42 protein-coding genes, 1 tRNA gene and 2 pseudogenes are annotated in these 43521 nt (G+C 58.6%); 25 read left to right on the forward strand and 20 right to left on the reverse strand.

Going from position 1 to position 43521, the window contains the following annotated elements; translation table 11 throughout:
* Positions 1–259 precede the first annotated feature (259 nt).
* Both Q1J43_RS11600 and Q1J43_RS11605 read left to right on the forward strand, forming a co-directional pair.
* The gene (locus Q1J43_RS11600; protein ID WP_301102658.1) at positions 260–1399 is read left to right on the forward strand and encodes an ABC transporter substrate-binding protein; all 1140 of its coding nucleotides are present in this window, start codon (positions 260–262) and stop codon (positions 1397–1399) included.
* Positions 1400–1463: 64 nt separating this feature from the next.
* On the forward strand, positions 1464–3689 hold the full coding sequence (locus Q1J43_RS11605) for a bifunctional (p)ppGpp synthetase/guanosine-3',5'-bis(diphosphate) 3'-pyrophosphohydrolase (protein ID WP_301102659.1): 2226 nt from the start codon (positions 1464–1466) through the stop codon (positions 3687–3689).
* A 265-nt stretch (positions 3690–3954) separates the two neighbouring features.
* Here Q1J43_RS11605 and Q1J43_RS11610 read toward each other — a convergent pair whose 3' ends face one another.
* From Q1J43_RS11610 to Q1J43_RS11630, 5 genes are all read right to left on the reverse strand, one after another.
* Positions 3955–4959 carry a hypothetical protein gene (locus tag Q1J43_RS11610; protein ID WP_301102660.1) on the reverse strand — a complete coding sequence of 335 codons (1005 nt, stop codon included), beginning with the start codon at positions 4957–4959 and terminating at the stop codon, positions 3955–3957.
* 52 nt (positions 4960–5011) lie between these two features.
* Entirely contained in the window at positions 5012–6268 is a 1257-nt protein-coding gene (locus tag Q1J43_RS11615) for a TIGR03862 family flavoprotein (RefSeq protein WP_301102661.1), read from the reverse strand.
* The gene (gene murI, locus Q1J43_RS11620) at positions 6247–7062 is read right to left on the reverse strand and encodes a glutamate racemase (RefSeq protein ID WP_301102662.1); all 816 of its coding nucleotides are present in this window, start codon (positions 7060–7062) and stop codon (positions 6247–6249) included. The genes Q1J43_RS11615 and murI overlap by 22 nt, the downstream gene beginning before the upstream one ends.
* Entirely contained in the window at positions 7059–8192 is a 1134-nt protein-coding gene (locus tag Q1J43_RS11625) for an ATP-binding protein (protein WP_301102663.1), read from the reverse strand. Before Q1J43_RS11625 ends, murI begins: the two co-directional genes overlap by 4 nt.
* 103 nt (positions 8193–8295) lie before the next feature.
* Complete coding sequence (locus Q1J43_RS11630; RefSeq protein WP_301102664.1) at positions 8296–9828, reverse strand: fumarate hydratase; 1533 nt, start codon at positions 9826–9828, stop codon at positions 8296–8298.
* Positions 9829–10022: 194 nt separating this feature from the next.
* On the opposite strand from Q1J43_RS11630, the gene Q1J43_RS11635 reads away from it, so the two are divergent.
* From Q1J43_RS11635 to Q1J43_RS11665, 7 genes are all read left to right on the forward strand, one after another.
* A complete protein-coding gene (locus tag Q1J43_RS11635; RefSeq protein ID WP_301102665.1) occupies positions 10023–11489 on the forward strand; it encodes a C13 family peptidase in 1467 nt (488 codons plus the stop codon).
* Between the two features lie 30 nt (positions 11490–11519).
* Positions 11520–11945: a hotdog fold thioesterase gene (locus tag Q1J43_RS11640; RefSeq protein WP_301102666.1), complete on the forward strand. Its 426-nt coding sequence runs from the start codon at positions 11520–11522 to the stop codon at positions 11943–11945.
* Between the two features lie 103 nt (positions 11946–12048).
* Complete coding sequence (acs, locus tag Q1J43_RS11645) at positions 12049–14016, forward strand: acetate--CoA ligase (RefSeq protein ID WP_301102667.1); 1968 nt, start codon at positions 12049–12051, stop codon at positions 14014–14016.
* A 79-nt stretch (positions 14017–14095) separates the two neighbouring features.
* Positions 14096–16006: a putative nucleotidyltransferase substrate binding domain-containing protein gene (locus Q1J43_RS11650; RefSeq protein ID WP_301102668.1), complete on the forward strand. Its 1911-nt coding sequence runs from the start codon at positions 14096–14098 to the stop codon at positions 16004–16006.
* Between the two features lie 2 nt (positions 16007–16008).
* A complete protein-coding gene (locus tag Q1J43_RS11655) occupies positions 16009–16752 on the forward strand; it encodes a 3'-5' exonuclease (RefSeq protein ID WP_301102669.1) in 744 nt (247 codons plus the stop codon).
* A 105-nt stretch (positions 16753–16857) separates the two neighbouring features.
* Entirely contained in the window at positions 16858–17841 is a 984-nt protein-coding gene (locus Q1J43_RS11660; RefSeq protein WP_301102670.1) for an aldolase/citrate lyase family protein, read from the forward strand.
* Positions 17842–17845: 4 nt separating this feature from the next.
* The gene (locus Q1J43_RS11665) at positions 17846–18187 is read left to right on the forward strand and encodes a nucleotide pyrophosphohydrolase (RefSeq protein WP_301102671.1); all 342 of its coding nucleotides are present in this window, start codon (positions 17846–17848) and stop codon (positions 18185–18187) included.
* A gap of 16 nt (positions 18188–18203) precedes the next feature.
* Here the strand turns inward: Q1J43_RS11665 and rlmJ are convergent, their stop codons facing one another.
* The 4 genes from rlmJ to Q1J43_RS11685 form a co-directional block, all read right to left on the reverse strand.
* Positions 18204–19049 carry a 23S rRNA (adenine(2030)-N(6))-methyltransferase RlmJ gene (rlmJ, locus tag Q1J43_RS11670; protein ID WP_301102672.1) on the reverse strand — a complete coding sequence of 282 codons (846 nt, stop codon included), beginning with the start codon at positions 19047–19049 and terminating at the stop codon, positions 18204–18206.
* A 14-nt stretch (positions 19050–19063) separates the two neighbouring features.
* The gene (locus Q1J43_RS11675) at positions 19064–19243 is read right to left on the reverse strand and encodes a hypothetical protein (protein WP_301102673.1); all 180 of its coding nucleotides are present in this window, start codon (positions 19241–19243) and stop codon (positions 19064–19066) included.
* Positions 19244–19345: 102 nt separating this feature from the next.
* Positions 19346–19720, reverse strand: a complete 375-nt coding sequence (locus Q1J43_RS11680) for an RNA-binding protein (protein ID WP_301102674.1) — start codon at positions 19718–19720, stop codon at positions 19346–19348.
* An 84-nt stretch (positions 19721–19804) separates the two neighbouring features.
* On the reverse strand, positions 19805–21076 hold the full coding sequence (locus Q1J43_RS11685) for a nitronate monooxygenase (protein ID WP_301102675.1): 1272 nt from the start codon (positions 21074–21076) through the stop codon (positions 19805–19807).
* Between the two features lie 210 nt (positions 21077–21286).
* Between Q1J43_RS11685 and folE the strand changes: the two genes are divergently transcribed.
* The gene (gene folE, locus Q1J43_RS11690; protein ID WP_301102676.1) at positions 21287–21931 is read left to right on the forward strand and encodes a GTP cyclohydrolase I FolE; all 645 of its coding nucleotides are present in this window, start codon (positions 21287–21289) and stop codon (positions 21929–21931) included.
* 15 nt (positions 21932–21946) lie between these two features.
* Here the strand turns inward: folE and Q1J43_RS11695 are convergent, their stop codons facing one another.
* Positions 21947–22885 carry an AEC family transporter gene (locus tag Q1J43_RS11695; protein ID WP_301102677.1) on the reverse strand — a complete coding sequence of 313 codons (939 nt, stop codon included), beginning with the start codon at positions 22883–22885 and terminating at the stop codon, positions 21947–21949.
* A gap of 108 nt (positions 22886–22993) precedes the next feature.
* Between Q1J43_RS11695 and Q1J43_RS11700 the strand changes: the two genes are divergently transcribed.
* The 3 genes from Q1J43_RS11700 (at position 22994) to Q1J43_RS11710 (ending at position 27422) form a co-directional block, all read left to right on the forward strand.
* On the forward strand, positions 22994–23656 hold the full coding sequence (locus Q1J43_RS11700) for a pseudouridine synthase (RefSeq protein ID WP_301102678.1): 663 nt from the start codon (positions 22994–22996) through the stop codon (positions 23654–23656).
* A 126-nt stretch (positions 23657–23782) separates the two neighbouring features.
* Positions 23783–24721, forward strand: a complete 939-nt coding sequence (locus Q1J43_RS11705; protein WP_301102679.1) for a nucleoside recognition family protein — start codon at positions 23783–23785, stop codon at positions 24719–24721.
* Between the two features lie 28 nt (positions 24722–24749).
* A complete protein-coding gene (locus tag Q1J43_RS11710; protein ID WP_301102680.1) occupies positions 24750–27422 on the forward strand; it encodes a bifunctional acetate--CoA ligase family protein/GNAT family N-acetyltransferase in 2673 nt (890 codons plus the stop codon).
* Here the strand turns inward: Q1J43_RS11710 and Q1J43_RS11715 are convergent.
* From Q1J43_RS11715 to Q1J43_RS11725, 3 genes are all read right to left on the reverse strand, one after another.
* Positions 27419–28183 carry a class I SAM-dependent methyltransferase gene (locus tag Q1J43_RS11715; protein ID WP_301102681.1) on the reverse strand — a complete coding sequence of 255 codons (765 nt, stop codon included), beginning with the start codon at positions 28181–28183 and terminating at the stop codon, positions 27419–27421. The two genes, Q1J43_RS11710 and Q1J43_RS11715, sit on opposite strands and share 4 nt — an antisense overlap.
* A gap of 66 nt (positions 28184–28249) precedes the next feature.
* A complete protein-coding gene (locus Q1J43_RS11720; protein WP_301102682.1) occupies positions 28250–28624 on the reverse strand; it encodes a hypothetical protein in 375 nt (124 codons plus the stop codon).
* A gap of 384 nt (positions 28625–29008) precedes the next feature.
* Positions 29009–30469, reverse strand: a complete 1461-nt coding sequence (locus Q1J43_RS11725; RefSeq protein ID WP_301102683.1) for an MFS transporter — start codon at positions 30467–30469, stop codon at positions 29009–29011.
* A gap of 144 nt (positions 30470–30613) precedes the next feature.
* On the opposite strand from Q1J43_RS11725, the gene Q1J43_RS11730 reads away from it, so the two are divergent.
* Positions 30614–31549, forward strand: a complete 936-nt coding sequence (locus Q1J43_RS11730) for a LysR family transcriptional regulator (protein WP_301102684.1) — start codon at positions 30614–30616, stop codon at positions 31547–31549.
* 235 nt (positions 31550–31784) lie between these two features.
* Here the strand turns inward: Q1J43_RS11730 and Q1J43_RS11735 are convergent, their stop codons facing one another.
* Together Q1J43_RS11735 and Q1J43_RS11740 are read right to left on the reverse strand one after the other, a co-directional pair.
* Positions 31785–32084 carry a DNA-binding transcriptional regulator gene (locus Q1J43_RS11735; protein ID WP_301102685.1) on the reverse strand — a complete coding sequence of 100 codons (300 nt, stop codon included), beginning with the start codon at positions 32082–32084 and terminating at the stop codon, positions 31785–31787.
* On the reverse strand, positions 32068–32448 hold the full coding sequence (locus Q1J43_RS11740) for a type II toxin-antitoxin system RelE/ParE family toxin (RefSeq protein WP_301102686.1): 381 nt from the start codon (positions 32446–32448) through the stop codon (positions 32068–32070). Before Q1J43_RS11740 ends, Q1J43_RS11735 begins: the two co-directional genes overlap by 17 nt.
* 229 nt (positions 32449–32677) lie before the next feature.
* On the opposite strand from Q1J43_RS11740, the gene yjjJ reads away from it, so the two are divergent.
* Positions 32678–34051 carry a type II toxin-antitoxin system HipA family toxin YjjJ gene (gene yjjJ, locus Q1J43_RS11745; RefSeq protein ID WP_301102687.1) on the forward strand — a complete coding sequence of 458 codons (1374 nt, stop codon included), beginning with the start codon at positions 32678–32680 and terminating at the stop codon, positions 34049–34051.
* 10 nt (positions 34052–34061) lie between these two features.
* On the opposite strand, the gene Q1J43_RS11750 is transcribed toward yjjJ, so the two are convergent.
* The gene (locus Q1J43_RS11750; protein WP_301102688.1) at positions 34062–34952 is read right to left on the reverse strand and encodes a LysR family transcriptional regulator; all 891 of its coding nucleotides are present in this window, start codon (positions 34950–34952) and stop codon (positions 34062–34064) included.
* Between the two features lie 129 nt (positions 34953–35081).
* On the opposite strand from Q1J43_RS11750, the gene gstA reads away from it, so the two are divergent.
* The 3 genes from gstA (at position 35082) to Q1J43_RS11765 (ending at position 37187) form a co-directional block, all read left to right on the forward strand.
* The gene (gene gstA / locus Q1J43_RS11755) at positions 35082–35693 is read left to right on the forward strand and encodes a glutathione transferase GstA (protein ID WP_301102689.1); all 612 of its coding nucleotides are present in this window, start codon (positions 35082–35084) and stop codon (positions 35691–35693) included.
* A gap of 53 nt (positions 35694–35746) precedes the next feature.
* The gene (locus Q1J43_RS11760; protein WP_301102690.1) at positions 35747–36526 is read left to right on the forward strand and encodes a class III extradiol ring-cleavage dioxygenase; all 780 of its coding nucleotides are present in this window, start codon (positions 35747–35749) and stop codon (positions 36524–36526) included.
* Between the two features lie 570 nt (positions 36527–37096).
* Positions 37097–37187, forward strand: a tRNA-Ser gene (locus tag Q1J43_RS11765).
* A gap of 389 nt (positions 37188–37576) precedes the next feature.
* On the opposite strand, the gene Q1J43_RS11770 is transcribed toward Q1J43_RS11765, so the two are convergent.
* Both Q1J43_RS11770 and Q1J43_RS11775 read right to left on the reverse strand, forming a co-directional pair.
* Positions 37577–38035: a LacI family transcriptional regulator gene (locus tag Q1J43_RS11770; RefSeq protein ID WP_301102691.1), complete on the reverse strand. Its 459-nt coding sequence runs from the start codon at positions 38033–38035 to the stop codon at positions 37577–37579.
* Positions 38032–38592: a zinc ribbon domain-containing protein gene (locus tag Q1J43_RS11775; protein WP_301102692.1), complete on the reverse strand. Its 561-nt coding sequence runs from the start codon at positions 38590–38592 to the stop codon at positions 38032–38034. The genes Q1J43_RS11770 and Q1J43_RS11775 overlap by 4 nt, the downstream gene beginning before the upstream one ends.
* Positions 38593–38684: 92 nt before the next feature.
* Here Q1J43_RS11775 and Q1J43_RS11780 point away from each other — a divergent pair, with 92 nt between their 5' ends.
* The 7 genes and pseudogenes from Q1J43_RS11780 (at position 38685) to Q1J43_RS11810 (ending at position 43036) form a co-directional block, all read left to right on the forward strand.
* Positions 38685–38942, forward strand: a complete 258-nt coding sequence (locus Q1J43_RS11780) for a hypothetical protein (protein ID WP_301102693.1) — start codon at positions 38685–38687, stop codon at positions 38940–38942.
* Positions 38939–40150 carry a hypothetical protein gene (locus Q1J43_RS11785; protein WP_301102694.1) on the forward strand — a complete coding sequence of 404 codons (1212 nt, stop codon included), beginning with the start codon at positions 38939–38941 and terminating at the stop codon, positions 40148–40150. The genes Q1J43_RS11780 and Q1J43_RS11785 overlap by 4 nt, the downstream gene beginning before the upstream one ends.
* A gap of 33 nt (positions 40151–40183) precedes the next feature.
* The gene (locus Q1J43_RS11790; protein ID WP_301102695.1) at positions 40184–40480 is read left to right on the forward strand and encodes a hypothetical protein; all 297 of its coding nucleotides are present in this window, start codon (positions 40184–40186) and stop codon (positions 40478–40480) included.
* A 15-nt stretch (positions 40481–40495) separates the two neighbouring features.
* Positions 40496–41047, forward strand: a complete 552-nt coding sequence (locus Q1J43_RS11795; RefSeq protein ID WP_301102696.1) for a hypothetical protein — start codon at positions 40496–40498, stop codon at positions 41045–41047.
* Positions 41048–41050: 3 nt separating this feature from the next.
* Complete coding sequence (locus tag Q1J43_RS11800) at positions 41051–41455, forward strand: hypothetical protein (protein ID WP_301102697.1); 405 nt, start codon at positions 41051–41053, stop codon at positions 41453–41455.
* A 5-nt stretch (positions 41456–41460) separates the two neighbouring features.
* Positions 41461–41835 (forward strand): annotated as a pseudogene (locus Q1J43_RS11805) (Sir2 family NAD-dependent protein deacetylase); the annotation flags it as partial.
* 151 nt (positions 41836–41986) lie between these two features.
* The gene (locus Q1J43_RS11810) at positions 41987–43036 is read left to right on the forward strand and encodes a Fic family protein (RefSeq protein WP_301102698.1); all 1050 of its coding nucleotides are present in this window, start codon (positions 41987–41989) and stop codon (positions 43034–43036) included.
* Positions 43037–43042: 6 nt separating this feature from the next.
* Here Q1J43_RS11810 and Q1J43_RS11815 read toward each other — a convergent pair whose 3' ends face one another.
* Together Q1J43_RS11815 and Q1J43_RS11820 are read right to left on the reverse strand one after the other, a co-directional pair.
* The gene (locus tag Q1J43_RS11815; protein ID WP_301102699.1) at positions 43043–43243 is read right to left on the reverse strand and encodes a DNA-binding protein; all 201 of its coding nucleotides are present in this window, start codon (positions 43241–43243) and stop codon (positions 43043–43045) included.
* Between the two features lie 151 nt (positions 43244–43394).
* Positions 43395–43521 (reverse strand): annotated as a pseudogene (locus Q1J43_RS11820) (IS1595 family transposase); the annotation flags it as partial.

Genomic DNA, 43521 nt, shown 5'->3' on the forward strand with positions numbered 1-43521 from the left:
AAAGAAATTGCTCGCGGCGTCGAAAATATCGCCCAAACGACAGAACGGAACACGGAGTTGTTGCAAGAATCGGTCGGAGTAGCGCAAGAGCTGCAAACTCTGGCATCATCGCTACAGTCATCGGTCAGTCTGTTCAGAATCTGAAATCGGGTTGGACGCGAAGTGTTGGCGTGTTGGCGGTATGGCGATAGTTGATCGACGATAGGAGCAACAGCGGATTTATTGCTTTGCCAACCCAAATGTAGACGGAGAGTTGATAATGTTGAAACTTCTCAAGCTGGCGGCGCTATTCCTGACCTTGCTGCCATTTGCCGGACAGTCTTTGGCCAGTGGTGAACTTATCGTCATCGGGCAGGTCGCCCCCTTTTCCGGGCCGCTGGCGCCGACCGGCACCCATTTACGCAGTGGTGCACAGCTGTATTTTGACTCAATCAACGCCAGCGGTGGCGTGAACGGCCGCAAGATCCGCCTGGTCACCGTCGACGATGGCTACCAGGCCAGCGAGACCGTGCGCCAGGCCAAGCTTTTGATTTCGGAAGAAAAGCCTGTGGCCCTCTTTGGCACCGTTGGCACTGGCAATGTCGAGCTACTGCTGTCAGAGAAAGTTCTGGTCAACGCCGGGGTTCCGCTAGTCACCGTTCGTACCGGCGGATCTGCGCTGGCCAAGGGCAACAATCCATGGCTCTTCATAACCCGTGCCAGTTATGCCGATGAGATAGCAGCCTTTCTTGAGCTGTATAGCAAGCATGGCTACCAGAATTACGCAGTTCTGTTCCAGAACGATGCCTTTGGTCTCGACGTGATGTCCAGCGTCGAAGAACTGATCGGCAAACACAACGGCAAGATTGTCGTTAAGGCGAGTTACGAGAAGAACACGACCGAAGTTGCCGCCGCCGTCAAGACGATTATCAGAGCATTGCCACAGGCTGTGATCTTGATCGCCAACACCGCAGCGGCTTCCGAATTCATCAAGCAGTCACGGGAGGCTGGCAGCCTAGCCATGTTCTATGTCATGTCTACCGTAGACGCAGCGCAACTGGTGCAGCGTATCGGCAACAAGTTGGCGTATGGCACCGTCATCACCCAGGTCGTTCCCGGCCCGGAAAACGGCCTGGTTCCGATTGCTCGCGAGGTCATGGATCTTTTTGCCAAGTTTAAACCGGTCGACGTCCGCCCCAACCACACCTTCCTTGAGGGCTATCTTGGCGCCAAGATACTGGTTGAAGGACTGCGCCGCGCCGGCCCTAATCCGACAGGAAAGAAACTGCGCGATACCCTTGAGCAAATCAAGGATTACGATGCAGGTGGCGTATCCGTGAATTTCTCACCCAGCCGGCATCTGGGCGTAGACTTTGTCGACATCAACATCATCGGGCGCGATGGTCGCTTGATACGCTGACCAGTGCTTCACGGCGAGCTTAAGTGCTCGCCGGCCCGCCCGGTGGAAGGTTTATAATCGGGCCATGGTTTCTGTCGTCCATTCCGTTGCCGCTCAGAGCGACTTCGAACATTCCCTGTACACTTTGAGTGAAGGCCTTTCCGCTGAAGAGGCAGGGAAGATTCGTCTGGCCGCCGAGTTCGCCCAGTCGGTCTACGGGGAGCGCAAGCTGGGGAGCGGGGAGGGGGTGTGGCAGCATGGTCTGGGTATGGCGCTCATCCTGGGCGGGCTGAAACTGGATGCCGACTGTCGTCTGGCGGCACTGTTATTCGCCGTTCCTGCTTACGAAGAGCAGAGCATCACGCATATCGAGGCGCGCTTCGGTGCGGCGGCGGCAAATCTGGTTGGCGGTGTTTCCCGGCTCAATCGCATGCGCCCGATTACGCGCGGTTTCGTCGCCCATTCGGCGGGCAGTGGTGAACACAATCCGGTTGAGATGAAGGCGCAGATCGAAATCCTGCGCAAGATGTTTCTAGCCGTTGTCGAGGATATCCGCGTCGTGTTGCTCAGGCTCGCTTCGCGTACCCAGACCATGCGTTACTATGCGGTCGAGGACGACGAGCTGCGCGTTCAGGTCGCGCGCGAGACTCTGGATCTCTACTCGCCGCTGGCCAATCGGCTGGGCGTGTGGGAGTTGAAGTGGGAGCTTGAGGATCTCTCGTTCCGTTTTCTGCATCCTGATACCTATAAAGAGATTGCAAAGCAGCTTGACGAAAAACGTGCCGAACGCGAACAGTTCATTGCTGACGCGGTTGAACGCCTGAAACGTGAGCTGACGACTGTCGGTGTCACGGGAGCCGAGGTTTACGGTCGGCCAAAGCATATCTACAGTATCTGGAACAAAATGCGCAAGAAGGACGTCGACTTCTCCGAAGTCTATGACGTTCGTGCCTTGCGTGTGGTCGTCGATGAGGTGAGGGAGTGCTACACGGTACTGGGCATCGTGCATAACATCTGGTCACCGATATCCAAGGAGTTCGACGACTATATTTCGCATCCCAAGGGCAATAATTACCGCTCGCTGCATACGGCGGTGCATTGCCCAGACGGGCGTTCGCTCGAAGTGCAGATCCGCACCCGCGATATGCACAAGCATGCAGAACTCGGCGTTGCGGCGCATTGGCGCTACAAGGAGGGCAGCAAGCACTCGACCGATGGCAACTACGATGAAAAAATCGCCTGGCTACGCCAGTTGTTGACCTGGAAAGACGAGGTTTCTGATTCTTCGGACTGGGTCAAGCACTACAAGAAGGCGGCACTCGACGAGACGATCTACGTCATGACTCCGCAGGGTCGCGTGGTTGATCTGCCGCGCGGCTCAACGCCGGTTGATTTTGCCTATCGTGTGCACACCGATCTGGGCCATCGTTGCCGGGGCGCCAAGGTCAATGGTGCGCTGGTCACGCTCAACACTCAACTCGAGACCGGGCAGCGGGTCGAGATCGTCGTCGCCAAACAAGGCGGGCCCTCGCGTGACTGGCTTAACCCGACGCTCGGCTACCTATTTACCCATCGGGCGCGAGCCAAAGTGCGGCAGTGGTTCTCGACGCGTGCGCTGGAAGAAACGCTGGCCGAAGGGCGCGCCATCGTCAATCGCGAATTGCAGCGCATGGGCGAGACCGGTGCCAGGCTCGATGAGCTTGCCGTCAAGCTGGGCTTTGCCAAGAGCGATGATCTGTTTATCGCGTTGGCGCGCGCCGAATTGAACTTGCGCCAGTTACAGGCCGTAATACGTGGCGCCGAGGCGTTGCCCGATGAGCGCGCTGCCAGCGAAGTGCCGGTACGTAAGCACAAGGCCAGTGATGAAGCCGAGAAAGGCATTCTGATTGTCGGTGTTGATAAGTTGCTAACCCAGCTCGCTGGCTGTTGCAAGCCGGCGCCGCCTGATCCGATTGTCGGATTTGTCACGCGCGGCAAGGGTGTGTCGATTCACCGCGCCGACTGTCCCAACTTTGTCAACATGCAGACGATGCAACCGGAACGGGTGATCGAAACAGGGTGGGGCGGCCAGACCGACGGTATTTTTGCCGTCGATATCGTCGTTGATGCCAATGATCGGCAGGGTCTGCTACGCGACATTTCTGAAGTGCTGACGCGCGAGAAGATCAATGTGATTGCGGTCAATACGCAATCGAAGCAGGGTGCGGCGCACATGCGATTCACCGCTGAAATCAGCAACGTGGCTCAACTCAGACGCACGCTGGCGCTGCTACATGAGGTTGATGGGGTGGTCGGCGCACGGCGTGCCTGAGGGGCCAATCCTTTATCGTGCCGATGGTGTCTGAGTACGGTCAGTTACGCAACGCATGAAACGATCCGGACAACGCTGGACCCACGATGGTGGCCAAGCCATTTTGACGTTTCGCGCGCTTGCTCAGAGCGATCGCTTTGATGCCGGCTGGCAGACGGTCTCCGCAGCGTATCGGCGCGTCGTCTTGTCCCCGGAAAACGTCGTCCAAATTAATGCATATCGCATCACGTCAGTGTGAGAGTTACACCCAAAGCATTGGGAGAGATCAGATCAGCCCGCGCTGGTTCAGTTCGTCTTTCAGCCAGGCGTAACAGATCGGCGCCGCCACCAGTCCGGGCAGACCAAAGGCGCTTTCCATGACCAGCATGGCCGTGAGTAGTTCCCAGGCTCGGGCGCTGATCTGGGTGCCGACGATTCGCGCATTGAGAAAATATTCGAGCTTGTGGATGACGACGAGGAATGCCAGAGACGAAACGGCAATGGCTGGCGAGTGGGCGAGGCTGACGATGAAGATTACCGTGTTGGAGATCAGGTTGCCGACGATCGGCAACAGGCCGGCGATGAAGGTGACGACAATCATCGTCTTGGTTAACGGTAACGAGACACCAAACAGTGGAAGCATGACAACCAGATAGATTGCCGTCAGCAGGGTGTTGATCGCCGAGATGCGGACCTGGGCGAAAACAATGCGGCGGAAGGCTTCACCCAGGCGGAAAAGGCGTTCGGCCAGCGCCCTGGAGAGTGGGCCGCCGGCATCACTGGTGAAGGCTTCGCGCAGTGAAACCATGGCGCCGATGACCATGCCGATCAGGACGTGCGCCAGTTTGTGGCCGGTTTCCTTGCCGATCCGTTGCAGTTCGGTGGCATGGTCACGCAACCATTGGCTCAGAGCATCGCTGATCCTCGCGCTATCGTTCGGCAGGTAATCAGCCAGCCAGTGCGGGAGCGACGCGCGCGAAGTCTCCAGGATATCGGCCATCTTGGCGAGCAGGGCAGAAAGACTACCGCCCTCGCTGCGCATGTAAGCAACGACGCCAAAGCCGGCGGCTGTTACCGAGCCGACCACCAGCAGTACGACCAGGCCAACCGCCAGAGCCTTGGCGCGCCGGGTCGACAGATGCCAGGCAAAGAGCGGGATGAACGCACGCACCAGCTCATAAACCAGGAGGCCGGAAATCAGCGCTGGCAGCAGGTGGACGTGGAGAACAAAGAAAGTGCCGGATACGGCAAGAATCCAGGCGGCATAGTCGTAGGAAGTTGGTTTGTTCATATGGATTGGTTCAGGGTTGGTATCGTTTCGGGTGTTGAGGTTAGCACGTGATTCAGGCCGGCTGCATCCATTTCAAAGCGCCGAGGCCCGCTGCATGGCCGCTGGACAGGCAGCCAGTGAGCAGATAACCGCCGGTGGGGGCTTCCCAGTCGAGCATTTCGCCGGCGCAGAATACGCCGGGCAGGCTGCGGATCATCAGGTGTTCGTCGAGCGTTTCAAACAGTACGCCGCCAGCGCTGCTGATGGCCTCGTTGAGTGGGCGTGGTGCGTTCAGGCGCAGTGGCAAGGCCTTGATACCCATGGCTAGTGCGCGTGGGTCGGCAACATCCTCGCGCGCCAGGCATTCGTGCAGCAGGGCGGTTTTGACGCCTTTGAGCCCGAGCCGGCTTTGCAAATGACTGGAGAGCGAACGCGAGCCGCGCGGCCGTGCCACCTCGTCGATCACGCGCGGTAAATCGTGGCCGGGCAAGAGGTCGAGTGTGAGCGTGGCGCTGCCGGTCTGTTCGATGGTGTCGCGCAGCGGCACCGAGAGGGCGTAAATCAGGCCACCTTCAACGCCATTTTCGGTGATTACGAATTCGCCTTGCTGCTGGTGCCTTATGCCCATGGCATCGATAATGGAGGCGACGACGGGCTTGACCGGCTGGCCGGCAAAGCCTGTGCGCAGGTGCGTGCTCCAGCCGGCGTCGAAACCGCAGTTGGCGGGGCGCAGCGGGGCGACCGAAACGCCAGCCTGCTCAAGCAGTGGCACCCAGCGCCCGTCCGACCCGAGCTTCGCCCAACTGCCGCCACCAAGGGCCAGCACGACGGCATTAGCTTCGCTGCGCTTCTCTCCTTCGAGGGTGGCAAAGCGAAGCGCATAGTGGCCGTCGACTTGCCGTTCGATGCCACACCAGCGATGACGCACGTGGAAGCGCACGCCAGAGTCGCGCAAGCGGTGCACCCAGGCGCGCAGCAGCGGTGCGGCTTTCATGCCGGCGGGAAATATGCGACCAGAACTGCCGACAAAGGTGTTGATTCCCAGCCCGTGGATCCACTCGCGTAGGTTGTCCGGACCAAAGGCATCGAGCAGTGGTGCGAGGCGCTCCTGGCGGGCGCCGTAGCGGGCGAGGAAAGCGGCGGCGGTTTCCGAATGGGTGATGTTCATGCCGCCCTTGCCGGCCATCAGGAACTTGCGGCCAAGCGAAGGCATGCTCTCGAAAAGCTCAACGTGAATGGTGGTCGCCCCGTTGGCACGGCTGAGTACGTTGGCAGCCATCAGGCCGGCCGGCCCGCCACCGACGATGGCTACTGTTTTTCTGTTTGGCATGGTCTTGTGCAGTCCGTCGATAGGCGCGCCGGACCCGTCAGTCGCGCGGCCAGCCGGTTCAAGCCAAGGGCGGGCAGCGCTGCCTGCAGGCGCTCGGGATGGGCGCTGGCGAGCAGGGTCAGCCGGCCGTGGCCGCGTGCGGCTGTGCCGGCAAGGCGCAGACATTGACGGGAGACTGCGTCGGCGACGTCGACCAGCACGGCGCGTCCGGCAACGATGGGTTCGAGCAGCGGTGCGAGGAAGGCGTAATGGGTGCAGCCCAGAACGATCTGGTCGGCGCCGGCGTCAAGCACGGGCGTCAGTAGTTGGCGGGCGGATTCGGTGAGGCCGGGGTCGTCAAGTTGCAGGGTTTCCACCTTGGTGGCCCAGCTTGGGCAGGGCAGAACGTCGATTTTTACTGCTCCGGAATGCTGCCGGATGAGGCGTGCGAGCCGTTCGCTGCGTGCGGTTGAACTGGTCGTCAGAACGGCAATGCGGCCGCTTTTCGAGGCAGCGACGGCTGGTTTGACGCCCGGCTCGATGCCGATCACCGGGATCTGCGGTAGGCTTGCACGCAGGGCGGAAATAGCGGCAGCGGTCGCTGTATTGCAGGCGACGACGATCAGCGTGCAGCCCTGATCAACGAGCTGGTGGCCAATTTTCAGCACGCGGCTGCGGATCAAGGCGTCGTCCTTGTCGCCATAGGGAAGATGCGCGGTGTCGGCGAGGTAAATGAGATCGGCGTCCGGCAACGATTGCGCGATGGCCGCCAGCACCGACAGGCCGCCAAGCCCGCTGTCGAAGACGCCGATCATGCCGACAATTCCTTCAGCCAGTTGGCCGCGTCCAGAATATGCAGTGGCGCGCGGTACTCTTCCTGGCGCAGGTCGAAGACGAGCTGCACGGCTGCGGCTGCCGGAAAATGGGCGGCGAAGCGGCCAAGGGCGCGGTGGGGCGTGTTGTCCGACAGTTTGCATTCGATCAGATGGCTTAGCCGATTCTCTTCGCTGAGTGCGAAATCGACTTCGGCGCCGTCCTTGGTGCGGATGTAGTGCAGCCCGACAGCCTTGCCTTGCGTGTCCTGCCGGAAATGTACATGTTTGAGCAGCATGGCGGCGACTGCATTTTCAAAGCGGATTCCGGCGTCACCGCGAACCAGTCCGGTATCGAAGAAGTACACCTTCGGTGTCTGCAGAATGGCGCGGGCAATGTTGTGATGCCACGGCTGCACGGCAAAAACGATGTATAGCGCTTGCAGGATGTCGAGATAGCGTTTGAGTGTGGTTGGCGACAGCGCAAGATCGCGGGCGATGGAGGCCAGTGACAGCGGCGAGCCGACGCGCTCGCGCAGAAGCTCGACGAACAGCCGCATAGCGGTAATTTCATGCAGTCGTGAGAATTCGACCACGTCCTCCCGGATCAGGTCGGTGAAGTATTGTCGCCGCCAGCGTTCGGCATCCTCCCTGCTTTCAGCCAGGCACGGTTCGGGGAAGCCACCACGTTCCATCAATCGCGATAGTGCTTCGGCGGGCGTGCCGCCCTGCTGTTCGCACCATTCGCGCACCGAAATCGGATGCAGGCGGTAGGGCAGGTAACGCCCGGCCAGCGAATCGCCGCTCTGCCGCCAGGTTTCCATGCGTGCGCTGCCGGTTACCAACAAAGCTTGCCCCGGCGAGCGGCCATCGACAAGGCCCTTGAGCCAGTTCTTCCAGCCGCGCATCTTGTGGATTTCATCCAGCGCCAGCAGGCGGGTTCGCGCACCCCAGGTTTGCCGTTGCAGAATCGTCCGGTCGGCGGCGACATCCCAGTTAAGGTACTGGGCGGGTGGAAAGCGCTCCATCAACTGACGACAAAGCGTTGTTTTACCCACCTGGCGTGGACCGGTGAGCAACACCATCTTGCGTTGAAGATCGGTGGCAACGAGGTCGTCGAGATAACGCTTCATGTCGACTATTTTATAGATAAATACAAAAAAGTCGCGACTATTTTGCAGTTTGTGGATTAAAAGTCGGCACACGGCCGGCTGCGAAGGAATTTTCAGTCGAAGATCAGTGGGCGGCAGGCTCGGCGTAGGGAATCTTGCCGATCTTGATCTGCCATTCCTTCGGGCCGGTGGTGTGCACTGCCGTGCCGTTTGAATCAACAGCCACGGTGACCGGCATGTCCTGGACGTCAAACTCGTAGATGGCTTCCATGCCCAGGTCGGCAAAGCCGACGACCTTCGCCGTCTTGATCGCTTTGGCGACCAGGTAGGCAGCGCCACCAACGGCCATCATGTAGGCTGACTTGTTGTCCTTGATCGCCTCAATGGCAACCGGGCCGCGCTCGGATTTGCCGATCATCGAAATAAGACCGGTCTTTTCCAGCATCATCCGGGTGAACTTGTCCATGCGTGTGGCTGTTGTCGGGCCGGCCGGTCCGACCACTTCGTCACGTACCGGATCAACCGGGCCGACGTAGTAGATGACGCGGTTGGTGAAGTCGACTGGCAGCTTTTCGCCCTTAGCCAGCATGTCGGCGATGCGCTTGTGCGCGGCGTCTCGACCGGTCAGCATCTTGCCGTTGAGGAGCAGTTTCTGGCCGGGCGTCCACGCGGCAACTTCGGCTTTGCTCAGGGTGTTGAGGTCGACGCGCGTTGCCGTTTTTAGATCCGGCGCCCAGGTCACCGCTGGCCAGTCTTCGAGCTTCGGTGGTTCGAGTTTGGCCGGGCCAGAGCCGTTAAGATGGAAGTGAATGTGGCGCGTCGCAGCGCAGTTGGGCACCAGCGCCACCGGCAGATTGGCGGCGTGGCAGGGGAAGTCGAGCACCTTGACATCGAGCACGGTAGTGAGGCCACCGAGGCCCTGGGCGCCGATGCCCAGCGCGTTGATCTTTTCGTAGAGTTCAAGACGCAGTTCTTCAGCCCTGGTTTTTGCGCCGCGTGCCTTGAGTTCCTGTATGTTCACCGGCGCCATGATCGATTCCTTGGCCATCAGCATGGCTTTTTCCGGCGTGCCGCCGATGCCGACACCGATGATGCCGGGTGGGCACCAGCCGGCGCCCATGGTCGGCACCGTCTTGAGAATCCAGTCGACGAGGTCGTCGGAGGGATTGAGCATGGCGAATTTGGCCTTGGCTTCGGAACCACCGCCTTTGGCGGCGCAAATGACTTCGACGTGATGGCCAGGAACAATTTCAAAATGCACGACGGCCGGCGTATTGTCCTTGGTATTCTTGCGTGTGCCGTAGGGATCGGCAAGCACCGAAGCGCGCAGCGGGTTGTCCGGGTCGGCGTAGGCGCGGCGGACGCCTTCGTTGACCATTTCCTGCAGGCTCATTGTGGCATCCGGCCAGTGCACGTCCATGCCGACCTTGAGAAAGACCATGCCGATGCCGGTATCCTGGCAAATCGGGCGGTGGCCCTCGGCGGACATGCGCGAGTTGGTCAGGATCTGGGCAATCGCATCCTTGGCCGCCGGTGACTCCTCGCGCTGGTAGGCTTCGCCCAGCGCCTTGATAAAATCGAGCGGGTGGTAGTAGCTGATGTACTGGAAGGCATCGGCAATGCTCTGGATGAGATCTTCCTGGCGTATATTGGTCATTTCAGGCTTTCTGTCAGAAGGTACGGGGCAGGGTAAGGCAGGTGGAATTCGTGCCGGCAAGAACTGGTCGCGGCGCTTGCCATGGATGAACCGGGCTGGCGATGATTTTATCATCATTCAATCGCCCCATATGCGGTGTAAAGTGGGGGCCACGTGCGTTGATAAGCGAACTTATTTGTCATGGAGCAGAGTAATTGACTGAATCGAGCAAGGCCGATCCGGCGTTGTGTTCAGTACCTCCAGCCACTGTGCGGGAAGCTGATCTTTCAGGCAGCGTCAGAAGCCTCTTCTCGGATGCCGCGCGTTCCGCCGTTTTCCTGCGGCCACGTTGGCGCAATCTGCCTGCGTCGCCATTGCTCGTTGCGCGATTGACGGTTCTGAATCTGCTTGTCATCGTGCTCGCCGAGCGTCTGATGATTGTGGGTGACGCCACTTTTTATTGGCGAGCGATCGCCAGTGGCTGGTTCGCGTTTGCCGCCATCGCCTGGATCTGCTATCTGATGCGGCCTATCCCTGCGGCGCCAAACGCGGGAGAAGGTGCCTCGTCCAGTGTTCAGCTTGTTTGCCTCGCACTGACACAAAGCGTCCTGATTAATCTGGCCTTCACCGGCGGCTACGCTGCTCTTGTTCGCAGTGAGTTTTATAACTCGGGTTCGCTCGGTAGTGCAGGACAGTGGGCAGTTTTTCTGGCGCCGCAAATCTGGCTATTTATCGCGCAGTTGCTGATGATCTGGCGTGGCGGCAACCGCCACAAGGTTTCTATGCTCGCTGCCGGCATTGTTGCGGCGTACAGCCTGATGCTGGCTTCGACCGCCGACGTGATGCAGTTCTGGTATCCGGACCTGCCCGCCGAGCCAAGGTCTGAGCGCAAAAGGCTGACGCTTACCCAGGAGCGCATGGAAGCCCAACCCGTTTTGTTTGCGCAACGGCTTGCTGAAGTTCAGCCGCAACGCCCCGAGATCGTCGATTTGTATGCCATTACGTTCGCTCCGTATTCCGACGAGGATGTTTTTCACCACGAATCGGCGATGGTCGCCGAGGTGATGGCCAAGCGTTTCGACGCCAAAGGTCGGGGGGTGCAGCTCGTCAATCATGTGGATACCATCGACGCGCTTGCGTGGGCAACAAACCTTAATCTGAAACGCGCCATCCAGGGCATGGCAAGCGTGATGGACAAGGATAACGACATCCTATTCATGCATTTGACATCGCATGGCGGCAGTGGTGGAAAACTATCGGCCAGTTTTTGGCCAATGGACGTTGCACCGTTGACGGCGGTTGATTTGCGAGCATGGCTTGATGAAGCGGGTATCAGGAACCGCGTGATCTCAATTTCAGCGTGCTACTCAGGCAGTTGGATAGAATCACTGGCGAACGACGATACACTGGTGATGACCGCTTCTGACGCTGACCATACATCGTATGGTTGCGGTAGAAAATCAGCGCTGACTTTCTATGGTCGCGCGCTGTTCGACGAACAACTGCGAACACAAACCTTGTCATTTGAAGCAGCGCATGCGGCGATAAGACCGATCATCAAGCAACGCGAAGAAGCCGCAGGCAAAGACGATGGCTACTCCAATCCGCAAATCAAAGTGGGCGCAAACATTCGTGAACGCCTGGCGCAATTACAGCGGCGACTGGAAGCAGTGACGAACTGAGCAACGCTTTCGTACTCCGATAGGACGCTTATGGACATCTGGCATTCACCGATCAGTCTGATCGCACTTAACGAATTGTCCGCCGGCACGGCGGTGGCCCATCTCGGTATCGAGTTCGTCGACTTCGGGCCGGACTGGCTGTCCGGCCGCATGCCGGTCGACCTGCGGACGATTCAGCCCTTTGGCCTGCTGCATGGCGGCGCCTCGGTCCTGTTGGCAGAAACCCTGGGCAGTTGCGCGGGCAATCTGTGTGTTGATGCCACGAAGCACTATTGCATCGGCCAGGAAATCAATGCCAATCACCTGCGTGCCGTGCGCCAGGGCTACGTAACCGGTCGTGCCAGCCCGATTCATCTTGGCCGGACAAGTCAGGTCTGGGAAACTCGTATCAGCGACGAGGACGATTGGCTGGTCTGCATCTCAAGACTGACCATGGCAGTGCTCGATCACCGCTAAGTTTGTGTAAATGATGTGTAAGATTAGGCGCATCTAATCCGTTCCGGTGCGCGCCGGCCGTTATCCAGAAAACCGTTTTTGACCACAGCACAGGAGATTGAAAATGTCACAGAATGAGTCGGTCACGCTTTTTCAGCCGTCTGCCGAGTTCGTCAAGCAGGCAACGATTTCCGGCATGGAGGCTTACCAGGCGCTGTGTGCTGAAGCAGGCAAGGATTACACGGGCTACTGGGCGCGTCTGGCGCGTGAGCATATCAGCTGGAAAACGCCCTTCACGCAGGTGCTCGATGAGTCCAACGCGCCTTTTTTCAAGTGGTTTGCCGATGGCACCTTGAACGCCTCCTACAACTGTCTGGACCGCAACATCGAAGCCGGCCTCGGTGACAAGGTAGCGATCATCTCCGAAACCGATGACGGTGAAGTCAAACGCTTGACCTACAGGGAATTGTTGGCCAAGGTCAATCAGTTGGCCAATGGTCTGCGCGCCAAGGGCATCAAGAAGGGTGACCGCGTCATCATCTACATGGCAATGGGTATTGAGGGGGTTGTCGCCATGCAGGCTTGCGCCCGCATTGGCGCCATTCACTCGGTGGTGTTCGGCGGTTTTTCAGCGCAATCCGTGCGCGACCGCATCAACGATGCCGGCGCTGTCGCCGTGATCACCATGGACGAACAGTGCCGTGGCGGCAAGAAGCTGCCGCTCAAGCCGGCCGTTGATGAGGGAATTGCTCTGGGCGGTTGCGATTCGATTAAGACCGTGATTGTCTTCAAGCGCACGGGTGGCGCTTGCACCATGGTTGCCGGCCGTGATGTCTGGTGGAGTGACGTGATCGCTGGCCAGTCCGACGTCTGCGATCCCGAGTGGGTCAGTGCCGAGCATCCGCTGTTCCTGCTTTACACCTCGGGTTCCACCGGCAAGCCGAAAGGTGTACAGCACTCGACCGGCGGTTATCTGCTGCACGCCGTACTGACCATGAAGTGGACCTTTGATCTGAAGCCGAATGACATATTCTGGTGCACCGCCGACATTGGCTGGGTGACCGGACATACCTACATCACCTACGGCCCGCTGGCCTGTGGCGGCACCCAGATGGTCTTTGAAGGTGTCCCGGTTTATCCTGACGCCGGCCGCTTCTGGAAGATGATTCAGGATCACAAGGTCACCATCTTCTACACTGCGCCGACCGCGATCCGCTCGCTGATCAAGGCTTCCGATACCAATCCGGCGGTCGCTCCAACCAATTACGACCTGTCGTCGCTACGTCTGCTCGGTACGGTGGGCGAGCCGATCAATCCGGCGGCATGGATGTGGTACTACAACGATGTGGGTGGTGGTCGTTGCCCGATCGTCGATACCTTCTGGCAGACGGAAACCGGCGGCCACATGATTACCCCACTGCCCGGCGTGACACCGATGGTGCCGGGTTCGTGTACGCTGCCCTTCCCTGGCATCCACGCGACCATCGTCGATGAAACGGGTACGGAACTTGACTGGGGCAAGGGAGGCCTGTTGGTCGTTACCAAACCGTGGCCGTCGATGATCCGCAACATCTGGAATGATCCTGAGCGTTTCAAGTCCTCCTATTACCCAGCCGATTTCAACGGCAAACTTTATCTTGCTGGCGACGGGTCGGTGCGCGACGTGAATACGGGTTACTTCACCATCACCGGCCGCATCGACGATGTGCTCAATGTCTCCGGTCACCGGATGGGGACCATGGAAATCGAATCAGCGCTGGTTTCGCATCCGAAGGTGGCTGAAGCCGCTGTGGTTGGGCGTCCCGACGATCTGACCGGCGAGGCGATCTGCGCCTTCGTCGTGCTCAAGGGCGCCCGCCCGGTAGGCGAGGCGGCCAGCAAGATGGTCAAGGAATTGCAGGATCACGTTGCCAAGGAAATCGGACCGATTGCCAAGCCGAAAGATATTCGCTTTGGCGAGAACCTGCCAAAGACACGTTCGGGCAAGATTATGCGCCGCCTGCTGCGTTCGCTGGCCAAGGGCGAAGTGGTTGCGCAGGACGTCTCGACGCTGGAAAACCCGGCGATTCTCGAGCAGTTAAGGGCTAACTGATAAAGACCGCTCATCGGGCCGGTACATCTTGTCTGCCGGCCCGAACATTTGCGCAGCAGTTGCCGATCAAGGAGTCGGGATGAGCAATGGTGCGACCCAGATGCTGGTGTCGGCAACGATCGAGTTCCTGCGCTTCTACCCGCCGTTTGACCGCATGGAGCACGAGGCCATGCAGTTTCTCGGTGAGCACGTCAAGCTGGCCTATTACCCCAAGGGTTCGCTGATCCTGTCGCCGGAAACAGGCGTCGTACAGGTGTTCCGCATCGTGCAGCGCGGCAAGGTTCTCGTTCGTCATACCACTGAAGTCAGCGTGATGGACCCATCGTCGCTGACGCTGGGGCCGGGTGAGGGCTTTTCAATCGGCTCGGTAATGGCGCAGCGCCCGACGACCAGCAGCTATACGGCGCTGGAAGACGTTTTTTGCTACGAACTGATGGCCGAGGATTTTTTCGAGTTGATGCAGAAAAGCTCGGTGCTCAATCTCTTCTGTACTCAGTACCTGGCCAGTCTGCTCAGTCAGTCGCGTCAGCAGTTGCAACTGCAATTTTCCCAGCACGTTGCCGAGCAGCAAACGATGAATTCACCGTTGACGGCGATTATCAAGAAGGTACCTCTGTCGGTGACGCCGGATACGCCGATCCGCAAGGTTATCGAGCTAATGGCCGCCGGCAGTATCGGCTCGATGGTCATTGTCGATGACACGCAGCAGCCGGTGGGTATCTTTACCCAATCCGATGTCCTCAAGCGCATTGTGCTGACCGGGGTTAACCTCGATGATCCGATCCGGCGGGTCATGTCGGAAAGCCCGTACACTCTGCCGGTCGCCGCCAATGCCTATGACGCGGTGCTGGCCATGACCATGCACGGTGTCCGCCAGGTGCTGGCGGTTGACGAAGGTGGCCGTTTGCAGGGCGTTATTTCCGAGCGCGATCTCTTTACCCTGCAACGCGTCGGACTGCGCCAGATTCGCCAGGCCATCGATGCTGCGACCAGCATCGACATGCTGCTGCACGCCAGCCAGGATGTGCGTCAGCTTTCACTGAATCTGCTGGCGCAGGGCGTCGGCGCCGAGCAGATCACCCAGTTCATTTCGGCGCTCAACGATACGCTGACCCAGCGCATCATTACGCTCAACCTCGACAAGCATGATCTGTTCGGCATTGAGTGGGCGTGGCTGTCTTTCGGTTCCGAAGGGCGCGACGAACAGACCTTCAGTACCGATCAGGATAACGGGATTGTCTATGTCTGCACCGACATCATGGATCGCGAGCAGACCCAGTTGCGGCTGCTTGATTTCGCCCGTGACGTCAATGCCGATCTTGACGCGTGCGGTTTCCCCCTGTGCACCGGGAAAATCATGGCCAGTAACCCCGATCTGTGCCTCACGCTGGAAGAGTGGGAAGAAAGGTTCGGCCACTGGATCCGTACGCCGGAACCGCAGGCGCTGCTCAATGCGACGATCTTCTTCGATTTCAGGCCGCTGTTTGGAAAATTCAATCTGGCCGATCGCATGCGCCTGACACTGCTGCGGCGGACGCGGAATAATCCGATTTTTCTACGCATGCTGGCGGACAACGCCATCCGCATTGTGCCGCCGCTGGGAACGTTTCGCGATTTCGTGACCGATGCCGATCCGGACCACCCTGGAACCATCGACCTCAAACAATATGGCGCACGGCTGTTCATTGACGCGGCGCGGATATTTGCCATGGCGCATGATGTTACAGCGACCAATACGGTGCAGCGCATCAAGCAGGCGGCGCCGCTGATGAATATTTCAGCCGACAAGGCGGCGGCTATGATTGACGGCTTCAATTTCATCCAACTGATGCGTTTGCGGCACCAGCACGCTGAACAGATGCAAGGACGGGAGGGGGGTAACCTGATCAGGCCGGACGAACTGAATGAGGTCGAGCGGCGCATCCTGAAAGAAGCATTCCGCCAGGCGCGCAAGCTTCAGCAACGTCTCAAGCTTGATTACCAGCTTTGATCATGTCCTGGTTTGCCAATCTTTTCGGTATGGCCCGGGCGCGGCGGGCGCTTGCTCTCGCGCCCGAGCAGCGCGAGGCTCTTGCCAACTGGCAGCAACTGCCGGCGGCGGACCTGAGCTTCATGCACAATCGCGGCCGCTATGTGGTGGTCGATGTCGAGACCAGCGGGCTGAACATGAAGAAAGATCGCCTGATCTCGATCGGCGCTGTGGCGCTGGTCGACGGGCGGATCGATTTTAACGATGTCTTTCAGGTCGTACTGCGGCAGGATCGGGTGAGCACCAACGAGAACATCCTGATGCACGGCATTGGCGGTTCGGCGCAGAGCGAAGGAGTGGAGCCGGCGGCAGCGCTGCTTTCATTTCTCGGCTATCTTGGCAAGGTGCCGCTGGTCGCCTATCACGCCTTTTTTGACCAATCGATGATTGAAAAAACAATGCTGGAGTATCTCGGAGTTGAGCTCGGGCAGACCTGGATCGATCTGGCGTGGGTGCTGCCCAGCCTCTTCCCGAATCCGATCGAATCTCGAGCCACCCTTGATGACTGGCTCAAGCTCTTTGCTATCGAAAACATAGTGCGCCATAACGCCGTTTCGGATGCCTACGCCACCGCCAAGCTGTTGCAGGTGGCTATTGCCGCGAGCAATCAAAAAGGCGTGCTTTCGCCAGCCGGTTTTATCAGAATGGAAAAGGACCGGCAGTTGCCTCACAAAATCGGATCATCAGACGGGCTGGTGTGCGGCTGAAAGGCGCTCGGATCGCCGTGTCGGTCCAGAAAACGATGGGGTTTTTCTTTGACACTGATGCAGTCACGGTAAAATGCTCGTTTTGCTATCTGAGGTATTCTTTCCATGCGACATCCGGGCGACATTCTATTCCCTGGGGAAAAGCCCTTTCCCAGCCTGCCCGCCGTCGACCACTACGCTGGCTCTGAAAAACTAATGAAGAAGGCCTTGCAACTGCAAAACGAGTTGGGGCCCGTCTTCGATATCACCTGCGACTGCGAGGATGGCGCACACGTCGGCGCTGAATGCGAACACGCCGAAATGGCGGCTGCCATCATCATGAGCGACGACAACCGCTATGGCCGCGTTGCAGCGCGCATCCACGACATCACTCACGCCAACTGGCAGCAGGATCTTGATATTCTCGTATCCCTTGCTGGCACTCGTCTGCCCTTCATTACCCTGCCCAAACCACGCGGCGTCGATGATGTGCGCACCCAGATCGCCGCACTGCGCGACGCCGAAGCGGCTGCCGGTCTGCAAGCAGTGATTCCTGTCCATGTTCTCATCGAGACGCTTGGCGCCCTGCACGATGTATGGGAAATCGCCGCGCTCCCTGATGTCGAATCGCTCGATTTTGGCCTGATGGATTTTGTCTCCGGCCACCATGGTGCGATTCCCGGTTCGGCGATGAAGAGTCCGGGACAGTTCGAGCACCCGCTGGTTGCCCGCGCCAAATGCGAAATCACCACGGCGGCGCTGGCCAATGGCGTTGTCCCAACACACAACGTCACCACTGAGTTGAAAGATCTCGACGTGATACGCAACGATGCCCGGCGGGCACGCAACGAATTTGGCTACTTGCGGATGTGGAGCATCCATCCCAACCAGATCATGCCGATCGTCGAAGCCATGCGCCCGGATTTTTCCGAGGTCGAAACCGCCGCCGCCATCCTGATCGCCGCGCAGGATAGGGATTGGGCACCCATTGCCCATGAAGGGCGTTTGCACGACCGCGCCTCATACCGTTATTACTGGGAACTGCTGGCACGTGCACAGGCTATGGCCATGTGCCTGCCAGCCGAGGCCAGGCAGCGTTTCTTTGGCTGACCGGATGAATCTTTCGGCATTGACGCGGGATTTGCTGAAGTTTCGCGATGAGCGAAACTGGGCGCAGTTTCACACGCTGCGTAATCTGATCGTTTCACTCAATCTGGAAGCAGCGGAATTGCTCGAACTGACGCAATGGAAAAGCGATGCGCAAATGTCCGAGTTGTCCAGTGAGGCGCTACGTGACGAATGCGCCGATGTATTGCTCTATCTGCTACTGATCGCCGACAAGGCGGGAATCGATCTGGAAGACGCGGCGCGCAGCAAACTCGAAAAGAACGCAGCGAAATATCCGGTCGAGAAAAGCTACGGGTCGAGCCGCAAATACACACAGCTTGAGGATTGAAGGACTGGCTGACCAATCAGTCTTCCTGTTGCTCCAACGTAAAACCCGCACTGGCATCAAGGCCGAGTACCTCGACCAGATAAGGCATCACTTCGGCCAGCGTGGCGTGTAAGGTCCACGGTGGATTGAGGATGAACATGCCACTGCCGTGCATGCCAAAACTGTCCTTGGCCGGCTCCCTGACGCGCAGCGCCACATGCAGCCAGCTTTTTGCCGGAAGACGTTTCAGGCGCTGGGGCAATTCGTGGGCGTCAAGTCGAGTGAGTTGCGGATACCACAGCGCGTAAGTGCCCGCCGGAAAGCGTACCAAGGATTCTTTCAAAGCGTGAAAAACCCGCTCATAGTCGTGCTTGTCTTCGTAGGCCGGATCGATCAGGACCACGGCGCGACGCGGCGGTGGCGGCAGCAGCGCTTTCAGACCGGCAAAGCCGTCTGTCGGCTCGATAATCACCTGTTTTCCTGCGTCCTGAAAACTTTCCTGCAACAACCGGGCATCCTTGGTGTGCAGTTCAAAGAGGCGCAGGCGGTCCTGCTCGCGCAAAGTCCACAGGGCGAAATACGGCGAACCGGGGTAGGCGAGCAAGCGACGATCCGGATTTACCCTGCGCACCAGGTCGACATAGCCGGCCAGTGCTGCCGGAAGATCATTGCGTCCCCACAAGCGACCGATACCTTCCTTGTATTCGCCAAGCTTGAGCGCATACCCTGTATCCAGTGCATAGATACCGGCCCCGGCATGCGTGTCGATATACCAGAACGGCTTGTCCTTCTGCGCGAGATAACGCGTTAGCTGGACCAGCACAAGGTGTTTGAGGACGTCGGCATGATTGCCGGCGTGGAAGGCATGACGATAACTGAGCATGCTGCACAGATCGATCAGTGGCCAGTGTCACCCGGAACGACATCTGCCTGAGCCGTACCTTCAGGCGAAGACGGATTGCTATCGTCGTCTGAAGGTTTTTTCTCCGCCAGTTTGCGCAGGCGTTTTTCTTCCTGTTTTCTCTTTTTTTCCAGATCTCTCTGGCGCTTTTCGAACGAGTAATTTGGTTTTGCCAAAACAGTATCCCTGATCAGCACAAGTGCCGAATGAAGCACAACAAGAAAACACCGGGAGCTATGTCGGCAATATCAACCGTCAATGCAAACCCTGCGAATAAATCAGTAGCGATTACCGCCGCCACCGCCCGTACCGCCACGGCCAGAGCCATAGGGGCCACGCGCACCGCCACCGCCGCCACCGGGACCGCGACGCGCCCCCGCACCGCCAGCACCACCGCTGCGTGGTTCTTGCGGACGTGCTTCATTGACGGTCAAGGCCCGGCCATCAACGCTCTTGCCGTTGAGCGCAGAAATCGCCGCCTGTGCCTCCTGATCGGAACTCATCTCGACAAAGCCGAAACCTTTCGAGCGCTGCGTTTCGCGATCGGTGATCACTTGTGCCGAAGTTACCGTGCCGTGTACGGCAAACATCTGCTCCAGATCATTTTTGCTAATGTCATAGCTCAGGTTGCCTACGTATAGCTTTGTACCCAATTGAGACGCTCCCAGGTAAGGACGTTGTAAGAGTTACTGCGGAACAATAGCAAGGCCGGACGCTGGAGTCTAACTAAATAATTTTCAAGCAATACGAAGTCTGCCAGGGATCCACTCCGGTAAGGCAATCTGGTTGTCAGTGCTGAACTGATAATCATGGAAAATATGCTCTGTAGTCAGCAACTGGTAGCTACCGTCTTCAAGTTTTCGCGACGTATCCTTCAGGCGATAGGTGTTGTGACCACAGGTCCATAGGTCAAAGTTGCGCATCTGCGTACACAAACAGGTCTTGTCCTTGACCGAGATGCGTTTGATCCCCGGATTCGCCGCCACTTCCTGGTTGTAGGCCGTGATGTAGGAACAACAGCCGTTGGCATCAAGCAGATAACCATAGGCTTCGCAATTGGGGCGAATTCCGTCACCAATGGCCGGACTGTTGCTGAGCATGCGCATCGGGTAACCGGTCGGCGAGATCTGGTTGACCACGATCTGCTCTTCGCTGGCTTTGAAATATATCTGCTGCACGTCCTCCGGTAGCCCACACTCCTTGGCCACGGTAAAGCGCGTCGCCACCTGCACGGCTGCCGCGCCGTTCTCAAGGAAGGCCACCGCATCACTACCAGTGAACACGCCGCCCGCCGGAATCAATGGAATGTCGAGTTTTTCGGTCAGCAGAAACTGGCGGATGTCAGCGACGATGGTCGCCAGATCAAACGCTGCCCAGTCCATGCCAAAACCCAGATGGCCACCGGCCAAGGGACCTTCGACGACGATGTAGTCGGGCAGTCGATTGGTGCGCGCCGTCTTGCGCAGGAAGAGCTGCAAGGCGCGCAATGAGGAAACGATGATGCCCAGCTTGGCATCACGAAAGCGCGGGTGATCCTCGATCAACGCAAAGGATCCGAGGTGCAGGCCGGCCGCCAGCGTGATTCCATCAATGCCGGCGTCAAGCGCCGCCCGCATGCGAATGCGCAAGGTTTCCCTGGGCGCGTTCATGGTCAGCTTTTCCATGCAATTGACGAAAATCAGGCCATCGCCACGTTTGGCCTCCATCGTCTTGCCAACGTGCATTCTGGTCGCTTCCGTCAACTGACCGAGGTCAAACCGCACCACCGACTTGTCCGTGTTGGCCACGTTGAACTTGTATTGCTTGAGTTTTTCTTTGACAAACTTGGCGTTGTATCGCCGGTCAGCCACGGTGTTGACCATGGCGTCGGAAATATGCCCGATACCGCCTAGACGAGCTGCCTCAAGTGCCAATTCGGCCGTCGAAATATCGACCCCCATACCACCGATGACGATTGGCACCAGCTCCTTTTTGCCAAACATCAGACGGAAATCATCAACACGCTTCATCTATGTCCTTCCAGAACCCGAGCAGGCCTGATGCAACGTGACGACAGGCCTTCAAAATAACGCAAGGTCGCCATTATCGCTCATCCAGGGTCGCTGTGGCTGATCAGGTAAATCAAAAAGGCGCGTATGGGCCCTGGCAGCTGACTGAATGCGCGTTTGTTCGGGACGTGTATGATCGTTGGCATCGGCAATTCGTATCGGGAGCAGGCCATGTCTGATTGCAGCGAACACGAGCACCCCCCACACGCTTCATCCGGCATTGGCATTGCGCGCCGCAACGCCTTCGATGTTGTTGCCTTTGAGCAAGCTGTCAGCGACCTGCTCGGCGCCTGCGGCATTGCACCTGACGTCGACCACATGGGCCGCACCCCACAGCGCGTGCGCGAACTCTGGCAAAAGCGCTTGCTCGGCGGTTATGACCTCGACCCGGCCAGCGCGCTGGGCGAAGGCTTTGCCGACCACCGTGGTGACATGGTGATCGTTCGCGGCATCGCCGTGCATGGTGTTTGCCCGCATCACCTGGTGCCCTTCCGCGGACTAGCCCATGTCGCCTATCTGCCGGGTGGGCGTTTGCACGGCTTTGGGCGCATCGCGCGATTGGTCGACGCCATTGGTCACCGTTTCACCTATCAGGAGTGGATGACCCGGGATATTGCCGAAGCCCTGATGGTGCACGGCAAGGCGCGTGGCGCGGCGTGCGTGGTTGAGGCCGAACAATTGTGTCTGCTGCTCGGTGAAGACCGGCGTGGTGACGAACGCGTCATCACCCAGTCTTTCACTGGTGAATTCGAAAGCTCGGATCAGCGCCGCAATGAGTTTCTGCGCACCATTGGCAGTGTTCGCCGCAACGACTGACGTCTGACAGATGGCTTACAGGCTGACCAGCGTCAAGGCCAGCGGCGTCGTCAGGGCGGCCAGCCCGGTCGACAACACCAGGCTGCTGGCAATCGGTCCTTCGAGCACCTTGAATTGCCGCGACATAAGATAAACGTTGGCGCCGATGGCAATCGACGAGAGCAGGACCACCACCTTGGTTTCCATTGGTGGCAGGCCGATCAGCCTGGCCAGCGTCCACACCACGAAGGGCTGGATGAGTAGCTTGATGGCGCAGATTGAGACGCTGATCTTCCAGTTGGCACGCACGCCGTACTCGGCCAACCCCATGCCAAGAGCGATCAACGCCATCGGCGCAGCGGCCTGGCCGACCATGCCAAGAGGTGTCCCGATGGACTCGGGCAGCAGCCAACCAGTCAAGCTGAACAGCGCCCCGCCGACAATGCTGGCGACGACCGGGTTGGTCACAACGCCGAGCAGTGTCTTGGCAAAACCGCGTAGCGAAAAATTGCCGTGCCTGGCCCACTCGATGGAAACGGTCACCAGCGTCCACAGGATTAGCGCGTTGAACACCAGCACCAGCGCTACCGATGGAACCGCCGCATCACCGAGCGCCACTTTAGCCAGCGGCAAACCAAGCAGGACATTGTTGGAAAAAATCCCGCCAAGCGCAAACACCGATTGTGAGACGCCATCGAGTGCAAACAGCTTCCAGGCAATCAACCGACCAAGCACGAAGACAATCAGACAACCGCCAAAGAAGGCCGCCAACAGGCGCGCATCGACCGGCGGCAGTTTTGAAAAATCGCTCATCAGTCGAAACAGCATCGCCGGCAGTGCGACCGAGAAGACGAATTGTGACAGGCTCTCGGACATCACCTTCGGCCAGCCGGAAAAACGCATCAGCGCATAGCCGACAAATACCAGCGAAAAAAGCGGCGCGGCAATCGCCACATGATGCAGGAAGATTTCCATGTCAGTTATCAAATTTTGGCGCACGCTTCTCGCGCAGAGTCAGCATCCACAGATCAATACATCAATTCGCGCGACAATAGGCGCTCACATCATCTAATTCCTTCACCCATGTCACCATTATCACACTTCGCCTGCGTGCCACCCGGCTTCACGCTGATCTATGCCGATCACGCCCTGCTCGTCATCAACAAGCCAAGCGGCCTGCTGTCAGTACCCGGACGCGGTGTGGACAAGCAGGATTGCCTGATCAAGCGGGTACAGGCCGACTACCCGGATGCCTTGATCGTGCATCGCCTGGATTTTGACACCTCGGGTCTGCTCGTTCTGGCGCGCGGCAAGGTAATGCATCGCTGCCTGAGCATTTTGTTTCAGAACCGGCAGGTGGATAAGCGTTACGTTGCCGTGGTCGATGGAAAACTCGCCCAGACGTCCGGCGAAGTCTGCCTGCCGCTCATCGTGGACTGGCCGAACCGCCCTCGCCACAAGGTCGACTTCGAAAGCGGAAAACCGTCGCTCACGCATTATCGAGTGCACAGCTACAATTCCGCAGAACACTGCTCACGCCTCGAACTCACGCCGGAAACCGGACGCACCCACCAGCTCCGTATCCACATGCAGGCGATTGGCCATCCGATTCTTGGCGACTCGCTCTACGCTGACGCCGCCAGCAAAGCGAAGGCAGATCGGCTGCTGCTGCACGCTGAATACCTGGCCTTCGCCCACCCGGAAAACGCAGAGTCATTGAGTTTCAACTGCCCTGCACCGTTCTAGCCCTGGCACACCATACCCAGTCAACAAATAATGACATTGACCCGGCCGTCGACTGGCTGGATACTGCTGATCTAGGGCCGTTGTGGCCGCCAACAATAACGATTGGCTTGCTCAGGGGAACCCGCCATGCAGGAATTTCTCAAAATTCTCTTTGCCTCGGGACAAAAGGGTTTCGAGCTGGCGTTTTTCATTCTGATGCCGATCATGGTCTTCATGATGGCCATCATGCGGGTACTCGACCAGATCGGCGTGCTACGCCGTGTCGCTATCGTCGCCGCCCCCATACTGCTGCTCTTCGGCATCCCTGGTCTGGGCGTTTTCGCCATCGTGCAGATTCTGTTCGTCAGCTTCGCCGCCCCGGCGTCGACCTTCCGCATCATGGACCAGGACGGCGGCATTTCTGACCGCAAGATTGCCGCCAGTTTCGCGGCCATCCTCTGCATGTCGCAAGCCAATGCCACCCTGCCCCTCTCGGCTTTTGGCCTCAACCTGCCGGTAACGATGGGGACTTCGCTGCTTGGCGGCCTCGTCGCCGCCTTTTTGACCTACCGGGTTTTTGCGCGGCATCTGCCTGACAGTCTCGAGAAAACCAATGCCAATGAAATAAAGAAAATCGAAAAAAAACAGAGCCTCGTTCAAATGATCCTCACCGGCGGCGAGGATGGCTTTCAGCTTGTGCTCAAGGCGCTGCCACTATTGGTTCTTGCCGTGCTGTTGGTTAACGTGCTCAAGGCCATCGGCGCCATCCGTTTCATGGAAGGTCTGTTCGGCCCAGTGCTGTTGCTGGTCGGCATTTCAGCGTCTGCGGTGCTGTCCATCATTACCAAATACATCGCTGGCGGTACGGCAATGATGGGGGCAACAATCCCGATGCTCCAGGATCACACGATGAGCGCCGGCGATCTTAACAAGATCGCCGGGTTCATGATCAACACCCTGGACCCGGTCGGAATGGCTGTCCTGGTTTCCGCTGGCAAACGTTTCGCAGCGTTTGCCGTGCCGGCGCTCAAGGGTGCGCTGGTCGGTATTCTCGTCCGCGGCATCCTGCATCTTTGCATTTTCTGACGGCAATCTCCAGCAAGTAACAGACCCGATGACGACCCGGAATCTCGAATTCCTCTTTCGCCCAAAGTCGGTCGCCGTGATTGCCGAACCCAGGGAAGCAAGCCGCTACGCCGACGTGGTGCTACGCAATCTCGCAGCCGGCGGATTTTGCGGGCCGGTCATGACGGCCAGTGCGCAATTGCGTTCACCGTTCGCGATCGGCGATCGGATGCGTATCGACACGCTCGAGGCGGTGCCCGACCTGGCGATCATTTGCGCAGCGCTGGACAAGGTCCCGCAGATCATTACTCAGCTTGGCGTCCTGGGCACGCGGGCGGTAATTGTCGGACCATCGGTGCGCGACAAAATGAGTGCCAGCCAGTCTCTGGCAGCGTTCAAGGCCATTCTTGATGCGGCGCGGCCGGACCTGATCCGGGTCCTTGGACCAGGCAGCGGTGGTCTGATCGTTACGGCACAGGGACTTAATGCCAGCGTCGCTCCCGTCACCGCCACACCAGGAAAAATCGCCCTCGTTACCCAGTCGGCTTCGGTCACCTCGGCGGTGCTTGACCGTGCCTACAGCAAGGGAATCGGCTTCTCGTCGGCAGTCCATCTGGGAGCCAGTATCGACATCGATCTGGCTGACGTACTCGACTGGCTGGCGGCTGACCCGGACACCGGATCGATCCTGGTGCAGTTTGACTCGGTCCTGTCCGGACGCAAGTTCATGTCGGCAGCACGCGCTGCCGCGCGCAACAAGCCGGTCGTCGCCATCCGCGGCGGACTGACCGGACGCGCATCCAGCGCACCGTTTACCACCGACGATCTCTATGAAGCGGCGCTGCGCCGCGCTGGCTGGGTCATCATCGATACTCTGGGCGATCTGTTCGAAGCCGCCGAGGCACTGGCCAGAGTGCGCCCGATGCGCGGCGAACGCCTCTGTATTTTGGCCAACGGTCACGGCCTCGGGCGCCTTGCCGGCGACGCCCTGCTGCGCTCCGGTGGCCAGTTGGCGGCTCTCGCCAAAAACACCGTCAAACAGCTTGGCGAACTGCTGCAAACCAGCGCGAAGCTTGGCAATCCGCTTGCGCTGCCGGCCAACATCACACCCGAAAAGTGGGCGGCAGCGCTGACGGCGGTGCTCACGGATGGCGGCACTGACGCAGTGATGACGGTCTGCTCACCATCACCGTTTGCATCAAGCACCGCCGTGGCCACGGCACTATGTCCGGTGATAGAGGCCAGCGCGCGCAACGTATTCACCTGCTGGGTCGGCGGCAGTGCGATGCTTGAGGCGCAGCATATAGCCGCAGCACATGGGGTGTTGAACCATGACTCGCCGGCCAATGGCATCGCGGTTTTTCTGGGTATCGTGAATTACCTGCGCAATCGCCAGCTACTGATGCAGATGCCACCGTCTGTGGCCGAGGATTTCTCGCCGGATAGTGCAATGGCCCGCAGTGTTGTCAGTGAGGCGATCACTGCCGGGGCCGATCTCCTGTCGGCACACTCGGCACGCCGCCTGTTGCGGGCCTACGGCATTGACGCCGCCGAGCATCATCTGGCCGGCAGTATCGATGCGGCGATACAGACCGCCGAGACAATCGGCTATCCGGTCGATCTTTTTCTGACCCTGGCCAATGCGCCCGAGTTTGAGCAGGCCGCTACCGGATTGCGCTCGTCGGCAGACATTCACATGGCAGCACGCGGCCTGCGCCGCAGTGCGCGTGCCGGGCACCCAGGCCTGCGCGCAAGCGGCTACCGGCTGCGCCCCAGCATCCCGCGCAGCGGCGTCCCCGCGCTGCGTCTTGGTGTCAGCGAAGACCCGCTGTTCGGCTCGGTGATTTTTCTCGGCCCATCAGTTGCCGCAAGGTCCAACGAGTGCCGCCTGGCAGTCGCCCTGCCACCGCTCAACCTGGCGCTAGCTCACGACCTGGTGGCGCGCAGCCGTTTTGCCGAGCTGGCTCCCGACGACCGGCGAGAAGCGCTTGAGTCCGCCGCCAGCAAGGTGCTGGTTCGCCTATCACAACTGCTGACGGACATCGACGAGGTGACCGGCGTCGAACTCGATCCACTGCATGTCGAGATCTCGGGTGTGCTGGCGCTGGACCTGCGCATCCACATCGCCAAGCGAGGGCAAAAACTCGGCCATCGTCGCTTTGCGATTTGCCCCTATCCGAAAGAACTTGAGCACTCGCTTGACTGGAACGGCCGCACGCTGTTGATCCGACCCATTCGGCCGGAAGACGAGACGGCCCTGAGCGAACTGCTCAATTCGCTGGCACCCGAGGACGCGCGCATGCGCTTCTTCGACACGATGAGGAATCTGCCACGTTCCCAGCTCGCCCGTTTTACCCAGATTGACTACGATCGTGAGATGGCGCTAGTGGCAACCGAACGCGACAGCGACGGCAACGAACGTTCGCTCGGCGAGGTTCGTGTCGTAGCCGATCCCGACACCCTCTTCGCCGACTTTGCCATCGTCGTCAGATCCGAACTCAAGGGCCAGGGACTCGGGCGGCTGTTGCTGCAAAGCATCATCAACTACGCCCGCAGCCGCGGCATCGGTGAGTTGCGCGGCGAAACGCTGTCCGGAAACCTGCGCATGCAGCGTCTGGCCCAGAACTTTGGTTTCCAGTTGAAAACCGGCGTCGAACGGGGAACAGTTGACCTTTGCCTGGCGCTGCGCGAGGACGAAAAAACACCGCACGCGGCCGCCTAGTCACCCGCCTCGAGCCTTGCCTTCAGCGATTTCTTCGGGTAAATATCAAAGCGGCTTGAATTGCCCTCGAGCGCATAGCTGGGCTTCCCGCCGGCAATGGCCGGCGCCTTGCGCGGGCGCTTGACGACTACCCGGTGCGTGGCTAGCGCCAAGGCCGTATCGAGCAACTCCGGCGCGTCGTCGTCAGCGCCGGTCAGAGGGCGAAACAGGCGCATTTCTTTTTTAACCAATGCGCTCTTGTCGCGCTGTGGAAACATCGGATCAAGGTAGATTACCTGCGGCGGTTCACCCTTCCATGCGCCCAGCAGATCGATGGCATTGCCGCAGATCAGCCGCATCTGCGCCACAATCGGCCCCACCTCGCGATCGCCCAGTGCCCGCAACAAACCATCTTCAAGCAGAGCAGCAACCAGGGGCTGACGTTCAATCAGGGTTAGTGCGCACCCCAGTCTGGCCAGCACGAAGGCGTCGCGCCCCAATCCAGCCGTGGCGTCCACCACGACTGGACGAACTCCCGGTTGGATGCCGACTGCTTTGGCGATCATCTGTCCGTTACCGCCGCCAAACAGCCGCCGGTGGGCGACCGCACCGGCGATGAAGTCCGCCCGGATCGGCCCCGCCGCGTTTGGCCCCAGTTCGGCAAACTGCAAGCCCTCTTGCCCCAACTGTAGGGCAAACTGTGCGTCGCTATCAAATGTCAATTGCAAACGCTTTGCCCAAACCGCTGCCGCCACGGCGAAAGCCGGGTCCAGGGCTTGCATGCAAACAGTAGCCACCGGGCGTTCATCAGAGGCCGTCCCGGAAATCGGCGTCAGCATGGCGTATGACTAAATCAGACTGCGCCGCCCCAGTGTTTTCTGGACCCGCGAACGCTCGCGCCGCCCGGCATAAATACTGGTCCAGATCCGCTTTTCGAGATCGGCATGCTCACCGGTGCACTGCTCGGGGGCGAAGTTCGCCAGCAACACCTTGCTAAGCAGGAATTTTGGCGACTCGCCAACAATCTCGGCCAGGTCGTTGGCCAGTGTGTCATCTGTGGTAAATGCGGCAATACAGCGCGCAAAGTGAATCCCCTGCGCGAAATTCTCCAGTTTGAGCGCCGCAACGTTCGCCGCGCCAGCGGCAGTCACACGATCCGTCGAGATGTGCATCGCGTCGACGATCAATCGAGTAATGCGCTGAAGTTCGGTGGTGTCTTCCATACGTTTCCTAAATGAATTCGGCGACGCCGATGAACGAATTATCCCGCAAGGCCCAGTGGAACGGAAAACCGGGTTAGACTATTGTCATGTTTAAAGTTTAGTTCCCAGTCAGAAAAGCTCGCCACGCTTGCCATTCAGTCGAATTATGGACTTCCGGTTTCGACCCATTTCAGCCGGTCAGGGTAGTAATAAGCGGACACTCAGACATCAGTGTATCCGAGAGCGATAGGCCAGGTATCTCTGACCAGGAACAGTGGGGCCATACGTGATTTGTCACAACTCATTCCTTTTGAGGGTCGCCATTCGCCCGAGTACGGGCCGACATGCATTGGCTTCTCATCAAAAGCTTCTTGCTTGCGTTGGAACTGCGGTGCCGGGCTAGCATCATGGCGTGTCTCCAGCGAACGATTGGCGTTTTGCGAGAACACGGCTTCCAACCCCGATGGCGAGCGCGACGACGACCAGAATGGCCGCGACGGCGAATGTGATCCGCATACCTGCGGCAACAGCCTCGGGACGTGCCGTTGCGATGTCGGTCGTCGCTGATGCGAACGCAAACACGGCACCCATAACGGATGCCCCGGTGATGAGTCCAAGATTGCGCGATAGACTGAGCAAGCCAGAGATGACCCCGCGCTGGTCTTGCTGGATACCGGCCATGACGGTGGTGTTGTTAGCGGTCTGGAACAGCGCATAGCTGGCTGTGATAATGACGAGAGGGGCGATGTAGCCGGATATGCCGAACCTCGCCGGCATCATGGATAAAATGAAGGAGCCTGTCGCTACACCGATGAGCCCGACGATGGTCATGCGATCAGAGCCAAAGCTATCCACACTGCGGCCAGAAGGAACGCCGCTCAATGCGGCGGCAAGCGGACCGACCGACATGACGAGTCCGACAAGGGGCGCATCGAGACCGAGCGCACGAGAGAGATAGAACGGGCCGACGACCAGCGTCGCCATAATCACCGTCGAGACGAGCGCGCTCATGGCGAGATTCGCACTCAGCATTGGGTTGCCGAACATCTTCAATTGAATCAAAGGTGATGCCACTCTCGCCTCGACACGCACGAAGAGGCCGACTCCGAATGCAGCGGCCAACAGCAGTGCCATGTTGAGAAGGCCGAAACTGCCGCGCCCGATTGTCATGGCAAGCGCATAAGCCACAAGCGCCAGGGCAAGAAGCAGCGTGCCCACATGATCGAAGCCGACCCGGTCTGTCTTTGGCCCTTGGCGATCAACAGGCAGGTAGCGACGCGCGAGAAGAAAAGCCAGGATACCCAGCGGTACCTTGACGAAAAAGATTGCCCGCCAACCGAGTCCGGCGATCAGAACGCCACCAAGCGACGGGCCGAGCGCGGTGCCAATCGCAGACATCGTTCCGAGCAGCCCCATGGCGCTACCGATCCTTGCCTTTGGGACCGTCTCGCCGACAAACGCAATGGTGAGCGCCATCATGATGGCCGCGCCGAGGCCCTGCATCGCCCGGGCCGCTATCAGCAGCCAGAGCGTGGGAGCGACGCCACACAGGATCGAGGCCACGGTAAACAGGAAGATTCCGGCAAGTAGCAGTCTCCGGCGACCGGTGATGTCACCGAGCCGTCCGACGCTGACGATCAGGGTGGTGATGGCGAGAAGATAGGCGAGGACGATCCACTGGACTCCCTGGAAAGAGGCGGCGAACGCTTGTGCGAGCGTTGGCAAGGCCACATTGGCGATGCTTGTGCCAAGAGAGGACAACAACATTGATAACGAAAGGCTGGTGAGCACCCAGCGAATCGAAGGTGCCCGTTCCGCACTTCCGGCTATTACCTTATCTTGTTCCGCAATGATCGGCTTCATCATGAACTCCTTTTCTCAACGATTCCCGAAATGGAGCGGTCAGAAACTGACTCTATTCCCATGTCTGACATAGCGGAAGACGCATTGTTTGCACTTTATTCGTGCGTTTAACGCCACATAACAATCAGGCTGTGCTATGGTTGACGCATGTCGACCCCAGATCTCAACCTGCTGGTCACTTTTGATGTGCTGCTCGCGGAAGGCAGTGTTGCGCGCGCCGCCCGACGGTTAGGTCTTAGCCCGTCGGCGATGAGCCGGGCATTGGCGCGGTTGCGTGAGACAACGGGTGATCCGCTGCTTGTCAGAGCGGGACGCGGTCTCGTCCCGACGCCAAGGGCGCTCGAACTGCGCGAACGTGTCAGTCAGCTTGTGCAGGATGCTGGAGTGGTTCTACGCCCCGCAGAAAAGCTCAACCTCAAACAGCTGGTCCGAACTTTTACACTGCGGACCAGCGAAGGCTTTGTGGAGAACTTCGGGCCAGTCCTTATTGCTCGTGTTTCCGAGGAAGCCCCCGGCGTACGGCTGTGCTTTGTACAGAAGCCAGACAAAGACAGCACGCCACTTCGCGACGGAATTGTCGATTTGGAAACAGGTGTTGTGGAGGAAAAGACGGCCCCGGAACTGCGTGTGCAAGCACTATTCAGAGATCGTCTCGTCGGCGTTGTGCGAATCGGGCATTCGCTGTGCCAAGGTGAAATCACGCCTGCCCGTTATGCGGCTGGCCGGCACATCTGCGTCTCGCGCCAGGGACCAGACAAGGACCCAATTGACGAGGCTCTCAAGCCATTCGGGTTGGAACGAAAGATCGCCGTTGTCCTCGTCGGTGGCTTTTCGACCGCGGTCGCTCTGGCTAGGGCTACCGATCTGGTTGCCAGCGTTCCTGAACGACATACTGGAAACCTTCGCGCTGGAATGCATAGTTTTCCGCTTCCAGCCTCCACGCCGAAATTTACAATTTCATTGCACTGGCACCCTCGGATGGATTCCGATCAAGCGCATCGTTGGCTGCGCGGGTGCGTTCGGAACGCATGCTCGGAACAACTCACCGATTCATCCGTATGCAGAGAATCCGCCGCCGAGTGAAATGACGTTACGAGATTAACTACCTTTCTTGGCTTCTCGTCAAAATGACCCAACTCACCAGCGAATGTTTGTTCCTAAGGCACATCGGTCAACAAGGCAGGAGGCAAACGACCGCTTATGGGAATTCCCGTGACGGTCCGCTTCTGGCCGTCAACTGACGACCGCCGCAAAATGACAAAAAACTACGCCTGGCTTTGACCTGTTGCTGCGTCTCTCGCGACCGCAGGCCGTTTGTTCAGACCAGCACTTCCAGCCCCTTACGCTCAATCACTGAAAGCAATCGTGCCGCCGCACCACTGGGCTTTTTATCGCCGTTTTCCCACTTCTGAACGGTAGAAATACTGGCGTTGAGGTAGGCCGCAAAGACGGCCTGACTGATGTGTAGGCTCTCCCGCAAGCGCCGGATCATTTCCGCCGTGTAGGCCGGGGGGGGCAGGCATTGTGTTTCAAAGTCACGCAATGTTTGCTTGTCCACTGCGCCGATGCCATGCAAACCACGCATCGTTTCCAGGGCTTCGTTAATTATTCGGCTCATGGTGCACCTCCATCAATTCGTTGGCGTTCAACGCGGTTTCAATCTGAGCGTTATTGAGCACGACCAGGGTGCTCGCGAGGCTCTGATAAATCCCCAACTCACGCCGGGTAATGTTGTCCCGGTCACGCTTCTCAAACCCGAAAAGAAAATATAACGTGCCAGCGAAGCGCGTGGCCAGAAGAGTGCGCGTACTACCGCTTTTGCCTTGCCCAGGTAGCGCCACCCGTTGCTTGAACAGGTTGCTACCCAGATCGGCATCAATCAACCCCCGCTCAATATCAGCGACGGCCTTCAATAAAGCCGTGTCGGTTACTCCAGCTTTGCCAGCCCAACGATCAAATACCCGTGTCTTGAAAACTCTCATGACTTATTGTATCACTTGGTGCAATATCGAAGTCAATGGCCGGCGCTACTCGGGAATCGATCTGGCCAAGGTGAATAGCCAAATTGGTGGTTATAGTTAGCCAAGTTCCGTATGGCCGCACTGATTGTTCATTTTTCGTTGCATAAATTAATAAGAATAAATTATAACTAATTGACAAATAATATTAATTTACACAATATTCGTTGCATTATTCGTTGCGTTATTTCCTATGACCAAAGTTCTTCCCGAAACTCTGCTGCGCGCCCTGCGCGAGCATCCTCGCACCGGCAGCGCTGAGCTTTGTCGCCTGCTGGGCGGTATCAATCGGTCAACACTGGCCCGTGGAGTTCAGGTTCTGGAGGAGCGCGTTGTGAGCCGGGGCAGTTCGCGTCGCAGCCGTTATGCCTTGCGGCGAGAGCTGCGCGGCAGCCTGGCAGCACTTCCTTTGTATCGCATCGATGAAACAGGACAGGGCCACGAAGTTGGGCAGCTCGATCTTCTCTATCCCGCGGGCTCCGCGCTGGCGCTACGCGAACCTTTTTTATGGCCTCTCGATGATAACTCCCGTGACGGCTGGTTCGACGGTTTGCCTTATCCACTCATGGACATGCGCCCGCAAGGCTTCCTTGGTCGCAATTTCGCCCACCAGCACGGGCCTGACCTCGCGGTTTCAGACAACCCGGAGGCATGGTCAGAATCCGATATTGCCCATGTCCTGAGCACCATGGGCAGCGATCTGCCGGGCAATCTCATTCTGGGGGAACGAGCCTACCGTCGTTTCCTCGACAGCAAGCTTCTTGCAAGAGGGAGCGCCTTGCTCGCAGGACAGTTGGAGCTTGCCTATCCAGACCTGGCAGCGGCTGCGCTAGCTCAGGGAGCGGGCGGTTCTTCCGCTGGCGGCGAGTTTCCCAAGTTCACGGCTCGCCGCTATATGGGCGAACGCCTGGTCGAGGTCATCGTCAAATTTTCAGGCGCCGACGGATCCTTGGCCGTTCAGCGCTGGGCCGATCTGCTGGTGTGCGAACACCTGGCGCTGGAGACTGTTAACCAACAACTCGGCATTCAAGCAGCGCAGAGCGCCATCCGGCACTATGCCGGGCGGACATTTCTTGAAGTGCTTCGCTTTGATCGTCATGACAACTTCGGCCGCTCACCAGTGTGCACGCTGAGCAGCATCAACGCGTCCCTGCTCGGCACCGCAGCACAGCCCTGGCCGCGTACAGCACAGTTGCTGCACAAGAAGGGATGGTTGTCAGCCGAGAGTGTGGCGGCGATTGAGCGCATCTGGTGGTTTGGCCGGCTGATTGGAAACACCGATATGCATGAAGGCAACCTCGCCTTTCGGCCTGGGCTTACACTGGCGCCAACCTACGACATGCTGCCCATGCTGTATGCGCCCCTACGCGGGGGAGAACTGCCGACCCGAGCCTATGCACCTGAATTACCCTTGCCGGCTGAAACTCCGGCGTGGCGGCAGGCGGCAGAGGCGGCCCGCTACTATTGGCGGCTGTGCCTTGCCGATCCGCGTATCAGCCCGGCATTTCAGCAGATTTGCGCTGAAAATGCTCAGACCCTCGACCAGGTGAGGGCGAACAGCTTCTGAGCGACTGATTTCACTGGTTGGCAAACCATTGCGCGAGAAAGCCGGTCATCGCCTGGACCTTGGCCGACAGGTGCCGGCGTGTCGGATAGACGACATGGATCGGCAAGCGTTTGGCTCCCCAGTCCGGCAGCAAGTGCACCAGCAGACCACGCTCGATCAGTGGCAGGAGGATGAAACATGGGCCGTAGACGATGCCGCTGCCAGCCACCGCCATTTGCGCAAGCAGCATGCCGTTGTTGGCCTTGATGGCGCCGCCGATGCGCACGCTGAGCGCTTCGCCGCGGCTATCCTCGAACTCCCAATGGTTGCCGGTCGCTGAAAAAGCATAGGCAAAGCAGGCGTGCCGGGTCAGATCGTCCGGGACTAGCGGTGTCCCGGCCCGCGCCAGGTAAGCCGGTGCCGCAGCAGCCAGCAGCGCGGTTTCGCCGATCTGCCGGGCGACGACATTCTCACTGCCCACGCGCCCGACCCGAATCGCCAGATCGAGCCCCTCTTCGGTGAAATCGGCGACCTTGTCGGAGAGCACGATATCAAGTGTGATCTCCGGATGGGCCTGGGAAAACGCGGCAAAGGCCGGCGCCAGACGCAGCACCGCGAGCGCGATCGACGCCGTCAGCCGCAAACGACCACGCGGTCGCCGCGCTTCACCAGCGACGCTGGCTTCGGCTTCTTCAAGATCGGCGAGCAACTGAGTACAGCGCTCGAAATAGGCAAACCCCTCGGCAGTCGGACTCATTCGCCGCGTCGTCCGGTTAAGCAAGCAAACGTTTAAATGCGCCTCCAACTGCGCCACGTGGCGCGATACGGCGGACGTAGACAAGCCCATCTGATCGGCGGCGGCGGCAAAACCACCGGCCTCAATCACCGAGCAGAAAACACGCATGGCCTCGAATCTGTCCAAAATATTATCCCGAATTTCGCAATACAGTTTCGATTATAGCCATGTTTATTCTTTTATTCGGGACGACTAAAGTGAACTTCAACGCGGGATCGGCCTGCGTCTGACCAAACCACTTCAAGGAGCCGCACTATGAAACTTTATTTTTCCCCGGGAACCTGCTCATTCTCACCGCATATCGCCCTGCGCGAAGCTGGCATTGACGTCGAACTCGTTCGCGTCGATATCAAGAAACATGTCGTCGTTGCCGATGGCAGCGATTTCTCGGCGATCAATCCGAAAGGCTACGTCCCGGTCCTTGAACTCGACAACGGCGTGCGCCTGACGGAAGGCCCGGCCATCGTCCAATACATCGCCGACCTCAAGCCCGAGTCCGGCCTCGCCCCCCAATCCGGGACGCTGGAACGCTATCAGTTGCAGGAATGGCTGGGATTCATCAATTCGGAAATGCACAAAGGATTTAGCCCGCTCTTCAACCCGGCCACCCCGGCCGAATACAAGACCATCGTCAACCGGAATCTGGCTAATCGCCTGGACTATCTGGCCAGCCGTCTGGCGACGCACGACTACCTGATGGGCGAGCGCTTTAGCGTCGCCGATGGCTATCTATTCACCGTCCTCGGCTGGGGCCAGTGGGTCGGCATCGACATCAAACAGTGGCCGGCCCTCGTCGCCTTCCAGCAGCGTGTTGGCCAGCGCGCCAGCGTGCGCGATGCACTGGCCGCAGAAGCTGCAACAAACTGATAAGACACAGGGGGTGGCAAGCAATGCCACCCCCAACCGACAGGCAGGACACCATGACCCAACCCGTTTTATTCCTCTCGCACGGCTCGCCAATGACGGCGCTCGGTGGTGACGAACTGACCCAGATCTGGTCCATTCTGGCCTCGAGGCTAAAAACGCCGGCCGCAATTCTCGTCGTCTCCGCGCACTGGACGACGCGCCTGCCCATTCTCAGCGGCAGTGCGCAGCCCGAAACGATTCACGACTTCGGCGGATTTCCCGAGGAACTCTACCAGCTTCGTTACCCAGCGCCCGGAGCGCCGGCACTGGCGCAGCGCATCAAGCAGCAACTGACCGCCGCCGGCATCGCTACCGGCATCGACGCCGGCCGCGGCCTGGACCACGGCGCCTGGGTGCCGCTGCGCACCCTTTTTCCGGCGGCCGACATTCCGGTGCTGCAACTCTCCGTCCAGCCTGAACGCTGCGCCCGCCACCACTTCGCTCTCGGCGCCGCGCTGGCCCCGCTCGCCGATGACAACATCCTGCTCATCGCCTCCGGCCACCTGACACACAATCTGGGCGAATACATGCGCGGCAAGCCACGCGCCGCGGAGACCATTGCTTTCCGCGACTGGGTGCACAGCCGCCTGCTGGCCGGCGACAGCGAAGCCCTGTTCGACTGGCCGCAGGATGCGCCGCATGCAAACTTCGCCCACCCGACTCCGGAACACTTCCTGCCCCTCTTCGTCGCGCTTGGCGCGGCCGGGCCGGAGCACACAACAGAATGGCTTGGCGGCGGCTGGGTCGGCCAGGTGCTGGCTGCCGACAACTACCGGTTTGCGCAGGTGGTCTGATCGTCCGGCAGCGAACTAAGGGACCATGGCGCGAGGGCGCCGCTGATTTCACGAATAAGCCCGTCAGCAGAATTTGTGGGTACTTTGACATATTTCTGATGCTCGGTGGCGTGGTGTCCATCATCACTGGCGAATTCATTCCTGGGTGGAAATACGCGCCTCGTTCAGGCTCTCTCAAGAAACGCACGTTAAGTTATTGTTTTTACTGTGAACCATAAAATCACCATGCCAATGGCATGCTGGTGTTTCTTCCAAACGTCTTGCGGCTGTTAGGGCGATTACTACAAGGGCTTCCCCGATTACGCAAGTGCGCGTGATGTTTTTTTCTGTCTCGTTTCGACATCTCCAGGCCTCATTGCGTCAAGTGCGGACGAAGTCCGGCGCCAGGGTAAATTTGTTCTAACCATCCATCATTTCGGCGCAAGCGACCGTAGGAAGTGCAGAGCCCGGAATGGGAGCGACCATCTATGACGGTAAATCAATGGGTTAGCGGTAGAACAAATTTACCCTGGGAAGGCTGGTTCAGTATTTGTTGATCGACCATGCTTCTGCTAGAATGCGCCCTCTTCTGGAGAGGTGGATGAGTGGTTTAAGTCGCACGCCTGGAAAGCGTGTGTGGGATAACATCCCACCGCGGGTTCGAATCCCGCCCTCTCCGCCAGGATTATAAGAAAACCGCCTATCCAGGCGGTTTTTTACGCCTACACCTGCGTGTCTGCGCGGGTTACTGCGGGTTCATGTTTACTTCGCTGTTCCAACGACTAGCCCCAGTACAGGCCTATTCTCTCTCCAGAGCCACTTTTTTCTCCGTATTCGTTTGCCAGTGAAATGTGGCGAAGTAAATGAGTCGGCAGATTTAGACTGTTTTTAATCAATCGGTTAGCCACTTACTTTTCAATCGGTTTTTTCGTGGTTTTGGTGGGCAACGGAACCTCTAGCATGCCTCTGCGACGATCATCGCTGGTCATCGCGTGGCCCCACCGATAAAATTCATGCCTTATGCCGCTCTGTCAAAGACCGACAAAGTCCTTGCTGCCGAGCATTTCCCAATCAGCCTATCGATTCGTGCTCGGCAATCAAGGATGCGACAAGAGCCCGTTGCTCATCCCAAATTACCGGGTCCATTGCCGAGAAATCAAAAAGCCTGATCTGGTCTGGAAGGTCGTCGTCGAGGATTGCCGCTACTAGATCAGGGGCCAGTGTCGTGAGCCTCAGCATCCTGGAAACATAAGGATTACTTACCCCTTCGAGATCGGCAAGTTCCTGTTGAGTACGCACTTCGCCCGAGTCGAGCATGCGTTGCCATCGGTGTGCTCGCGCCAGAGCTCGCTGGAGTGGGGTGGGCTCCGAATCCCATGGTCGAGGCTTCAGAACTTCCCCATCCGGCAGCGTGACAAGTTTTCGACCACTGCGACGCTTGAAATTGATCGGCACAGCAACGGCGATGCGGCCGTCGCTCGCCAATTGGATTTCTGCGTCACCAACCCGCTGAATTTTGAGGTCGCTCATGCCGCCACCTTGTCTTCACTACGCTGGGTGTTGAGTTCAAGAAGTACACGTTCGATTCCGTTCGTGCGCAGCCGGAGTTCCAATTCATTGGGCGAAACCACCACTTTCTCGACCAGAAGACTGACCAAACGGTGCTGCTCGACCGGAAACAATTCATCCCAAATTGCATCGAGCCGGGTCAGCCCAACCGTAACCTTGGCCTCGTCTAGCGATGGGTCGAGGGCCGTGGCTTTTGGCACGACGTCGGCGATCAATTCCGGAGAGCGTAGCAAACCACGAAGTTGCTCGAGAACCGCCGATTCCAGTTCGGCGGCGGGCAGGCGGGGAAGTCCTGACGCACCGGCATGCTCCTTCAAGTCACGTTGCGACACGTAGTACCGATAGACCCGCCCCGTCTTTCTTTTCGTGGTGTGCCAGGGAGCGAGAGCCCGTCCGTCAATGCCGAAAACCAGTCCTTTCAACAAAAAAGGAGTTTGAGCACGCGTATTGTTGGCCCGCGCTCGGCCATTGGTGGCGAGAATAGCGTGTACGTCATCCCAGGTTTTTTGATCAATCAATGGCGGGTGTTGGCCGGGGTACCCGTCAGCTGAAAGAGATTCGACTCTCGTGCGAGTTCTGTAGCAGTGGCCTGTGGAACGACAAGGGGCAGATGCTGGCCTATGACCTTCTTGATCTTCCGTTTCCGCTGGTGAGGCGTATCGCTGCCTGGCAGCACGATTTTGATGAAATGGAGAATCCTCCGGCGACTGGCGATGAGGCTTGGTGGGAACGCCATGAGCAAGAGGAGGTCAGCATTGCCACGGAGCTCCAAACAGCCATGGGAGAGAGCCCTATCATCAAACTGTATCGCAAGGATGGCTGGTTGAGTATCGCGGACATCAACCAGTTTGAGGGAGAAAAGCAATGAAATTAGCCTGGAGCAAAAACAACAAACCAGAGGGGCAGCCACCGGATCGTGGGATCGCCCGCAACGTTGGCCAGTTGCTCGGTCGACTGGATGAAATACTGCCCTTCATTTACATCGCGCAGTACGGGGCATCTGATCGTGAACTGCGCGAGCGGACGACGAATGAGGCGGCTGGGCTCTTTGCCATTGGCAAGCAGACGGGTGGAGACCGTCCTGGCGTCGCGCCTCGCGTTGGGCTGGTGCTTCCAATAAACCTGTGCCGAGATGAAAAGGTGCGCACCACATTGCTGGAAATCCCCGCACTGATTGATGGCACGAAGAACATCACGATGTCTGATCGGCGACGTGCCGTACAGGCCAAGCTTGATGATGCCTTCGGCGGCGAGTTGATGATTGAGGATCGGGAGGGCATGGATGGATTTTTCGCGCTCAAGCCTGGTCCCGGGTTGTTCAAGCGACTGCACGAGTCATTCGATTACGTTATCTCAGTTCTGGACAATCCGACTGGGGTGGTCCATGTGACCGAAACGAGCAACTTCCGTTGGCGCAGCTTTGGCGAATTGATGGAGTGGTACCACGGACTACGCGGATCGGATCGTTTCGGTGGGTGGTCGGCCTTGACCCCGTTCTATGTCTGCGGCGACACAGGGGTTTTGCATTCCTACAGCACAGATCGTTGGGCGCGACGAGGCCTGATCAGGCCTGCCCAAGAGCCGTCGAAGTGGTTTGTGATCCGCCCCAGTCTGCCCAACGCGAATCTTGGCGTGCGCTTGGAGATGGAGGAATACGGTTGGGCAAAGTTGCACCTGACGCTCGATGCCACCTCGGTCTCAATTTGCTTATCCGATGTCTTCGATCCATTTCCCGAGTTGGTCGCCTGGGGGCGGGAGATTGACGAAGGCGATCTGCCGATCCAAATGGAGATCGACGAAGAAGGCCGGATAGCCGTGTTGACCGTACTACGCACCGAGAATCCATCACGCGTCCTGTTGCGCGTCACGCGCAATTACGAAAACGAAATCTTGCTGGAAGGTGTTGTCGATCGGGCTACCTTGGCGTCAGCGCTGAAGTCCGAGCTTCGCCGTTTCTTCACCACAGAGTTCGATCCGCAGCACTGGGACATGGGGCGCGATGAAGATCCGGAAGAAGGCTATGTTCAGACCCGTGACCAGGTGCTGGGGCACGCGTGGCTTGCGCTGGCCAAGTAACAACAAGAATCTGGAAAGGCGATTGAGGCGGCGATGATCAAGGACGTGATTGATAAGTTGCGCATCTACCTGTTCCCGCCAGTTACTCGGCGGGATGCACTGGAGATCGCAGCCAAAAAAATGGCGCAGGCCGATGTCGCGCTGATCTGTCACGGCAGAAAACCGCCTCGATTCCACATCTATAACGAGCCGGCAGAACCTTGCTGGTGGATACAGGCACCGTGGGGCGATGGCCGTTCTGAATATGCGCTGCGGAGCAGTCGGTTGATTTTGGTTGGCCGAAAAACGGGCCTCGTTCATTACGATGGATCGGCCAACGATGAAGGCTAGTTGAGCATGTGCGCAATGCCGTCACAGGGAGTGGATATGCAGGATGTCGCCAAGATAAAACCGGAGTACCCGAGTGCTTTCTACGGCCTTGTCGAGGAAGCCATCGAGGCCGTCCTCCTTTATCCGGCCGATGGGGACTCCGGTGGCCCCTTCTGGGATGAGCGCGGCGAACTGGACCTTGTGCGAGGCAAGGATTGGGACGAGGAAGACGTTGGGATCGTCCCGCTTGGCGGGGACTGTTATCGCCTGGCTGAACGGCTGATGGGGCCATTCTCTGGGCTCAGATTGTATTGGGGTGACGAGTTCACGGCCGACCAGACTGACGAGGGAGCATTGAGGATCACATCGGTGGTTGTTCCTCGTCGCTACGTCCATTTTCGATTTCTTGCATCGAAATTCAATAACGATCACCCGCTCGCCAAGCACTTGCATGCCATGGGGGGAGGATGGGAAACCGTCGCTACCGGCATGCTGACGTTGACTGTTCCAGCCGAGCACGGGGCAGAGTTTCAGCGCCTGATGTACGAAGAGGGGTTGGCCCCTGGTGTGATCACCCTGGAGGTATGAGAGATGGCCGTTGCCCTCGAATTCATCGATTTCATTGTTCCGATCGCAGTCATTCGCGAGAAGTACCCGGGAGGATGGGAGCAGTGCCTCAAAGACCATGAGCGCCTGATCGGCGGACGTGTCTGGTATGACGATCATTTGCTCCGCGATGGCGCTATGAATCCTAATGACATCGAATCGCTTATCGACGAATGGACGGAGTTGGGTTTTCAGCCGATGGAAGAGCGCGATGGGGATCGCACCTGGAAGGACGCTTGTGTCGTCGAGTCGATGTTTGGCGGACCGACATTGCCCTGCGAATGGCTGGCCATCGGTGAGGATGGTTGTTCTGCATACCTGAGAGGAACTGATCCTGGACCGACAAGGTCGCGGCCACCTCGCCAGACACACGCAGAGGAGTCCGAGTGACAGAGATTTCAGCAGAGGAATTGGCGAAGCGTTTTAATGCAGCCGCGCACCTGATCGATGAGGCCGACAGCCTGATCATTGCTGCCGGCGCCGGCATGGGCGTGGATTCTGGCCTCCCCGACTTTCGGGGGGTGAGCGGCTTCTGGCAAGCCTATCCCGCCCTCGGTCGGGCAAAGATTCGCTTCGAGAGTATCGCCTCGCCGACCACCTTCAAAAGAGATCCGACGCTGGCTTGGGGGTTCTATGGCCACAGGCTGAATTTGTACCGCGCGACAGTGCCTCACGAAGGCTTCCACTTGCTGAAGGCCATGACGGACGAAATGCCGTGCGGTGGCTTCGTCTTCACCAGCAATGTCGACGGGCAATTTCAGAAAGGTGGGCGTGTTCTTACACGCCCGTTCCGACCCATCGGGTCAGACGTCAATCACCCGATGTTCCGCAACACTACGGGATAAGTCGATGGAATGGGTGTAATCGGGCGTGAGAATGGTTTTCTTCTTTATTGGGTGTAAATGGGTGTAGTATTGGCTCATGCTGAAAACCGACACCATCCAGATCACCTCGGAGATCTTGAGCCTCATCGCCAAGATCGACGAGTTCAAGGGCGCCTGGCGCGCTTTGGGCACGCTCGCACCCGACCGCCTGTCGGCTCTGCGCCGCGTGGCCACCATCGAGAGCATCGGTTCCTCCACACGCATCGAGGGCAGCAAGCTGTCCGATCGGGAGGTGGAGCAGCTCCTGTCGAACCTGGAAATCAAATCCTTCGCCACCCGAGACGAGCAGGAAGTGGCTGGCTATGCCGAGCTGATGGACTTGGTGTTCTCGTCGTGGCAGGACATCCCGGTCACCGAGAACCACATCAAGCAGTTACACCAGATCCTGCTGCGCCACAGCGAGAAGGACACCTGGCATCGCGGCAATTACAAAACCAACTCGAACAGCGTCGCTGCGTTCGACGAAACCGGCGCGCAGATCGGTATCGTGTTTCAGACTGCGTCACCCTTCGATACGCCGCGCCTGATGACGGAGTTGGTGGCCTGGGTTAACCAGGAACGGGAGACGGCCCGACTGCATCCGCTGCTGATCATTGCCCTGTGCGTTGTCGTTTTCTTGGAGATCCATCCCTTCCAGGATGGCAACGGACGGCTGTCCAGAGTACTGACCACACTGCTGCTTCTGCAGGCCGGCTATGCCTATGTGCCGTACAGTTCGTTGGAAAGTGTGATCGAACATAGCAAGGAAGCCTACTACCTGGCGCTGCGTCAGACGCAGGGCACGATCCGCACCGAATCGCCGAACTGGCAGCCGTGGCTGGTGTTCTTTCTGCGTTCCCTGGCCGAGCAGATGCGGCGCCTGGAGAAGAAAGTCGAGCGCGAGAAGATCGTGCTGGCGGCCATGCCTGAACTGCAACTGCAGATTGTCGAGTTCACCCGTGAGCATGGTCGTGTCACGATTGGTGAAGCGATCAAGCTAACCAGCGCCAGCCGCAATACGCTCAAGCAGCACTTCCGTACTCTGGTCGAGCGCGGCACGCTGAACCAGCACGGCAGTGGTCGAGGGGTTTGGTACGACCTGCGCTAAAACGCTCTAAACGGCGACGGCCTTGCTGGTGGACGACATGAGGCATGCGGATTCATACTCTTCGATATCGACAAGACGGTAGAGCACGCGACCGCAGAGTTTCAGATATTTGGGGCCGATCCCCTCGGTTCGCCAGCGTTCAAGTGTTGCCTCACTGACATCCCAGCGCTTGGCGAGGTTTCGTTGGTTGAAATGAATGATCTCCATGCAGGGCTCCGAACGGGTTGGTGGGAGTCCATGAAGGCGCTGTTCCGTCAACAAGCCAAGCCAGCAATTGGCAACGATGTGGATTTCGGTTCGACTGCGGGATTCGGATTCGAACTGCGCCATGATTGTTGATGCAACCGTGCTTATCCGGTTAGCTCCCATGCCTACTACCTGTAGTGGGACGTAATTTTTTTGCATATAGTTCGGCATAGGTTGGCGCAGTGACGTCGCCAGCAATGCCCAGCAGGGAGCGGAAAGCGTTGAATGGGTAGAAGCGG

It is taken from the genome of Propionivibrio sp. (genome assembly GCF_029255185.1).
Lineage (GTDB): Bacteria > Pseudomonadota > Gammaproteobacteria > Burkholderiales > Rhodocyclaceae > Propionivibrio.

Coding starts and splice junctions, on each gene's coding strand:
- folE (WP_301102676.1), top strand. CDS start 21,287: ATGTCTGATTGCAGCGAACACGAGCACCCCCCACACGCTTCATCCGGC.
- Q1J43_RS11695 (WP_301102677.1), bottom strand. CDS start 22,885: ATGGAAATCTTCCTGCATCATGTGGCGATTGCCGCGCCGCTTTTTTCG.
- Q1J43_RS11705 (WP_301102679.1), top strand. CDS start 23,783: ATGCAGGAATTTCTCAAAATTCTCTTTGCCTCGGGACAAAAGGGTTTC.
- Q1J43_RS11810 (WP_301102698.1), top strand. CDS start 41,987: ATGCTGAAAACCGACACCATCCAGATCACCTCGGAGATCTTGAGCCTC.
- Q1J43_RS11665 (WP_301102671.1), top strand. CDS start 17,846: ATGAATCTTTCGGCATTGACGCGGGATTTGCTGAAGTTTCGCGATGAG.
- Q1J43_RS11715 (WP_301102681.1), bottom strand. CDS start 28,183: ATGCAAGCCCTGGACCCGGCTTTCGCCGTGGCGGCAGCGGTTTGGGCA.
- Q1J43_RS11600 (WP_301102658.1), top strand. CDS start 260: ATGTTGAAACTTCTCAAGCTGGCGGCGCTATTCCTGACCTTGCTGCCA.
- Q1J43_RS11740 (WP_301102686.1), bottom strand. CDS start 32,448: ATGAGAGTTTTCAAGACACGGGTATTTGATCGTTGGGCTGGCAAAGCT.
- Q1J43_RS11815 (WP_301102699.1), bottom strand. CDS start 43,243: ATGGAGATCATTCATTTCAACCAACGAAACCTCGCCAAGCGCTGGGAT.
- Q1J43_RS11640 (WP_301102666.1), top strand. CDS start 11,520: ATGGACATCTGGCATTCACCGATCAGTCTGATCGCACTTAACGAATTG.
- Q1J43_RS11625 (WP_301102663.1), bottom strand. CDS start 8,192: ATGAAGCGTTATCTCGACGACCTCGTTGCCACCGATCTTCAACGCAAG.
- gstA (WP_301102689.1), top strand. CDS start 35,082: ATGAAACTTTATTTTTCCCCGGGAACCTGCTCATTCTCACCGCATATC.
- Q1J43_RS11735 (WP_301102685.1), bottom strand. CDS start 32,084: ATGAGCCGAATAATTAACGAAGCCCTGGAAACGATGCGTGGTTTGCAT.
- Q1J43_RS11685 (WP_301102675.1), bottom strand. CDS start 21,076: ATGAAGCGTGTTGATGATTTCCGTCTGATGTTTGGCAAAAAGGAGCTG.
- Q1J43_RS11800 (WP_301102697.1), top strand. CDS start 41,051: ATGGCCGTTGCCCTCGAATTCATCGATTTCATTGTTCCGATCGCAGTC.
- murI (WP_301102662.1), bottom strand. CDS start 7,062: ATGATCGGCGTCTTCGACAGCGGGCTTGGCGGCCTGTCGGTGCTGGCG.
- Q1J43_RS11760 (WP_301102690.1), top strand. CDS start 35,747: ATGACCCAACCCGTTTTATTCCTCTCGCACGGCTCGCCAATGACGGCG.
- Q1J43_RS11615 (WP_301102661.1), bottom strand. CDS start 6,268: ATGCCAAACAGAAAAACAGTAGCCATCGTCGGTGGCGGGCCGGCCGGC.
- Q1J43_RS11610 (WP_301102660.1), bottom strand. CDS start 4,959: ATGAACAAACCAACTTCCTACGACTATGCCGCCTGGATTCTTGCCGTA.
- yjjJ (WP_301102687.1), top strand. CDS start 32,678: ATGACCAAAGTTCTTCCCGAAACTCTGCTGCGCGCCCTGCGCGAGCAT.
- Q1J43_RS11725 (WP_301102683.1), bottom strand. CDS start 30,469: ATGATGAAGCCGATCATTGCGGAACAAGATAAGGTAATAGCCGGAAGT.
- Q1J43_RS11700 (WP_301102678.1), top strand. CDS start 22,994: ATGTCACCATTATCACACTTCGCCTGCGTGCCACCCGGCTTCACGCTG.
- Q1J43_RS11790 (WP_301102695.1), top strand. CDS start 40,184: ATGATCAAGGACGTGATTGATAAGTTGCGCATCTACCTGTTCCCGCCA.
- Q1J43_RS11650 (WP_301102668.1), top strand. CDS start 14,096: ATGAGCAATGGTGCGACCCAGATGCTGGTGTCGGCAACGATCGAGTTC.
- Q1J43_RS11795 (WP_301102696.1), top strand. CDS start 40,496: ATGCCGTCACAGGGAGTGGATATGCAGGATGTCGCCAAGATAAAACCG.
- Q1J43_RS11655 (WP_301102669.1), top strand. CDS start 16,009: ATGTCCTGGTTTGCCAATCTTTTCGGTATGGCCCGGGCGCGGCGGGCG.
- rlmJ (WP_301102672.1), bottom strand. CDS start 19,049: ATGCTCAGTTATCGTCATGCCTTCCACGCCGGCAATCATGCCGACGTC.
- Q1J43_RS11630 (WP_301102664.1), bottom strand. CDS start 9,828: ATGACCAATATACGCCAGGAAGATCTCATCCAGAGCATTGCCGATGCC.
- Q1J43_RS11605 (WP_301102659.1), top strand. CDS start 1,464: ATGGTTTCTGTCGTCCATTCCGTTGCCGCTCAGAGCGACTTCGAACAT.
- Q1J43_RS11770 (WP_301102691.1), bottom strand. CDS start 38,035: ATGAGCGACCTCAAAATTCAGCGGGTTGGTGACGCAGAAATCCAATTG.
- Q1J43_RS11785 (WP_301102694.1), top strand. CDS start 38,939: ATGAAATTAGCCTGGAGCAAAAACAACAAACCAGAGGGGCAGCCACCG.
- Q1J43_RS11780 (WP_301102693.1), top strand. CDS start 38,685: ATGCTGGCCTATGACCTTCTTGATCTTCCGTTTCCGCTGGTGAGGCGT.
- Q1J43_RS11660 (WP_301102670.1), top strand. CDS start 16,858: ATGCGACATCCGGGCGACATTCTATTCCCTGGGGAAAAGCCCTTTCCC.
- acs (WP_301102667.1), top strand. CDS start 12,049: ATGTCACAGAATGAGTCGGTCACGCTTTTTCAGCCGTCTGCCGAGTTC.
- Q1J43_RS11720 (WP_301102682.1), bottom strand. CDS start 28,624: ATGGAAGACACCACCGAACTTCAGCGCATTACTCGATTGATCGTCGAC.
- Q1J43_RS11730 (WP_301102684.1), top strand. CDS start 30,614: ATGTCGACCCCAGATCTCAACCTGCTGGTCACTTTTGATGTGCTGCTC.
- Q1J43_RS11710 (WP_301102680.1), top strand. CDS start 24,750: ATGACGACCCGGAATCTCGAATTCCTCTTTCGCCCAAAGTCGGTCGCC.